The following is a 57,461-nucleotide window of genomic DNA, read 5'->3' on the forward strand; positions in this document are numbered from 1 at the left end:
GAGCTGACCGAACGGGGTATCCAGCGGGCGGAGATGGCCGGCGAACGCGGGCTCGAATCCACCCAGCGGTTCGCCTCGGGGTTCGCCGGCGATGGACCCGGGCCGCGGACCGATGCGTCGGGAGCCGGGGCACCGCCCGGGTACCGGACACCGGCGGAAGCGGTCGCGGCGTCGGCCCCGCAGGGAGCTCCGAATCCGGAACCGCCCGCGACGGACGGCCAGCAGACGGGCTACGCGACGCCGGCCGCCCGGTCGCAGATGGCACCGGCCCGGTCCTCCCAGCCTCAGCAACAGCGAGCCCAGGCGACCCCCCCACAGGGGATGTCGATGCCAGCGTCGCCTTCGCAGCAGGCGCCACCCCAGCAGGCTCCGATGCAGGCGCCACCCCAGCAGGCTCCAATGCAAGCGCCACCCCAGCAGGCTCCAATGCAAGCGCCACCCCAGCAGGCTCCGATGCAGGCGCCGCCCCAACAGATCTCCCCACAGGCTTCGCCCCAACAGCAGGCGCCACCGGGCCAGCCCCCGTCCGGTCAGATACAGGCCCAGTCGATGCCGGCCCAGCAGGGACCGACGGGACCCCCGTCTCAGGGACCGACTCCGGTCGGACAGCGGACACGGCGGCCGCAGACGCCGTCGAAGACGGGTCAGACGTCGACCAGCGACGGCCCGGTCGCCGAAGGGGCGGCCGGCAGACCGACGCCCGATAGCAAGCCGTCGGCAGGGCAGCCCGCGGCCGCCGGCGAGAGCGAGCGGGAGGCGGAGACGCCGGCCGACAACGCCTGACGCCACCGTGCCGTCCGCGGCGGCCTCGCCCGCGACGGCGAGTCCGGTCGGTCGCCGCGCGGGGTCCGTGCGGGGTAACCCGACGATACCCGCCGCCGGCTGGTCTGCTAGCTCGCCGATACTTATCCGACGCGCGGGCCAAGCGCCGGTGGTGTTTCACGATGCAAGTTGTCTGTAAGGACGGCACGGCGATCCAGTGTAGCGACTTCGAGGCGATCGATTCGGGCGTCCTGCTGTATCAGGAGTCCGGTCGCCGCGAGACACGCGGCGAGGACGAGGAGGAAGACGAGGAGGAGCGCCGCGCCACGGGGTTCGTCCCGATCACCGAACTGCGGTTCGTCGTCCCGGACGAGATGCTCGGGACAGTGGGGCGGGGTCAGCGGACGCCCGCGCCCGAGTCCGGCCGCGGCGGCGCGCCGCCGGGCGCCCCGACCGGTCCGGGCGGACAGATGGCCCAGCAACAGCAGGCCCAGCAGTTCCCCGGCGGTCCCTCGCGTGCCCCCTACGACACCGGCGGTCAGTAGCGCGGCCACCTCGACCCGGAATCACAGGTCCGCTCTCGTACCCGTTCCGCCTTTTGCCGACACCGACCGAACAGCGGCGGCAGTACACCGACCCCCTAGAGATGTTCGTCCGTCGGGACAGCATCCTCGACAGCCGCCGCTGTCGGGCGTTTGCGGTCGCCAGAACGGTGTCGACAGAACGGCGTCGAGCGTCGCGGCTGGCCGGTCGATCAGTCCTCCGTCCAGTACATCAGGGCCTCCTTCTCGGAGTCGCAGTTCGGACACCGGTCGGGTAGCCCCTCGTCGATCTCGCCCATCTCGCCGCAGACGGTACAGCGCCACATCAGCTCCGCCTCGCCGAAGGAGTGGCCCGAGCGGGCGTGCTCGACGCTGAGCCCCTCGACGCCCTCGCGGGTCGTGACGAAGACGCCGCCCTCTTCCATCCCGCGGACGGTTCCGACCGCCTCGCCGTCCTCGTCGTAGAGGGTCTGACCGAACGTCAGCGACGTGGCTTCCTCGGTGGCTTCGCCGTCCGATTCCTCCGCCGGCGTCTCGCCTCGTCCGCTCATACGTTCCGTTGGAGTCCCGCGTGGAAAACTCTGTTTGCGGGCCACTCACGTCGGCCCCACTCGCCGTCAGCCCACCGCGAGAAACCGCGCGCTCCCGTCTTGGTCGACGGTGATCCGGTAGCCCTCGAAGGTGAACTCGACCTGGACCTGCGCGTCCCTGGCGGGCGGTGTCGAGAACAGGTGGTCGATCATGTGGTCGACCTGGTCGTACATCGTCGACAGGTCGCTGGTGTCCGCTCCCCGAAGGTCCGCGACCGCTTCTGCCACCGCGATCGCAGGGTCGTCCCGGTCGGTGTCGAACTCTCGGTGGACGATCCGGTCGCCGTCTGGGGCCTCTGCCATGGCCGGAGTCTGTTCCCCCTCGCTCAAGTTTGTTCTTCCCGTTCGGTTGCGGAACGGTCAGCGAGCCCGCCCGCTACCCGAACGAGGGCAGTATCTCGGACTCGTAGAACTCGAAGAAGTCGGTCTGGTCGGGCCCGACTTGGTGGACGTAGACGTGGTCGAAGCCGGCGTCGACGAACGCCTCGATCGCCTCGACGTGGTCGTCGGCGTCGGGCCCGCAGACGACCTCCTCGGCGATCACCTCCTCGTCGACGCGTCCGAGCGCGCCCTCGATGTCCTTCGGCGTGCGCAGCTCCCAGTTGACCGAGCCGGGGCTGGCGCCGTTGGGCCAGTGTTCGAGCGCCGTCTCGCGAGCTTCGGCCTCACTTTCGGCGTAACAGACGGTCAACTGGCCGTAGCGCGGTCCCTCGCCGCGCTCGCGGAACCGGTCGACGAACTCCGCGACGGGCGCCGTGCTGACGAGGCCGTCGCCGATCTCCCCGGCCATCGCGGCCGACTTCGGACCGGTCCCGGAGACGAAGATCGGCGGGGACTCGTCCGGCAGTGTGAACAGCCTCGCGTCCTCGACGGTGACGTGGTCGCCGCGGTCGGTGACGTGTTCGCCCCGCCAGAGTTCGCGGATCACCTCGACGCTCTCCTCCAGTCGCTCGGCGCGCACGTCGAACGGCGGCCATCGCTCGCCCGTGACGTGCTCGTTGAGGTTCTCGCCGGTACCGACGCCGAGGAAGAAGCGGCCGTCGAACATGTCGGCGACGGTCGCACCGGCCTGAGCGACGACCGCCGGGTGGTAGCGCTGGAACGGACAGGTGACCCCGGTCCCGACCCGCAGGTCGTCGGTCTCCCGGGCGACGGCGCCGAGGACGCTCCAGGCGAACGGCGCTTCGTCCTGGCGTTCGACCCAGGGGTGGTAGTGGTCCGATATGAGCGCGTGCTCGAAGCCGGCGGCTTCGGCGCCGACGGCGTGGTCGACGAGGTCGTCGGGCGGGTGTTCCTCGCTCGACAGCGTGTACCCCAACTCAACCACGGCGCTGTCCCTCCGGGGTCGGTCGGGTGGCTCGCGTGCGATACGGTCGTCGGCGGTGAGAACTTGTATTCATCGGTGACGTGGTGTTCGCTGACGAAGTGAGCGGCCGGAGCGCGCCGCGCGGCGGACGAGCGGCGTCGTCCGAACGCTCGAACGGCGGGCGGGCCGAGGCGGTCGCGTCGAGCCCGAACGCCCGTCCGCGGTTACTGGCTGCCGGCCTGGGAGTTCCCCGATAGGGCGGCGAACTGTGGGGACTGACCGCCTGCGGCGGCCGGCCGGCTCTGCAGGTGGGCTTCGAGGAACCACAGCGACTTGGCGACCACCCGCGAGACCTCGTTGACGAGGTCGGCGGTGTCGAGGTCGTTCTGCGCCGTGACGAGTTCCAGTTGCTCGTAGAGGTTCGCGTCGAGGATAGCTAGCCGGTCGGCCAGCTCGGAAACCAGTGCCATCCCCTCGACGGTCTCGCGGGGGAGCTGAGGGATCGTCGTGTTCGCCGCGACCTCGCGGGCCGTCCCCGGCGGGCGGCCGCCGAGCGCGCTGGCTCGCTCGGCCACCTCGTCGATGTACTCGTCGAACTCCTCGATCAGGTCCTCGAACAGCTCGTGGAGCTGGTAGAACTCCTGGCCCTTCACGTTCCAGTGGGCCGACTTGAGCTGCATGGTGACCGCCGAGAGGTCGGCGAGCGTCTGGTTGAGGACGGCGATGCTCGACGCCCTGACCGACTCGGGGAGGTAGCTCCGTGTCGGGAACAGCCGGTCGACCGGAGCGGTCGGGGCGCCCTGTCCCGCCTGTCCGCCCTCCATCCGTCCGCCTCCAATCGCTCCGGTCCCCGTCTGTCCGGTCTCGATCTGGCTGCGCTGTCCCGACGGCTGCTGGTTCGCGCCGGACTCGTAGCGTTGACTCATGGCTTGGCTCCGGGCGGCGGTTTGCGGGGTGGCCGCATCAAGATTGACCGTGGATACGCAAGTCGGCTCTCCTCGAAGCCGCCCGCCCCGAAGCCGACCGCATCGAAGACCACGGGGCCGCGGCGGCGACCGGCACCGAAGCGCCCTGACGACCCCGACGAGTCACAGCTCCGTTTCGAGCCGGATCTCCTCGTCGCCGACCCCGTCGACGAGTTCGCGCTGGAGCGGGAACGCCTCCTTGCCGTGGTCTTCGAGCCCGACCTTCGCCGCGACCGTCTCCGCGACCCCCGGGTTGGGGTCGACGAACGCGGTCCCGTTCTCGTGGTCGACGATCTTCCCGACCCGCTCGCCGTCGTGGACGACCGGCTTGCCCACGTCCGACTCGGTGACCCGGTCGCGCATCGTCACTCCTGGCCTCCAGCGTCGCCGCCGGGGTCGGCCCGCGGGTCGGCCGGGGTCGTCCCCTCGCGGCGGACGCCGCCGTCGCGCTCGTCGTCGTCGAGCGAGCCGAGCGCCCGCTCGTCGTTGTACTCCTCCGGACCGGCGGCCTCGCCGGTCAGTTCGTTGTAGATCGCTTCGCGAGCTTCCGCGGCCGAGTCGAAACGCTCGTCGACGAGACGGTCGAACACGGAGCCGAGCGACTCCGTCTCGTTGGCCATGTCGATCCGCTGGTCGCCGTACTCGACGGCCAGCTCCTCCGATGTGGTCGGGTACTTCGCTTCCCCGAGCATGTCGCCGACGCGACCGAGTTCGTCCTCGACTATCTCGTCGCGCTCGCGGCGTCGTTCGACCGCGCTCTCCTGGACTCGCTCCGGGTCGGGGTCGTACGAATCGCCGTCGTCTGACATCGGGGGACGTAGCCGGGCGACGCGGAAAGGTCTGGTCCCGGGACTCGCCACGGTGCGATGGGGCGCTCCGCGAGGTCGGCGCCGCTCGGGACGCCGCCTCCCAGCCATCGCCGGCGAAAGCCCGTTCACCGTCCGCGCCCGATCGCCGTCGTGTCCGCGCTCGACTTCGAGGAGGCGTTCGCCGACGAACTCGCCGCGGTCCCCGAGGAGTTCGTCGACGAGGAGCGGTTCGTCCCCGCCGCGGGACCGCTCGACGCCGAAATCGTCTTCGTCGGCGAGGCGCCCGGCGCCACGGAGGTCGCGGAGGGTCGGCCGTTCGTCGGACGCGCCGGCGGCCGCCTCGACAGCCTGCTGGAGACGACCGGGATCGACCGCGAGACGATCTACGTGACGAACCTCGTGAAGGCCCGTCCGCCGGAGAACCGCGACCCGACGGCCGACGAGCGCCGCGCCTGGAAACCGCTCCTGGACGCGGAGCTGGACCGCGTCGACCCGGCGGTCGTCGTGACGCTCGGTGCGGTCGCGAGCGGCGCCGTCCTCGACACCGACGAACCCGTGGGAGACCTGCGCGACGAGACCTACGAGGTCGACGGCCAGCCGGTCCTCCCGACGTACCACCCCGCGGCGACGTTCTACGACGACGGCGTGGGACCGATGCTCGAACGCGACCTGCGGGTGGCCCGGGAGATCGCCGAGGAGGCGTGAGCGCGAACCGGCGCCCGGTCAGCGGCCGCGGTCGCTACCGACGCCGGTCAGTCGGTCGATCAGCAGGTACAGGAGGATGAACGGCACCAACGGGAGTACGGCGATCGCGATCGTCGCCCCGATGAGGTAGCCGATGATAGCCATCTCGCCGTTCGGGTGCAGACCGCGCATCTGTGAGACTGTGTCCATGGGTGAGTAGTGAGTGTGTGATCGCCGGCCGTCAGGCTTCGAGCCACCAGCCGAGCAGCCGCTCGGCGTCTTCGGGGGACCGCTGGCCGCGGCGCTCGCCCATCGTTCGGCTCTTCTCGTCCAACACCGCGCGTTCGAGGTGGTCGCGCGCGCTCCGGATCGCGGGGGCGTCACCGTACTCCTCGCCGGTGCCGGAGAAGCGACCGCGGTCGGTGAACAGTCGGATCGTCGCTCGAATGAGCGGCGACCCGCGCTGGCGCTCCTTGTGTTTGTGGAGGACGACGTACGCCTCGATGACGTGCATCTCGTCGAACTTCCTCGCTACCCCGTCGATGAGGTCGGACACCTCCTCGCGGGTCGTAGTGGTGAGATAGCGCGCCCCGAACACCTGCAGGCGCGTCCCGTCGTCGGGCGTCCAGGTGAGCGACCGCAACACGTCGGTCAGCGTGACGACGCCGTCGACGCCCTCGGCGGGGACCTCGACGACCAGCGACGAGTAGTCGTCCTCGCGCATCCTGCCGACGGCGTCGTCGAGCCCCGCCGTCGGCCCGGTCGTCGCCACCGGCTCGTTCATCACGTCGCGGGCGGGGATGTCGAGCAGGCGATGTCCGACGCCGGCGCGCTCACCGTAACCCTGGTCGGCGCGCTCGGCGTCGGTCGAACTCGCGCCGCCTCGACCGAAGCCGCCGACCGATCCGCCCTGCTGGCGGTCGGTCTCGCGGACCGCGAACTCCAGCAGGTCGAAGTAGCTCACCATGCCGACCGCGTCGCCGTCGTCGACGACGGGCACGCGGGAGATGCCGTCGACGCGTAGTCGATGGATCACCTCGCCGACGGTGGTCTCGGGGTCGACCGCCCGCAGGTCGCGGGTGTACACGTCGCTCACGTCCAGCGCGTCGAGGAACGGCTCGGTCGCGGCGGCGACGCTCTCGTCGGTCGCGACGCCCTCGAAGACCTCGCCGTCGTACACCGGGACGAGCGGGAACTCGCTCTCGACCATGCGGCGGGCGACCTCGCGGACGTCGTCGCGGCGGTCGACGCTCGGCACGTCCTCGCGCATGACCGACCGGGCCTTCTCGTCGGGGTCGTGCCGGGAGCTGACGAGCGCCTTCCGCGTGACGACGCCGACGATCCCGCCGTCGTCGGTGACCACGACGGCGGGGTCGCGGTGGGTCTGGAAGGCGCCGAGTAGCTTCGACACCGGTGTTTCGGGGTCGAACTCGCGGTAGTCGGTCGTGACGGCCTCCGAGATGTCCATCCGTGGGCGATTCGGGCGCTCTCCCGATAGCCCGCCGGCTTGCAGTCGCCAGCGGCTCCGGGTCCGGCCTCGCCCGACCCCGGCGCTCGGCAGTCGGTCGCCCGCTCGCCGACCGCTCGGGACGGTCGGGGGCGGCTCGTCCCGGGCCGACGCCGTCGGTAAGTCGGGCTTATCGCCGGTGGGAGATCGAGCGTGAACCACGGGACTGTCGGGCGGATCGGGTCGTTCGAACGGCGACAGCGTAGGCGCCGTGTTCTTTTGCGGGTGCCTGCGAATGCCTACCCGATGAGCACTATCGTCGAGGCGACAGTCCCGGCCGACCAGTTCGCGCTCGCGGAGACGCTCTCGGCGGTCCCGGCGACCGAGATCCGCATGGTGCGACTGGTCGCACACGGCTCGGAGCACGTGATGCCGTTCCTCTGGGCCGGCTGCGAGGACACCGACCGCGTCCACGACGCGCTGGCGAACGACCCGACGACCGAGTCCGTCGAGATACTCTCGGAGTTCGACGGCGAGGCGCTGTTTCGCGTCGACTGGGCCGCCAGGGTGCGGGTGCTCGTCTCGATCGTCGCCGAGGAGAACGCGACGGTTCTCGACGCCTGCGGCCGCGACGGCACCTGGCACCTCCAGATATTCTTCCCCGACCACGAGCTGGTCTCGGCCACCCGCGACTTTTGCGAGGACTTCGGGATCGACCTGGAGCTCGAACGGATCAACCGCCTCTCGGAGGCCTCGGAGTACGGCCACCTCGGACTGACCGAACGGCAGTACGAGACGCTGGTCGACGCCTACGAGGCGGGCTACTACGAGGTGCCCCGGACGGTCAATCAGGAGGAACTCGCCGAGCACTTCGACGTGTCCCACCAGGCGCTCTCCGAGCGGCTGCGCCGCGCCCACGAGACGGTCATCACCAACGCCCTGTACCACAAGATCCACCGCCGCGACCACGACGTGTCGCCGCGTATCCGTCACGAAGCCGACTGAGGCTCCGCCCCGTTCGACCCGTCCGAGGCCGTCCGGCGACGCCGCGAGGGCCGGGACAACAGCTAATCGGTCTCGGCCCCAACTGGACCCATGGCAAACGTCCTCCGCGGATCGACTACACAGACGACGGACGCCCCAGAGGCGGCGCCGCTCGAACGCGCCCGGTCGGTGGCAACGCTGCTCGACGAATCGGTGCGGGTCCCGGTGGTGGGGTACCGTGTCGGGCTCGACCCGCTGCTGGGGATCGCGCCCATCTCCGGCGACGTGATCGCCGCGGTCGTCTCGCTGTACATCGTCTACGCGGGCGTCCGGATCGGCGTACCGAAACGGAAGCTCGTCTGGATGCTCGGTCGGGTCGGCGTCGACCTGGCGGTCGGGTCGATCCCGATCGTCGGCACGCTCGTCGACGCCGTCTGGAAGAACAACAAGCGCAACGTCGCCGTCATCGAGTCCCACGTCGAGTCGGCCTGACTGCACTCGCCGGCTCCCCCTCGCTCCGACCGATCGGTCAGCGCGGTTGCCGTGGCCTCCGGCCGAGCGGGACGGGCGGACCAGTGGAGTGCTCCACGCGAACGACCTTCCCCGTGTGCTGCACCTGCATCGGCACGAGATGGAGCGACGGCGGCAACACGGGCTCGGACGGAGTAGACGCCGCTCGGTCCTGCGGCGGAACGGCGCCGCTCCCGATCGGAACGTGCGTGATGCGGAGCGGCGGATCCGGCGGGCTGGCGGGCTCGGACCGCCGCGAGCCGGAACTGGCGCGAGGCGAGTCCCGGTCCGTCGCGGTGTCGTCCCGGTCTGGCTCCGACGCCCCCGCTCCATCGTCGTCGGTCGCGGCGGCGTCCCGCTCGTCCTTCGACAGGAACTGCCCGGTCTCGGGGTCTCGGGGCTGGCCGCCGCCCTCGTCGTCGGTTCCGGACCGACTCGCCTCGGCGTCACCGCGGTCTGTGTCGCTGTCGTCGGAACTCATGAGTGGTCGCCAGCCGCGAAGCGTGCTGACGGAGGGACTACCCCGCCGAGGCGTTTAAAATAGCGTGATGATTCGACCGTTTGCCGGTGCCTAACGGCCGAACGGTCCGACACCCGCGTCGACCCGGACGGGGCCCGGGCGGCGGTCAGCGCGGGCCGGGACACTCCTCCGGGAGGTCGTCCCTGGTGAGGCGCTCGGCGCCGCAGCGGACACAGCGGTAGTACGACTCCCGGTAGCCGCGCTGGTCGGCGAACCCGCGGTGTGACTCGGGGTGGCGGCCGGGGACCCACTCGGTCTTGTCGACGACGAGATGGGGTCCGACCGGTTCGGCGTCGGGGTAGGACGGTGCGACGGATCTGACTGCGTTGTTGTGGGTGCTCATGTTTCTCGATCCCACGGTGGACGGCCGGCGGTCCGCCCCCGTTCGGGCGGTGATCACCGGTCGAGGTAGGTAGGGGATCGACCGGCATAAGCGACTCCCCTGGCAGGCCGCTGACCTGTCTGTGTCGGTGGGTTTCGACGGCGTACCCGACGGTAAGCACGTCCGGACGGGGCCGGCGAGCGCGGGGTCGCGACGGGCCAGTCACGGACGGTCTCCAAGGTTTATTGGGCGGCCGAGCGGACGGCTTCCCGTCGGCCGGCGAGCCGAGCGTCCGCGCCGACTGTCTACTATGTCACCGAATCAGGGCCGCGACCCGTCAGATCCGCGGACTCGACAGCAGCGAGGCACTGAACAGCGACCGCCGGGGACCCCCCAGGGAGTACCGACCGCGCAACCGCACGGCCAGCCCCAACCCCAGCAGCCACAGTCCCAGCAGCCGCAGGCGCCGGGGAACCAGCCCGGTGGGCCGACACCGCAGTACCAGTCCCAGCAAGGCGTCGGCGCTCCGCAGCAACAACCCCGGGCGAGCGGGGGCCAGCAGGCTCAGCCGACGCCCGGGACCGCCCCGCAGCGACAGTCGGTCCAGGGCGCGGTCTCACAGCAGCCACGGCCCCTTCAGGGAGCGGCCGGGCCGGGCGCGACACCACAGCAGCCGTCCCCGGGGCCACGTCCGCAGGTAACTCCTCAGCAGCGGACCCGGCGTGGACGGGCGCTTCTCAGACCGGTCACCGTCGACGACGTGGTCGCCGAGGACGTGGTCACCGTCCAGCGCGACACGCCCGTCCGGACGGCGGTGGCGAAGATGAGCGACAGCGACGTGGGCTCGGTGGTCGTCGTCGATGACCGCCAGCCGGTCGGGGTCCTCACTGACCGAACGATCGCGCTCGCACTGGAGGACCAACCCAACGTCGCCGACCGATCGGCCGAGGAGCTGACCGACGGGAAGCTGATCACCGTCGACGCCTCGACGACGATCTTCGAGGCGCTACAGCTGATGAACGACGAGGGGATCCGGCGGCTCCCGGTGGTCGACGACGACGGTCGCCTCCAGGGGATCGTCACGCTCGACGACGCGCTGGTCCTGCTTGCGAACGAACTCGACAAGATCGCGAGCACGGTCCGCGAGCAGTCGCCCCGGCTCTGAGCCGGGGCGACCGAAGTAGTTATATACGTCGGTTCGAAAGCCGTCCCTAATGGCCACGCGAGAGCAGCCGTCGTTCCGGCAGATGTGCCGTGCGACGCCGTTCCGGACCGCCCTCTTCACCTTCGGACCGCTCCTCGTCGGCGCCGCGCAGGTGACGAACGCGTTCGTCCACGGGTCGCACCTCCCACTGCTCGCCGCCGTCGTGGCGGTCACTGTCCTCTACTCCGCGCTGGTGACGCGCTATCAGCTCGCGACGTTTCGCCGGCGAGCCGTCACGCGAACCCTGGAGTGACCGCCATCACAGGACCAGCGAGACGACCGCCAGCACGAGGAAGATCAGCACCAGCCACTTCGCGATCTCCATGCTCAGCCCCGCGACGCCGCGAGCGCCGAGGAGCGCCGCGACGATGGCGAGCAGGAAGAAACCGATGGCCAACGTGATGAAGTTCCCCGTGAAAAATTGGAGGGGTAGCGTTACGGTCCCGACCGCCGTTGTGCCGACTCCAGTGAGTCCGTACATGAGTCTTCACGACAGGCTACTCGCGTCAGCCTCTTTGTAATAGAGCCGATATCAGCCGTAACACACTGCTATCGTCCGATTCGGGCAGCCGGCGCGGTCTCACCCCGTCGGTCGTGCCCGTCGCGACGCACGCCCCGTCAGCCCTCGATGGCCCACACTCACCTCCCAAGTATCCGAAGTTTGACCACGTATACAAACTCTATACGTAACTATTCGCTTACTGAAAGAACGTTTTCGACGACCATACCGAAATAACTGGTATCTATCTATAGAATAAAGAAACGCGATCAATATCTCGGTACTTCAACTCCGATGATGTGAATCGCAACAGTATTACGTTCGCCTTTCCGATAGTACGGCGACGCTACCGAACTGACGAGAGACCATGACCGACGACTCGCGCGCCGACCCGGGACTGGCATCGGAGTATCAGACGACGCTGGCGGGCGGAGCGGTGACGCTGGTCGGGGTGGTCCACGACCACCCCGCGAGCGTGACGCGGGTGTCGTACGTGGTCGAGCGACGCTCGCCAGACGTGCTCGCGCTCGAACTCCCGCCGCTGGCGGTGGGGCTGTACGAGGCTCACGCGGCCCGCGGGACGGACCCGCTCAGCTTCGGCGGGGAGATGAGCGCCGCGATCCGCGCCGCGGAGACCGACCGCGTCGTCGGGATCGACGGCCCGTCGCGGCGGTTCTGTCGCGAGCTCGCGGCGCGGTTCGTCCGCGACAGGTCGGGGGTCGGGACCGTCACGCGGTCGCTGCGCGGCGTCGCCTCCGTGACTCGAACGGCGGTTGCCTGCCGACTCGCGGCGGCGGTCGCGCGGCGGACGGCGAGGGCGCCGACCGTCGGGTCGCGGACCGAGTACGACGTCGCCCCTTCCGACCCGCCGGAGCGACAGGCCGAGGACGAGCGCCGCCAGGCCGATGCGGCGACGGCCGTCCTCGACGCCTTCGAGAAGCCCCCCGCCTCGCGGATCCGCTCGGAGACGCGCGAGGCGCACATGGCCGACCGACTCCGCGAGTTCAGCCGGGGGAGCGACGTGGTCGCCGTCGTCGGCCTCGGCCACTTCGATCCGCTCGTCGACCGTCTGAGCGGGTGACGACCGTCGTTCCGGCGGGTCGGTTCCCGGCCCGCAGGAACCCCCGAACGTGTTATTCGATCGGACCGTGTAGATCCGTGTATGACCGTCGACGACCTCACCGAGCACGGCGCCGAGCGGATGGACGACGAAGCGATCGCGTCGTTCCTGTCGAGCCAGCGCGTCGGGGTTCTGGGCCTCCCCGGGGAGGAGGGCGGCGCGCCCGCGATGCGACCGCTGTCGTTCGCGTTCGACGACCCGGACGGCCTCTACCTGCTGTACGTCGGGGGCGGCGAGAGCCGTAAACGGGACCTGAGCGACCGCGCCGAGAGCGCGCGCTTTCTCGTCTACAGCGCCGAGACGGCGTTCAACTGGCGCAGCGTCCTGCTCACCGGGTCGATCGAGCGCGTCTCGCCGTCGACGGCCGAGACGCTCGGCGAGGAGACCCACCTCCCGTGGCAGCCCGACCTGCTGGGCGCGGTCGGCGAGCGGGGCGACACCAGCCTCTACCGGTTCGCCATCGACGAGCGGGCCGGGCTCAGACACGCCGGACTCCCGGAGGGGTTCGACGTGCAGGCGGGCGACGGCGGGAGCTGAGGGGGCGACACGCCGGTCGGCCTGTCGACAGATCGGCGGCCCGTCCGCGGACTGGCCGGCGAGCGGTCCGCGGTACGTCGCCGTTACTCGCGCCGTTTCCGCCGCCCTCCTCTCGGAACCCGAGAACGTACTGCTCGCTTTATACTGTGAGCGAACCGACTAGTCGGTGGTGAACGAGAAATGAGTCAGGTAACGGCCCACGGCGGTGAGCGAGCGACGATCTTCGGACACGAGTACGACAGCAGGACGATCGCGGGGGCGTGTTTCGCCGTGCTCGGCGCGCAGTTCCTGACCGCGATCATGCTCGCGGCGGCGATGGTCCCGGGGTACGACTTCGGCGCGGCGGCGATCAGCGACCTCGGCGTGTTCCCGGAGACCGCGCTGCTATTCAACGTCTCGGTCGTGGTCGCCGGCCTGCTCAACGCAGCGGGCGGGTACTTCTTCTACCGGAGCCACGGCCGGCGCTGGCTGCTGGCGCTGTTCGCCCTCGCGGGACTCGGCGCGGTCGGGACCGGCCTGTTCCCCCTCGACAGCGGCGGCCTCCACGGCCTGTTCGCGCTCGTCGCCTTCCTGTTCATGAACCTGGAGGCGGTCGGGAGCGCGGCGGTCCTCCGCGGCGTCCCGCGCGCCGGCTCGCTCCTCGCGGGCGGTCTCGGGCTGGTTTTCGTGGTGTTGATGGCGATCGGTGACGCGGGAACCGTGGCCGCGTTCGGCCCCATCGGCCACGGCGGGACCGAGCGGATGATCGTCTATCCCGTCATGCTCTGGCTCGTCGCGGTAGGCGGGTACCTCCTCGGGACCGCCGACGGCGCGGCGACGGCCGACGCCCGGGTCGAGTGAATGGACGGGACACCGTCCGACGCCGGCGGGGAGGCTCGTGGGGGTTCCACGCGCATTCGCTGGCTGCGCTCGAATCCCGCCCGTACGCTGGCACTCGCGCTCGCCCTGGCCGGCGTCGCCGCCGTCGCGGCCGCCCGAGTCCGCCTCGACCGCGCGACGACGCGACGCGTCGATGCACTCCTGAGCGCCGCACACGCCCCGACCGACGAGGTTCGACGCGGCGACTACGCCGACCTGCCGGCGCCGGTCCGTCGCTACTTCGACGCCACCGTCACCGAGGGCCGGTCGCACGTCCGCACGGCGCGACTCGAACAGCGCGGCGAGTTCCGACTCGGCGGCTCTTCGGGGTCGTGGAAGCCGATGCGGGCGACCCAGCACTACGCGGTCGACCCGCCGGGGTTCGTGTGGGACGCGACGATTGCGATGGCGCCGCTGGTCCCCGCGCGCGTCGTCGACGCCTACGAGCGCGGCGAGGGGTCGCTGCGCGCGCTCGTCTACTCGACGGTCCCGGTGGCCGAGGCCGACCCGGGGCCGGCGCTGGACGAGGGGGAACTGCTCCGGTATCTCGCCGAGGCGGTGTGGTTCCCGACTGCGTTGCTGCCGGCCGCGGGCGTCGAGTGGACCACCGTCGACGACCGATCGGCCCGCGCGACGCTCGACGACCGCGCCACGACCGCTTCGGTCGTCTTCCACTTCGACGGGGACGGGCTCGTCGACCGGGTCACCGTCGACGAACGGTACCGCCGGGAGACCGACGACTACGCCCCCTGGACCGGCCGGTTCGGCCGATACCGGTGGGTCGACGGGATGCGTGTCCCGACGGAGGCGTCCGTCGAGTGGGTGACCGCCGACGGTCCGTTTCCCTACTGGCGCGCGCAGATCACGGCGGTCGAGTACGAGCCCTGAGGAGTCGCGGCGGCCGGCCCGCGTCAGGCGTTCCCGTCGATTTCCTCCAGCGCGTCGGTCGCCAGGTCGCCGAGTTCGCCGGCCTCGATGTGGGAGTACCGTTCGCGAACCATCTCCTCGGAGTTGTCGAGATAGCGAGCGGCGACCGTGTAGCCGAACGAGCGGACGAGTACCTCGCCCATGCCGCGGCGGCCGCCGTGGGGCGCGAGGTAGTCGTGTTTCGCGTGGTCGACCGAGACGCCGGCCGCGTCGGTGAGCCGCCGCAGGATCGACCGGGCGCCGTCGGTCGTCAGAGACGGCGGGCGAACGTCCGCGTCCAGCGCCAGCAGGAGGTCCCGGGCGTGCTCGTCCCTGTGGGCCTCGATATCTTCTGGCCGGTGGCCCCTGTCGGCCAGCGCTTCTTCCACGAGCGCCCCGAGCGTCCGCCGGTCGAGGGTGGGGAAGACGGGCCAGCGGTCGTCCGGCGGGTCGACGAGCCGGCGGTAGTTCCGCAGCGGCGCGACCACGGGGTCGGGGAGGCTCGCGGCGTCCCACTGCTGTTTCTTCCGGTAGACCTCCATGCTCCCGTCGTCGAGGTCGATCTCGCCCCAGCGGACGCCCCGCCGTCGGGGGTCGTCGGGGTCCCGGAGCAGTTCGCCGACGCGGACGGCCGTGTACGCGAGGACGACGACGAGCGCGCGGTCCCTGGCGGCTCGCAGCGCCTCGTAGCGGGCCCGCTGGCGGTCGAGCGGGTCCTGCCCGCTCTCGTCACCACCGTCGCCGTCGCTCCGGCGGTCGGCGAACGCCTCGATCGCCTCGCGCGCCCGCTCGTCGACGTGGCGGGTGAGTTCGTGGCGCTGCTCGGGCGACCACGCCTGCTGGTCACCGGGCTTGCGCCCGTCGTCGGCCGGGAGCGGTGCCGTCGCGCTGGCCCGCTGGGCGTAGTGGACGGCGAGGTACCCCTCGTTGACGCACCAGCCGCACCACGCCGAGACGTAGGCGTAGTAGGTCCGCACCGTGTTCCCCTTCAACCCGCGGTCGCCCGCGAGGTGGCGCGCGTACTCGCGGAACACCCGTTCGTCCAGATCGGCGAAAGTCGGGTCGCGGTCGGTCCCCTCGGCGAGTCCCTTCCAGTCGTCGCTCCCGCCGTCGCCCGCCGCCCACGCGGCGAAGCGGTCGAGTTCCCGCGCGGCGTTGCGCCGGTAGTTGCCGCCCTCGCCGCCGCGACCTTTCCCCTTGTCCTGGAGGTATCGCTCGAACGTCTCGACGAGCGGCGTCGACTCCCCGCGGGCGGTCACTGTTCGCCCCCTCGTCGTCCCCGGGTCGGTCGCCTCTCGGAACCGCCGCTTCGGGGGTCCGCGCGAGCGTCCCGCGTCCGTCGTCCTGTCATCTCCCGGAGGGAGGGCGCTCGGGGACTTGAAACTTGGTCGTGACTAGTCCGCGTCGACGACGACCGCGACCTCGTTGCGCCGGAGCACCGGGAGGGTGCCCGGTCCGTCGTAGCCCATGTAGAACGGGTCGCCGACGGTCGCGACGCCCGCTCGCTCCAGCGACGCCGTGAGTCGGCCGGCCTCGCGGTCGATCCGTTTGTCCGTGGGCCGCCAGCGGAACCGCCGGACAGCGAGCGTCCGCTCGGGGATCGCGACCAGTTCGACCGAGCCGTCGGTCGGCCGCGGCGCGGACTCGTGGTCGTACTCCGTCGGGAGGAAAAACGCCATCCGGACGCCCGCCTCAGTCTCGACGGTCTCGACGGGCGCGGTCATGGGGATCTTCCGACCGCCGCCACCGCGGGCCGCCCGCTCGCCCGTGCTCGCTGCGTCGCCGTCGGCCACCTCGACGGGAGCGGTCATCGCGATCTCCGCGTCGCCCTCGTTGGCGCCCGAGATGTACCGGAAAAGCCGCCGGAACGCCTCGTTTCTGGAGGGCGCGACAGTCTCGACGGCGACCGAAGCCGGGTACCGACGCAGCTCCGCGTCGTCGATACGGGCGACCGTCGTGTACGGGACGGTGTCGGTCGTCGACCGCTGGTACAGCGTCCAGGCGCCCGCGGCTACCGCCAGTCCGGCCAACCCGCCCGCGACCGTTCGGATGCGAACCATGCTCCCCGTAGGGTGCGAACGGCGATAACCGCGTCGCTGGGCCGTGCAAGTGATCGCTCTCTCACGGTCGCGTCTCCCGCGGCGGGCTTGGACGGAACCGACTCTGGGTCCGCCCGGACCTCTCAGAAATATTCGACAACTCATTTCTCGCAAACGCTTGTCTATTCGAACGCCGATTCAAATCGATTCCGAGGGGTTCGTCCGGCGGCCAGCGCGTCGCTCTCGAAACGAGAATAGCTGATAGGCGCTCTGAATGGCCTGAAAACGCGATGGGGTCCCGTTGTCGCCGATCCGTCTGGGGCCGACGAATCGTCGGGCCCTTTCGTCCGTTCGAACCGGTAGGCCCGCGAGATCCCGGTCAGTGTCCGCCGACCGGGACGGATACCGTCACCGCGGTCGTTCCAGTATCCCGACCGTCACGATCCGATCTATGTCTGAATCCGATACTGAACAGCGATTTAATCTGTCTCCGACCTATCCTTCCGCCGGCAGAGCGGGGTCGATGGTCCGGGCAGATCGCCCGCCGGCCGGGCAAGCTTTACTACGGCGCCGCCGCTCGGACGGGTATGGTACTCGATACGCATACCCACGCGTGGGGGCCGGCGAGCGCCGACCACCCGTGGGTCAACGGCCCGCTCTTGGAGGCGGTCGGCGAGTTCGACGTACACACGGTCTACACGGCCGAGCGGTTGCTCGGCGACATGGACCGGGCCGGGGTCGACGAGGCGGTCGTCGTCGGCTACCCGTTGCCCGAGTGGACGGACAACTACTACACCCGGGCGGTCGCGGCCGAGCACGACCGCCTCTACGGGGTCGTGATGGTCGACCCGTTCGCCGAGGACGCCGCCGCTCACCTGCGCGAGTGCATGGCCGTCGACGGGGTCGTCGGCGTCCGCCTCGGGGCGGCCTGCCCGTACGATCGGATGTGGGAGACGTTCGACCCGAGCGCCACGTGGCTGCGCGACGCTATCGAGGAGCGGGCGTTCTGGGAGGCCGCCGTCGAGACGGACGCGGCCGTCCAGATCCTCTGTGACCACGGCCAACTGGACCAGGCGCTCGAACTCGTCGAGGCCTATCCCGAGCTGACCTACCTGTTCGACCACTTCGCCCACGCCGGTCCGGGGACGCCGACCGACGAGGGGACGTTCGCTCGATTCGCCGACCTCGCCGAGTACGACGGCGTCGCGGTGAAGGTCTCGGAGGCCTCCCACGCCTCCGACGAGACGTTCCCATACGCGGACATGCACGACCACGTCCGATGGCTCCTCGACCGATTCGGGCGCGAGCGAGTGGTCTGGGGGTCGGACTATCCGAACGTCAGCGACGTGGCGACCTACGGCGAGAGCCGCCACTGGCTCCGCCACGTCGACGGGCTCTCGGAGGCCGACCGGACCTGGCTCACCGGCCGGTCGTTCAGCCGGCACGTCGGCCTCGACTGACGGCCACGCCCCGTTCGTGGGGAGCGAGACGACCGACGGAAACCGCCCGTGAGCGGCCGCCCGCGACCACCTCCTCGGACGCCCGTCGATCCATCCCGTCCAGATGCTCGATCACGGTCCTCGCGCCGACCGAGTCGCTTCGAGCCGATCGATTCGTTTCCGGCCCACCGAGCTGTCTCCGGCGCTCCCGGAAAGATTCCGCCACTGCCGGAAACACGCCGCCGCCCACACCCGCCAGCGCCGGCGGTCCTCGACCGAACACGCAGACTGCACTCCGATCCCGCCAACGCTTCCGGGAGTACCGGAAAAATCGATGCGATGCGATTACAGTGTTATGGCTGTAATTTGTTGGCGGGAACTCGATGTACTACCGATCAGAGCGCAAGAGCGTGGATACACGCCGCATCCCCGGCTTTCCGCTATGACCGGAAGCGCTATTCCCCGACGGATCGACGGAAACGAGGCGCCGACCGGGAGGATACACTTATGTGCGCGACCGAGGGTACAGGTAGTAATGTCCGGAGAGCACGTCACGCCGACAGCGCTCAGCGTCGAGTTCAGACCGTCCCCGTCGGACGTTTCCGAGGACCGGCCGCGGTTCTCGTGGAGGGTCCCCGACCCCGGCTGGGGCGACGGCCAGGCGGCCTATCGGCTCCGGGTGGCGTCGTCGCCGACGGGACTCGACGGCGACGCGCTGTGGGACAGCGGGCGCGTCGCGTCCGACCGGACGACGGCCGTCCCGTACGACGGCCCGCCGCTCGCGGCGGACGCGACGTACTACTGGACGGTGACCGTCTGGAACGACGCGGGGGACCGCTCCGAGCCGGCCGAGCCGGCCGAGTTCGGGACTGCGCCCGACGGCTGGTCGGGCGACTGGATCACTCACCAGCCCGACGGCGGCGATTCGAACGGCTACCGGAGCCGCTGGCGCGACCCCGACGACGACCCGACGGAGTGGGTCGGCGTCGACCTCGGTGGCGAACGGGAGATCGACGCGGTCGAGCTGTACCCCGCGGAGCCGTTCACCGACACCGCGACGCCCGACGGCTGGACCGTGACCGCCGACGACACGGAGGAGACGTACCTCGACGCGACGACGGCCCAGGGACCGGTGGCGTTCGGCTTCCCCGACCGCTACCGCGTCGAGGTGGCCGACGACCCGTCGTTCGCGGACGCCCGGACCGTCGTCGACGCGACCGACGCCGACCGGCCCGACCCGCGCCGCGAGCCCGTCGTTCACGATATCGACGGCGCGACGGCCGGCTACGTCCGCGTGACCGCGACCGCGCTCGAATCGTTCGATCCCGACGACGACGGTCTCGCGGAGTCGTTCGACGCCTGGGCGGTGTTCGCGCTCGCGGCGCTGTCGGTCCGGGACGAGTCGGGCGACGACCTCGCGCGCGGCCGCCCCGTCACGGCGTCGTCGAGCGTCGAGACGGAGACGTGGGGGGCCGACCGGCTCACTGACGGCCGCACCGAATCGACGATGACGGGGACCTCGCCGCTACTCCGAAGGGAGTTCGATCTGGCGAAACCGGTCGCGAGCGCCCGGGCGCGGTTCGTCGGGTTGGGCTACGGCGAACTGTACTGCAACGGCGAGCGGGCGTCCGACGACGCGCTGAACCCGGGATGGACCCAGTACGACGAACGCGTCCTCTACTCGACCTACGAGGTCGGCGAGCACCTCTCCGAGGGGACGAACGCGATAGGGATCTGGCTCGGCCGCGGCTGGTTCGCGCGGTCGGCCCGACAGTGGCTCTCGGCCGGCTCGCCGCGGGCGCGCCTCGACCTCACCGTCGAGTTCGAGGACGGGACGACGACCACCGTCTCGACGGGACCCGACTGGCGGGCCGCTCCGAGCCCCGTCGTCGAGAACGACGTCTACGAGGGCGAGACCTACGACGCCCGCCGCGAACGACCGGGGTGGGCACGGGCCGGCTTCGACGACGCCGACTGGGAGTCGGTCGCGGTCGCCGACCCGCCCGCCGGGACGCCCGCGCCCCAGCGGACCGACCCGATCCGGGTCACCGAGACCAGAGCGCCCGTCGCCATCGTCGACCACGAGGACGGCCCGATCGTCGACTTCGGGCAGAACCACACCGGCTGGCTCTCGATCGATGTCGCGGGCGGCGAGCCCGGCGACGAGGTCGTCCTCCGCCACGCGGAGGCGCTGGACGAGTCGGGCGGTCTGCGCACGGTCGACCTCCGGTCGGCCGACGCCACCGACACCTACGTCGTCGGCGAGGGTGAGAGCACCTACGAGCCGCGGTTCACCTACCACGGCTACCGCTACGCGCAGGTGTCGGGCTACCCGGGCGAACTCACCGTCGACGACGTGCGCTCGCGGGTCGTCCACACGGATTTCGATCCCTCGGGGACGTTCGCCTGCTCGAACGAGGACCTGACCGCCGTCCAGTCGAACGCCCGCTGGGGACTGCGGAGCAACGCCCACAGCGTCCCGACGGACTGCCCCCAGCGCGACGAGCGGATGGGGTTCACCGGCGACGGCCACGTCGCCGCCCGGGCGCTCCAGTACAACTTCGACGCCGCCACCTTCCACGGGAAGTGGACCAGGGACCACCGCGACACGCAGTCGCGCCACGGCTACGTCCCCTCGAAGTGTCCCCACGGTCGGCTCCCGGCGGTGGCCGACCCGTCGTGGACCGTCTCGCTGCTGGCGATACCGTGGCACCGCTACCGGTTCTACGGCGACGAGAGCGTCCTGCGGCGCAACTACGAATCGTTCCGCCGCTACGTCGAGTACTGGAACTCGGTGGCCGAGGACGGCCTGCTCCCCGACGAACGCGCCGGCTTCGGCGACTGGGTCGCTCTGGAGAATACGGACGGCCGCCGGGGGGAACCCACCGACTTCTTCACGAACGCCTACTATCACCGCAGCGTCTCCCTGCTCGCGAAGATCGCCGGCGCGCTGGGGATCGACGACCACGCGGGCCGCTACGCCGAGCGGGCGGCCGCGGTCGCCGACGCGTTCAACGACCGGTACTTCGACGCCGACGCGGCCGCCTACGAGGCGCGGACCCAGGCCACGTACGCGCTCCCGGTCTTCTTCGGGATCACGCCCGAGGACCGGGTCGACGAAGTCGTCGCCAACCTCGCCGAGAACGTCGAGGCCGACGGGCGTAAACTGAAGACCGGATTCCTCGGGACGCGACCGCTACTCGCGGTCCTGAGCGACCACGGCCACGCCGACCTGGCCTACGAGGTCGTGAGCGACCCCGCGTTCCCCGGCTGGGTGTACATGCTCCGCGAAGGCGCGACGACGGTGTGGGAGCGCTGGGACAGCGACAGCGACGAGCACGTCGGCGGACGGATGAACTCGCTCAACCACTCCCCGTTCGCCTGCGTCTCCGAGTGGTTCTACGAGCACCTCGCCGGCATCGACGTGCGTTTGGGCGCCGACGACTACCGCGTCGCGGTCGCCCCCTCGTTCGTCGGCGACCTCGACTGGGCCGAGGGGAGCGTCGACACGCCGCTGGGTCCCGTCGAGTCGCGGTGGGAGCGGACCGACACCGGCCACGAACTCGCCGTCGAGATCCCCTGGAACGCCGAGGGTCGCGTCTCCGTCCCGCTGGACGAGGACGCGTCGGCCGTCCGCGTCGACGGGGAACTGCTCTGGCACGACGGTTCCGCCGACGGGGACGGCGACGAGGCTGCCGACGCGACCGATCCCGGGCGGTCGGGTGTCGAAGCGGTCGGCCGGAACGCCGACCGCCTCGAAGTCGCTACCGGGTCGGGGTCCTATCGGTTCACCGTCGAGTGAGAAGGTGCGCGAGCGTGTGGCGCGGACGGAACGGCCGCGATGGCCGCCGTCGCCTCGCCCACTATCCCCGGAACGGCCCGGTCTCCGGCGGTCGAAGCGGGTTCTTCCGGCACCCGCAGCTTTAGGTCGTGGGCGGTGTCTCTCCGAACGATGTCGTCCGAAGCGACTCTGCGAGAGCGAGCCGAAGCACGGGGTATCGAGTTCGGGGCCGCGCTGTCGGCGGCCCCGCTGCGCGAGGACAGCAACTACTGGAACACGGCACGGACCGAGTTCACGAGCGTCACCACGTCGAGCGAGCTGAAGATGGGGCCGCTGCGTCCCTCGCCGAAGACCTACGACTTCTCGGACGCCGACGCCATCGTCGACTTCGGGAACGAGTACGACATGGCCGTCCGCGGCCACACCCTCGTCTGGCACACCCAGAAGCCCGACTGGTTCCAGGAGTGGGACTACTCCGGCGACCAGGTCCGCGACTTCCTGCGCGACCACGTTCGCACGGTCGCGGGCCGGTACGGGACGCGGATCGACGCCTGGGACGTGGTCAACGAGGCCGTCCACGAGGACGGGTCGATGCGGGAGTCGGTGTGGTACGAGGGGATGGGCCCCGAGTACGTCGAGAAGGCCTTCGAGTGGGCCGCCGAGGTGACCGACTCGGACCTGTTCTACAACGACTACGACATCCCGACCGAACCGGAGAAAGCCGACGCCGTCTACGACCTCCTCGCGGATTTCCGCGACCGCGGCGTCCCCGTCGACGGTATCGGGCTCCAGCTCCACGGGATCGGGAGCCAGGCCGACCCCGCGGACGTCGCCGACACCGTCCGCCGGTTCCGCGACCTCGGACTCGACGTTCACGTCACCGAACTCGACGTGGCCTACGAGGTCGGCTCGGTCCCCGACGACCCGCTCGCCGCCCAGGCGGAGTACTACCGCGCCCTCGTGGAGGCCTGCGTCGACGCCGGCGTCGATTCGATCACCACCTGGGGAGTCAACGACGGCAACTCCTGGGTGCGTGACTTCTACAAGGCCGAGGAGCGGTTCACGATCGACCCGCTGCTGTTCGACCGGAAGTGCGACCCCAAACCCGCCTACCACGCGGTCAAAGCGGCCCTCTTCGAAGCGTGACCCATCCCACCGGGGTCGGGACGCGGAACGCCGACTCGCCGCCCGAACTGGCCGCCGACGAACCTGTCTTCGAACCACCAGTTCGGGCTAGCTTTTTATGTCCGCTCAGACAGCACTACCCGTGGATATCGTTACCCCAGATCACGATCCGGACACGCCCAGCGAGATGGATGACTACCTCTTCGACTTGCGGGGGTTCCTCGTACTGGAGGGAGCCCTCTCGGAGTCCGAGGTCGAAGCGTGCAACGACGCGGTCGACGAGATCCTGCCGATGGAGCCGGACTCCTGGCACGGCCACGTCCATCGCACCGGCAACTCGTCGCAGACCTCGCTCCAGCAGATCTACGAGTTGCCGCCGTTCGAGACATTCGTCGACCACCCTTCGTGGGTCGAGTACGCCCGCCGGTACGTCGGCGGCGAGGGGACCTTCGACTACAACCACGGTCCCCTGTACATCGACGAGAACTTCTTCGGGGTGTTCCCGCCTGGCGAGGGGACGGTGTTGCACTCGGGCGGGACGCCGCCCACCCAGCGCACGCAGTTCGGCTACCACGACGACGAGTTCCACTGCGGGCAGGTGAACATCCTCGTGGCGATGAACGACATCGGCCCGGGCGACGGCGCGACGATGGTCGTCCCGGGGAGTCACAAGTCGAACTTCCAGCTCCCGAACTGGGAGAACCTGGAGGGCGACACGCTGGAAGCGGTCCCCGAGGCCCGGGAGGTCCACCTCGAAGCCGGCGACGCGCTGCTGTTCGTCGACAGCATCACCCACGGCTCGGCGACGCGGACGAACGACGGCGAGCGGCGCATGTGCGTGTTCCGCTACGGGCCGTCGTGGGGCGTCTCCCGCCTCGGCTACGAACCGTCCGACGAGCTGCTCGACCGGCTCACCCCCTACCAGCAGCAACTCGTCGAGACCTTCGGGTCCAAGGAGCCCAAGACCCCGCCCGCAGCCGGCGAGTGACCCCCCGAACCGCCCCGACTGACCGGTGGTTTTTATTAACCAGAAGGTAATATCTGGTCTATGTTGATCCCTATCAATGGTGACTGATGCATGGCGACCGAAAAACCAATGAATAATAATGGTGATTCGGCGGCCGAGGATACGATCCTCGAGATACGGAACGCGAGCGTCACGTTCGACCTGAGCCGCGGGGTGTCGCGAGTCCTCGACGACGTCGACCTCGACGTGAAGCGAAACGAGGTGCTCGGCGTCGTGGGCGAGAGCGGGAGCGGGAAGAGCATGCTCGCGAACGCGCTGGTCGACGCCGTGCCCGAGGAGGGCGACCTCGACGGGTCGATCCGCTACTACCCGCCGAGCGGCGAGGAGATCGAGATCCTCGACCAGGACCCAGAGGGGCTGCGCCGGCTCCGGTGGGAGGAGATCTCCATCGTGTCCCAGAGCGCGCTCAGTTCGTTCAACCCCACGATGGAGATCCGGACGCACTTCGAGGAGACGCTCGACAACCACGACTACGACATGCTGGAGGGCATGGAGCGAGCGGGCCAGCTCCTCTCGGACCTGTATCTCGACCCCGAGCGTGTGCTCGACTCCTACCCCCACGAGCTGTCCGGCGGGATGCGCCAGCGCGCGCTCATCGCGCTCAGCCTCGTCCTGGAACCGGAGGTCGTCGTCATGGACGAGCCAACCGCCGCCCTGGACCTGCTGATGCAGCGGTCCATCCTCAACCTCATCGACGAGATCCAGGACCGATACGACCTCACCGTGGTCTTCATCACGCACGACCTGGCGCAGCTGTCGGACCTGGCCGACCGACTGGCGGTGATGTACGCCTTCGAGATCGCCGAGGTCGGCCCGACCGAGGAGATCCTCGACGACTCGGCCCACCCCTACACGCGGAAACTGCTGCGCTCGACGCCGGATCTGGAGGGGCCGCTCGACCAGATGGACGCCATCGAGGGGTCGGCGCCCGACCCGGTGAACGTGCCCGAGGGCTGTTCGTTCCACCCGCGCTGTCCGATGGCCACCGACCGGTGCCGGGAGGTCGACCCCGAACTGTACGACGTCACGGGCGAGCACACCTCGGCCTGTCACTACTGGGACGACGTCGACGAGCAGGTCGACCTCCGGTCGCCGGCGTCGTCGGGCGACGCGTCGCCGGCGTCGTCACCGACGCTGGCGTCGGAGCGGGGCGGGTCGCCGCTGCTGTCGCTCGACGACGTGTCCATCCACTTCGAGGAGACCGAGGGGGTCGTCGCCCGCGAGTCGAAGACGGTCCACGCGGTCGACGAGGTGACCCTCGACGTCTACGAGGAGGACGTGGTCGCGCTGGTCGGCGAGTCCGGCTGCGGGAAGACGACGCTCGGGAAGGCGTCGATCGCCCTCCAGCGGCCGACTGGCGGCGAGATCCGCTACCGCGGGACCGACATCTGGGAAGCCCACGACGACCGCGGGTCGCTGCTGTCGCGGCTCACCGGCGGCATCGGCGCGCCGGACCCGGCCGACGCCGATATCGAGTTCAGCGAGATCCGCCGGGCGCTACAGATCGTCCACCAGGACCCGGCGAGCGCGCTCAACCCGAACAAGCGCGTCGTCTCGACGCTCCAGAAACCCCTCAAGAAGTGGAACGCCGAGATGGACAAGCAGGCCCGCGAGCGCCGCATCTACAGCCTCCTCGAACTGGTCGGGATGGCGCCGGCGGAGGACTACGCCGACCGGTATCCCCACCAGCTTTCCGGCGGCGAGCAACAGCGCGTCGCGCTCATCCGCGCGCTGCTGATGAACCCGGACATGATCCTCGCCGACGAGGCCATCTCGGCGCTGGACGTGAGCCTGCGCGTGGAGACGATGGACCTGCTGCTGGAACTGCAGGACATGTTCGGCACCTCGTTCCTGTTCATCAGTCACGACCTCTCGAACGCCCGCTACCTCGCCGAGAAGGCGGGCGGTCGCATCGCCGTCATGTACCTCGGCGAGATCGTCGAGATCGGGCCGGTCGAGTCGATCATCTCGAACCCCGAACACCCCTACACCGAGGCGCTCCGGTGGGCGACGCCCGACCTCGACAAGGAGGAGATCGGGACGCTCCCGATGCGCCGGATCGACATCCCGGACGCCACCAACCCGCCCAGCGGGTGCCGGTTCCACACGCGCTGTCCGGAGGCCCGAGAGGCCTGCACGGCCGAGAATCCCGACCCGATCGAGACCGAGGACGGCAAGGAGGTCGCGTGCTTCCGGGCGGACCCGAACCACGAGTACTGGGAGAGCGAGCCGCTGGAGTCGGAGACGACCGACTCGCGGATCGACCCGACGGGCAACGCCGCCGCGGGTGAGTCCGATGACTGACCGCGACTCGACCGCGACGGGACGGACGGCCGACGACACCACGGACCGAGACCAATGAAAGACGGACTACTCAGATACTACGCGAAGCGGACCGCACAGGCCCTGTTCACGGCGTGGGCCACCCTCACGATCACGTTCGCCATCATCCGGTTCATGCCCGGGGGGCCGATGGACTTCCTGCTGGCCAAGCTGATGATGGGATCGATGGGACCGGGCCAGTCGTTCAGCTCGCCCACCAACCCGGAGGCGGTCGAAGCGTTCCGGGAGATCGCACAGCTGTACGTCGACATCGACCCGACGCAACCGATCTACGTCCAGTACTTCGACTGGTTCGGCGACGTGCTCCAGGGGAACCTCGGCCGCTCGATCTTCTACGGCGAGCCGGTCATGGAGGTCATGGCGCCCGTGATCCCCTGGACTGTCTTCATCGTCTCGCTGGCCGTCGTGATGTCGTTCCTACAGCAGATCATCTTCGGTGGGCTGATGGCCAACTACGAGGGGTCGTCGCTCGACACCCGCGCGACGACGCTGTTCATCTGGATCCAGTCGATCCCCTACTTCGTCTGGGCGATCTTGCTGCTGTTCGTCTTCGCCTTCCAGTACGGCGTGTTCCCGATCAGCGGCAAGGTCAACCCCAGCGCGACGGTGGGGCTCAACTGGGCCTACGTCTCGGGGATCCTCAACCACGCCGCGCTCCCGGTCATCTCGCTGGCGATCGCGTCGCTCGGTGGGGGCGTCCTCGCGATGCGCGCCAACTCCATCCAGGTCCTCGGGTCGGACTACGTCAAGAACGCCCGCCTCCGCGGTCTGGAGACGAGCCGCATCTCGGTCCGGTACATCGCGCGCAACGCCCTGCTCCCGATGTACACCAACTTCCTGCTGTCCATCTCGTACGTCTTCGGCGGGTCGCTCATCCTGGAGACCATCTTCCAGTACCGCGGGATGGGCTGGGTGATGTACCGGGCGCTGCAGGCGCGGGACTTCCCGCTGATGATGGGCGGGTTCATCCTGTTCACGTTCGCGACGGTCACCGCGATCTACGTCGCAGACATCACGTATCCGCTCATCGACCCGCGGATCGAGGAGGGTGAGAGCAGTGAGAGCTTCTGAACGCGACCCGGTCGGTTCGAGCGGGCGAGCGCGCGACGGGCGGACGCCCAGCGCGCGCCCGCCCCAGGGAGGTGACCGCTGATGTCGGACAAGGAGACGAACGTCTTCGAGCGCATCGAGAGCGAGAACGTCGCGCAGATGTCCCGCCGGGAGCAGTGGGCCGACGTCTACGACTCCTGGCTCGTGACGCCGTTCGAGATCATCTGGGAGGACACCCGGACGAAGGTCGGCTCGATCATCCTCCTGGGCTACGTCCTGATGGGAACGCTCGGCGTGGTGATCACGCGGCCGCCGGAGCTGAACGACGGGCCGGCCTATCTCGGCGCGTTCAACTCCGACTACGTCATCCAGCCGCTCGGGATCCCCGAGTTCACGGTTTTCGGCTGGACGTACACGGGGATCTGGAAGTTCCCCCTCGGGACCAACAACTGGGGAGTCGGCATCATGGAGCAGGCCGTCCACGCGACGCCGGACATGCTGCTGATGGCGCTGGCCGGCGGCGGGTTCATGACCGTCGTCGCGGTCCTGACCGGAACTCTCGCCGGGTACAAACGCGGGCTCGTCGGGCGGGCGATCCTCACCGCGATCGACATCCAGATCACGATCCCGGGGCTGCCGCTGCTGATCGTCGTCGCGGTGGCGCTCTCGCCCAGCAACCCGATCCTCGTCGGAATCTTGCTGAGCATCGACGGCTGGCCGAACCTGGCCCGCTCGCTGTACTCGCAGGTCATCTCGACCCGCGAGGAGTCCTACGTCGAGGCCTCGCGGACCATCGGGCTCGGCTCCGGGTCGATCATCCGCGACGACATCCTGCCGAGCGTGATGCCCTACGTCATGATCAACTTCATGCGCAACACCGTCCGGGTCATCCACGCCTCGGTGGCGCTGTACTTCCTCGGGGCGCTCCCGTTAACGCGTAACAACTGGGGGATCATGCTGAACAAGGCGTTCGACTACGTCTCCCTGCTCACGCTGGACAACATGAACTGGATCCTCGTCCCGATCGCCCTCATCGGGGGACTCGGGTTCTCGACGATCCTCCTGTCGCAGGGGCTCGACCGACTGTTCAACCCGCGCGTCCGCGCTCGCCACTCCGACGACGACGACACCATCGCCTCGTTCGACTGAGCGCGCCGACCGCGCTTCGCCCCGTTTTCCCTCGTCCGTCACGATTCGCCGGGTCGGCTCCGTCGGCCCGGTCGAGGCGGCGTTTCGACCCCGGAACTTCCGCAGGATAGATAATGTCGGCCCGTGAGAGGGCACGTATGGACGACGAGACGGCACGCCGGATCTGCGAGTGGGCGCCGGTGTGGCCCGCCTACCTCGCGATCAACCTCGTGTTACTCGTACTGCTGGGGATCTCGCTCGCGTTCATCGAGTGGTCGCTGGACTCCCAGGCGTTCGTCATCTCGATCCTGGCGCTCGCGGTCGTCCTCGGCAGCATCGTCCTGTTCGGCGGCATGCTCGTCTGGTGCCGACAGTACCGCGGCGTCAGGACCGTCGAGTCGTCGACCCAGGACTGAATTCGAGGGTTCTTTCTCTCGCTCTCCGGGAGTCCGGATGGACTGGCACTCACGCGTCTCGTCGCTCCGCCCTGCCACGCTCGCCTCGCGGCCCACGCACCTCCCGGAACCCACCCGGTCAGCCCGGCCGCTCACGAGCGTCTCGGTCGGGTCACAGCGGGAGCCGCTCGGTCGTGGCGGAGTTCGATGGACGTGCAGACAGTCGAGCGGGCCGGCGCTCCTCGGAGGGATATCGAACGCGGAAAACCGACTTCGGACGTGGAAAGACGACTTCGAACCGCGAACTGGCGACAGCGAGCCGCTCGCGTGTCTCGATGGTCGTTACTGGTCGGTGGGAACGTACTGGCCCTTGAAGCCGCGGATAGCGTGGCGGCCGCGGACGCCCATCGAGACGGGGCTGTCCTCGGTGGCCGTGTACAGCGTCTCGTTCGGGCCCGGCCACTCGAAGTTCGCGGTGTTGAAGCGGTCGATGGAAACCCCCGGCAACAGCGGGATCCCCGGGAGGTGGTAGGAGGCCGCCCAGATGGCCTTCTTCCCCAGCGTCGCGCGCTCCTCGCTGTCGTCCATGCCGCTGGTCTGGATGGTCTCCTGGGCCGTGTCGGCGTTGAACGTCTCGACCACGTCGCCGGTCATGTCCCCGATCTCGGGGATCTCGTACTTGCCCGGGGGGTTGTGGCGCTTCCACGCCCAGGAGTTGCCGTACGAGCTGAGCATCTCCGCGGACTCCAGATCCGGCGGGACCATCCCGGTGTAGACGTAGTTGTGACAGATGCTGTACCCGTTGTTGAACAGGTCGTTGATGAACTTCGTCTCGGACTCGGAGGACACCTCGGCCTGGACGCCGACCGCCCGCAGGTTGTCCCGCATCGTGACGCCGAAGACCGTCTCCGTGTTCGGGACCTGGATGGTCGGCGCGAACGGCTCGCCGTTCGGCTTGACCCACGTGTCGCCGTCCTGGGAGAGGCCGCCGGCGCGGAACGCCGCCTTGGCTTTCTCGGGCTGGTGGCTGGAGCCGTAGTCGGGCAGTGCCTCCCACAGGTCGGGGTAGTACTCCTGGATGAGCGAGGCCTCGCCGAAGGTCGTCTTCTCCAGCGTGCCGACCTGTTCCGCGAGGCGCTCGCCGCGGAAGTTCTTGAAGATCTGCATCCCGTCGACCGCGTGCGCGAAGCCCTGGCGGAGTTTCGCGATCGACTGCGACGCGGTGTCGCCCTCGACTTTCATCAGGTCGTTGATCTCGCCGGCGTAGTTGATCATGAAGCCGCGGCCCTGTTGGCGCGACTGTACGCGGGCGGTGATCCCGTCGGGGATGGAGTCGAGGCCGCGCGAGGCCGGGTAGCCGTCGTTGGCGTAGTCGATCCGGTCCTGTTCGAGGCCCTGCTGCATCGCGTTGCCGGCGCCGGTCGCCTTGATCACCTGGGCCCTGTTCCAGTTGTTGTTCATCTCCTCGGACTCGGCGAGCCAGTGGCCCTCGACCCGGCGCAGGTCGAGCCGCTGGGGCGAGGCGTTGTCGATGTACCACGCGCCGGCGCTGATCGCGGTGCCGTCGGTGGGCTTGCTGTGGTTGATGATGTCCTCCTTGATGCTCTCGGCCTCGTCGCCCGATGCTGACTGGAGGTCCTCCCACATCGAGGCCAGCTCACCGTCGCGGTAGATGTAGGCGAACGGCTGTCCCGGCGGGAACAGCTCGATGTTCTGGGAGTGGGCGTCCCCGATGTTGAACACGAGCGTCTTGTCGTCGGGTGTCTCGACGCTCTCGACCTGCGGGGCGCGCAGGCCCAGCAGCTTCTCGGAGTGGCGCATGTCCCACTGCAGCTTGAGGTCCTCCGACGTGAGCTCGCCGAGGATCTCGCTGCCGCGGTGCCAGTAGACGTTATCGCGGATATTGAACGTGTACGTGCCCGCGTCGGCGTCGAACTCGATGCTCTCGCAGTCCATCCCCTCGGTCACGATGGTGCTGTGGGTCGTACTCGGCTCGAAGAGGCAGGCGTGGAAGGGGTATCGCAGCGTGTAACTCCACTTGGGGTGGAGCGGACTCATCTGCATGGCCGACAGGTCCGCGTCGGTGCGGAACCAGCGGAACGTCTGGTCGGTGTCCTGCATGCCGCCCGAAGACGTGGACGTGTCGCCGCCCCCGCCTCCGCCGTCGCTGCTTCCGTCACCGCCGTCGCCGCCGTCGCTGGTCCCATCGACCGACCCGCCGTCCGAACACCCGGCGAGCCCACCGACCGCCGTCATCCCCGCGGCGGCCAGGAGCCGCCGCCGATTGACGGTCACTCCGCCCTCACTCGCGGAGCTGTCGTCGTCGCTGCCATCACTGGTACTATTGACCATGACATACCTGTCTAAACCATCAGTGAAATACTTTTTGTAAGTTTTTGGGTATATGCCCTCTCGGACGGCGAAACGGCCCGCTGGGGCGTCCGTTCCAGCGGGGGAGTGTTCGGTGGCGGTCGGGCGGGGTCGGTTCCGGGGCTCGACTGCCCGGCAAGCACGACACCGAGACGGACGACGGCGTCCGGGCGCGAAACCCGGTGCATCACAAAGTATTAATCACTTCAATAAGTTATTGAGGATAGTAACCCGGCGAAACTGACACTCGCTATCATGAAAGCAATTATACATACCGGCGCGCGTTCGGTGGAGTTACAGGAACTGGAGCGCCCGTCGATCGACCCCGACGAAGTGCTCGTGAACGTCCATTCGGCCGGTGTCTGCGGGAGCGATGCCCACGCCTACGAGTACGACAACGGCTACGAGTGGATCCAGATACCGCGTATCATGGGTCACGAGTACTCCGGTGAGGTCGTCGAGGTCGGTGCGGACGTGGACGCGTTTCGAGCCGGGGACAAGATCATCGAGGAGCCGATCCACGACTGCGGCGACTGTTTTCAGTGCAAGAACGGCCAGCCCAACGTCTGTCAGAACTTCTCTATCACCGGTATGCACCGCGACGGGGCCTACGCGGAGTACGTCGCCGTCGACCCGTCGAACCTCCACGCGGTCCCCGAGGCCGTCCCGCTCCGCCACGCCGCGATCACGGAGCCGACGAGCATCGCTACCCGGGCCGTCCTCGACCAGTCGACGACGAGGCCCGGCGACGACGTCCTCGTCGAGGGACCGGGCCCGATCGGGGTGCTCATCGCGACCGTCGCCGACTCGCTGGGCGCCAACGTCGTCGTCTCCGGTCTCGACCAGGACGCCGAGTACCGGCTCCCGCTGTTGAACGATCTGGGCATCGAGACGATCAACGTGCAGGCCGAGAGCCTCGACGGACGGACGGACGCGGTGACCGGCGGCCGGGGGTTCGACGTCGTCTTCGACTCGACCGGCCACCACTCCGGCATCGGGACCGCCGTCGAGCAGGTACGGAAGGGCGGACAGATCGTCGTCGTCGGGATCCCCAACGACACCAGCGAGGTCACGCTCACGTCGGTGGTCCGCGGCGAGGTCGACGTCAACACCTCCTACGGCTCGACCTGGTCGAACTTCGAACAGGCGCTCCGGCTGATGGAGCGCGGCGAGATCCCGGTCGACGAGATCATCGACACCTCCTACGGGACCGGCGACCCCTCGGACGCCTTCGAGGCGTTTCTCAACGGCGAAACCTGCAAACCGGTCTTCCAGTTCTCCGCCTGACCTCCGCCGACTCGCGACGGACCCGAGGGCGTGGTTCGCAGGGTACGTGCCCGTCTGACGGAAAGATTTTAGCCCCGGTGGCGGGACGATAGGGACGACGCAATGGAGATAACAGACGTATCAGCGACCAAGATCGGGAGCGAGTCGTGGGGAGAGTTCGTCGAGTTCCCGCTCGTGACCGTGCTGAGCAAGTACGACGAGTACAACAACGCGACGGGCGACAACCCCGACGCTCGCCGCGACTGGATGGGTCCGGTCGGCGACGTGGTCGTCGAGGTGGAGACCGACGCCGGGATCACTGGCGTCGGTCACGGCAACTGGGCGACCGGCGCCATCGAGACCATCGTCGACGAGACGCTCTCGAAGCTCGTCGTCGGCGAGGACCCCAGCGAGCGCGAGCGGCTCTGGGACATCATGTACCGGGCGACGATCCCGTTCGGCCGCAAGGGCGCGGCCGTCGAGGCCATCAGCGCCGTCGACCTCGCGCTGTGGGACATCGCCGGCAAGGAGGCCGACAAACCGGTCTACGAGCTGCTCGGCGGCCCCACGACCGACGAGATCCCCTGCTACGCCAGCAACCTCCACCCCGTCGACATGGAGACGCTGGCCGAGGAGGCCCAGGAGTACGCCGAGGCCGGGTTCGACGCGATGAAGCTCCGCTTCCGGCACGGCCCCGAGGCCGGCCGCGCCGGCATGAAGGAAAACGAGGAGATCGTCAGGACCGTCCGCGAGGCGGTCGGCGACGAGATCGAGATCGCCGCCGACGCGTACATGGGCTGGACGGTCAAGTACGCCAAGCGGATGCTCGACCGCCTCGGGAAGTACGACATGGCGTGGGTCGAGGAGCCGGTCATCCCCGACGACATCGACGGCTACGCCGAGATCCGCGAGGCCGCGCCGATGCCGATCTCCGGCGGCGAACACGAGTTCACCCGCTGGGGCCACAAGGAACTGCTCGAGCGGGAGGCCGTCGACATCCTCCAGCCCGACGTGCATCGCTGCGGCGGGCTGACCGAACTCCTGCGCATCGACGCCATGGCGAGTGCTCACGACGTGCCTGTGATCCCCCACACGGGGACGAACCCCCACCTGCACTTCATCGCCGCGTCGACGAACGCGCCGATGGCCGAGTACTTCCCCATCCCGCAGTGGTACCAGGACCGCCAGGAAGAGAAGGACTCGACCTACGCCGACGCCATCTACGCGAACCCGCCGGACGCCGAGGACGGCGCCGTCCCCCTGCCCGACGGCGTCGGTCTCAGCTCCGAACTCAACCGCGAGGCGATCGAACACTACGCGGTCGAGTGACCATGTCGGAGATCAGCTTCGAGTACAACGCGCCGGTGTTCGCCGGCGCGCCCGAGAACGGGAGCGAGCCGGTCCACCGCGACACCCCCAGCTACGAGCGCCTCGACTGGGCGGAGACGAAAGCCGGGGTCCTGAAGGCCGAGGCGCTGGGCTTCGACGCCGTCTGGGCGCCCGACCACCTCATGCTCGGCCGCGACCGCGCCGAGTACGAGTGTTGGACCCTGCTGTCGGCCATCGCGGGGTTCACCGAGGACGTGAACGTCGGCTCGCTCGTGCTGTGCAACGACTACCGCAACCCCGCGCTGGTCGCGAAGATGGCCGCCACGCTCGACGTGGTCTCGGAGGGCCGGCTCGAACTCGGCCTCGGCGCCGGCTGGCACGACCCAGAGTACGACGCCTACGGCTGGGAGTACCGCGACGGCTTCGAGCGCCTCATGCGCCTCGACGAGTCGATCCGGCTGCTGAAGCGGATGTGGGCGGCCGGCGGCGACGGCGCGAGCTTCGACGGCGACCACTATCGGATCGAGGACGCCCCCTGCGCGCCGGCACCGGTGCAGGACCCGCACCCGCCGATCCTCGTCGGCGGGCAGGGCGAGGAGGTCACGCTGAAACTCGTCGCGAAGCACGCCGACGTGTGGAACACGGACGTGTTCAACGGCGACGTGGCGACGCTGGAACACAAGATCGGCGTCATCGAGGACCACTGCGAGACGGTCGGTCGCGACCCGGGCGAGATCGAGTACTCTTGGGACGGCCACGTCCTCTGCACCCGCGACGAGGCGAAACTCGACCGGTTGCTCGACGTGATGTTGCCGATCCAGTTCGAGTCGGAGTACACCGACCGGCCGGACATCGCGACCGAGGCGGACGCCCGCGAGTACTTCGTCATGGGGACGCCCGAGGAGTGCGCGGCGGCCATCGAGGAGCGGATCGAGGCCGGCGTGACGAAGTTCCAGGGCTGGTTCGTCGACTTCCCCGACCACGACGGGATGGAACTGTTCGCCGACGAGGTCGTCCCGCAGTTCGACTGAGCGCCGAGAGACGCACCGGGAACGCGTCGACGGCGTCCGTGGCGCGACCGCTCCCGCACGACCCCCGCCCACACCCGTGGTCCACCGACCGGGCCTGCTCCGACACCGGGGCCGGCCGTCCGAACCACCGGAACTATTAAATCTGTTTGGCTGGACTACTACGGTAGATGAGCACAAGTGTCGACCTCGATCGGTACCGTGGGGACAGCCGCGTCAGGAAGCTGATCACGGAGAACAGGGCCGTCGTCGGGGTGGCCGCGCTCCTCGTCGTCCTCTCGCTCCTCGCGGTGGGTGTCAACGCCGCCGGGTTCCCCGCCATCGCGGGGATGCTGGTCTCCTGGAACGTCCTCGTCACCGGCGTCCTCTTCGTGTTCGCCGTCCTCCCGCTGTACGCGATCCGGTTCCTCCCGTCGTACCACAAGTTCTAATCCCGCCTGACCTTCTCCCGCTGGCGCACCTGTTCGGCGGCGCGTAGGTCCCCGTCGACGCTCGCCGCGAGCGTCGTCCCGGTGGCTGCCGGCTCGGCGGCTCACCGGTTCCAGCCCCTCGATCCGCGGCGATCGGCCTCTCGGAACGATCGGTTTTAAGCCGATGTATTCCGACGAGCGAGTATGCACGGCCTCAATGGTAGCCAGCACCGGCGAGAAGAGTCCGTCGTGATCGGCTTCGTCGGCGGCGGGAGCCGCGACTGGGCGGAGAAACTGATGAACCTGCTCGCGCTCACCGAGGAGTTCGGGGGAACTGTCCGGCTGTACGACCTCGACTACGAGAGCGCGCGGACGAACGCGGAACTCGGGCGGAAAATCCAGCGCCAGGAGGCGGCGGTCGGCGACTGGAGCTACGAGGCCGTCGAGACGCTGGAGGCGGCGCTCGACGGCGCGGATTTCGTGGTCTGCTCGACGCAAGATCCCCCGAGCGAGACGTTCGCCCACGACCTCGACGTCCCCCAAGAGTACGGGCTCCACCAGACGGTCGGCGATACGGTCGGGCCGGGCGGGACCTTCCGGGCGCTGCGGTCGATCCCCCAGTACCGCGAGATCGCCGCGGCGGTGCGCGAACACTGCCCCGACGCCTGGGTGTTCAACTTCACCAACCCCATGACCGTCTGCACCCGCACGCTCTACGAGGAGTACCCCGACATCAACGCCGTCGGCATCTGTCACGAGGTGTACCACGTCCAGGAGTGGCTGGCCGACCTCGCCGCCGAACACCTCGATATCGACGAACCCGCCTACGAGGAGGTCGACGTGACCGTGAAGGGGGTCAACCACTTCACCTGGATCGACGAGGCGACGCTGGGCGGGCGGGACCTCTTCGAGGCCGTCGACGCCGAACTCGCGACGCGGGATCCCCCGTCGTACGAGCCCGGTGACCCGGCGATCGCGGACATGAGCGTCTACGGCACCAATCACGAGGTCACTCTCGACCTGTACCGCCGCTACGGGATCCTCCCCGCGGCGGGTGACCGGCATCTCGTCGAGTTCGTGCCGTGGTATCTCGACCCCGTCGAAGCGCCCGCGGACATCCACCGCTGGGGGATCAAGCTCACGCCCAGCAGTCACCGCGTCGAGAGCTGGCCCGAGGCCATGGCCGAGCGCGAGGCGATCCTGTCGGGCGAGGAGCCGGTCGATATCTCCCACCCGGGCGAGGAGATGGTGGACCTGATGACCGCGCTCCTGGGTCACGGCGCGGTCAAGACGAACGTCAACGTCCCGAACCAGGGGCAGTGTCCGGACCTCCCGGAGGGCGCCGTCGTCGAGACGAACGCGCTGCTCACCGAGGACTCGCTGACGCCCCTGACCGCCGGTACCCTCCCGGCGCCGGTCCGTAGTCTCGTCGAGACCCACGTCACCAACCAGGAGACGCTGGTCGAGGCCGGCTTCGCGGGCGATCTCGACCTGGCCTTTCGCGCGTTCCGCAACGAACCGCTCGTGACGCTCGACCCCGCCGACATCGAGGCGCTGTTCGCCGACCTCGTCGAGGCCGAACGCGACTATCTCGACGCCTACGACATCGCCGGCGCCGACGTGCTCCACTGACGGCGCGCCGTGTCGCTGGTGTCCACCGTCTGACTATGCCCGCGTTCCGGCCTCACGCTTCCTCGTCGACCGCCGCCTCGGCGGACGGGCGGTCTCGCGTGCGATCGGCGTTGTGGCTGTGGACCCACTCGCCGGGTTCGATGGGTGCGGTCGCCGTCCCGACCCCCTCGCCGTCCTTGCGGACCGTCTCGCCGGCGTCGATCGACACGAGTGCGAACTCGTGTCCGGCGTCGATGTCCTCGACCAGTCTCACCGGTTCGCCGCCGATCCAGAACTGTCGCCCGGCGTCGAGGTCGTCCAGCGCGGTGACGACGTTGTCGCCCTCGGCCATGTAGACCGCGGCGTCGCCGACCGTCTCGCCGTTCATCGCGAGCCACCTCGGTACGGGGTCACGCGGGACCACCCCGTGTCGCGACCCCGGTGGCGTGGAAGCCGCCGATCGCGGCGCGGCTCGCGACCGCGTCGCCGATGTCCTTCGATGCGTCACTCACGATAGCCGTCCGACCGGATAGACGAGTCATTGGTGGGATTCGCGTGTTTCAGGTCGGCGCTCAGCCATTTGAATGTTTCTCACGTCGGGCGTTCGGCGGCCGCGGCGCGAGGCGAGGAGCGCGTGCCGGGAGCGGGTGAACTACACGACGGCGGTCCGGAACCGCGTGATCGCCGTCAGCACGGGGTAGGTCCAGTCGGCGTTCCCGTAGACGTAGTCACAGAGGTCGTGTCCGTCGGTCCCCGAGACGGGGTCCCGCCGCTGCACGAGCGCCTGTCGCTGCTGGGCGATCTCGTCGAGTTCGGGCTCGATCCCGACCGTCGCGGTCTCGGACCACGGCCCGCCGCAGTTCTCGACCAGGTCGTCGAGGGCTCGTCGACTCGCCTCGAGCGACGACCGCTCCCCGTCGAGTTGGTCGCACAGCCGTTCGCGCCCGTCGACCGCGTTGGCGACCGCGCTCGTCAGGGTCGACTTGTAGAACTCGGTGAACGCGGCGCCCGAGTTCCGGCGGAACCCCGCGGCCACGTCCGCCGTGAGCTCGGCCGCGACGTGTTCGACCAGCGACTCGCCGTACCGCTCCTCGTAGTGGTCGACGCTCATCACCGACTCGCGGAAGGCGCTTCGAAGCCGTTCGGTCCGGTTCGAGGGCGTGTCGACCAGCATCTGTCGCTGTCCCGGCTCGCTCGCGCTCGGCGTCTCCGTCTCGATGCCGGCGACGCGATCCCCGAACCGCGCGAACGCGCGCCGCTCCGCCTCCACCTCGGCGTGCTCCCGGTCGACGATCTCCGTCGCCGTCGACAGCGGCTCCAGCACGTGGTCCCGGAGCGACCGAACCACCGGGTCGTCCGCACGGCGGGAAGTTTCCATTATCGTGGTATACAGTCCCACGGTAAAAAGGTGTTGCGGCGGTCGCCGCGACCGGGGTTTCACTCGTGTCCGTTCGGCCGAGACGGCAGCGAAGGCTACCGGTCGGCGTCGACGCGCACGTCGCTGAACAGTCGTCGCTCCCCCGCGTCGAGCGGTCGTTTCTCGCCGCCGATATCGAACCGTTCGGTCGCCCGGATGTCCTCTGCGGAGCGGCCCGCGCGGAGTTCGTACGCGCCGGGGTGGACGGCCGGGCGCTCCGCCTCGTCGAGGAAGGAGAGTTGGGTCGCTCCGAGTTCGAGCGAAACCCCCACGCGCTCGCCCGGTTCGAGGAAGACCCGTCGGAAGCCCCGCAACTGCTGGACCGGTCTGACCAGCGGCGGGTGTCTGGCGTGGCTGTACCACTGGACGACCTCGTGACCCGCCCGGTCGCCGACGTTCTCGACCGTGACGCTCGCCTCGACGGTCCCGTCGGTCCCGATGGCGTCGGCGGACAGCTCGATATCGCCGTACTCGAAGCTCGTGTAGCTCTCGCCGTGGCCGAACGGGAACAGCGCGTCGCCGGGCGTGAAGACGTAGTCGTTGCGAACGTCGTTGGGTTTGCGCCCGTAGTGGACGGGGAGCTGCCCTGCGTCTCTGGGGAGCGACACCGGGAGCCGGCCGCTCGGGTTGTGGTCGCCGAACAGCACGTCCGCGACCCCGTTCCCGCCCTCCTCGCCTGGGAGCCACGCGTGGACGAGCGCGGACGCGCTATCGGCGACTGACTCCAGCGCGTGGGCCTTCCCGCTCAGGACGACGACGACTAGCGGCGTCCCCGTCTCGGCGACGGCCTCGACCAGCGCCGTCTGGACGCCCGGCAGCCCGAGGTCGGTCACGTCTCGCCCCTCCCCGCTGATGGAGACGGCGGGGCGCTCGGCGACCGCCTCGTCGGTGTCGCTGTGGTCGATCGTCGAGTTGCCCCCGACGAACGCCACCGCCACGTCGGCGTCCGCCGCCGCCTCCACCGCCGTCTCGATGTCTCCCGTATCGGGACCGGTGAGCGTGCATCCCGGCGCGTGCGTGACGCCCTCGGCGCCGAGACGGGCTTCGAGCCCGTCCAGCGGCGAGACGATGTCGATCCCGGCTTGTTCGTCCTCGAGCTCCGGAAAGTGCGCGAGGTAGGCGTAGTCGCCGAGCAGCCCCTCCGTCGCGTCCGCCTTGGGTCCGACGGCGGCGACCGCGGCGTCGTCGTCCAGCGGGAGCAGGTCGTCCCCGTCGGCGAGGAGCGTGACCGACTCGCGGGCGGCCCGCCGCGCGAGCGCCCGCTGGTCGTCGGTCTCGAAGGCCTCTGCGGCGGTTTCCGGGTCGGCCGGGTCGGCCTCGAAGAGCCCCTTGCGGACCTTGGTGCGGAGCACGCGCCGGACGGCCCTGTCGACGACCGCCTCGTCGAGGTCGCCGTCCTCGACGGCGCCGACGAGCTCCTCGTAGGCCTCGACGTTCGCGAGCTCCACGTCGATCCCCGCGCGGAGCGCCGCGACCGCGGCCTCGCGGTCGTCGGCGGCGACGCCGTGTTCGGTCCGGAGGTTGGTGACTGCGCCGTAGTCCGAGACGACCAGCCCGTCGAAGCCCCACTCCTCGCGGAGGCGGTCGGTGAGCAGACGGGTCGAACTCGCGCAGGGAACGCCGTCGATGTCGTGATACGCGTTCATCACGGACTCCGCGTCGGCCTCCCGGACGGCGGCTTCGAACGGGAAGAGATGCTCGCGCAACTCGCGCGGGCCCAGCGAGACCGACCCGCGGTTCTTCCCGCCGCTCGGAGCGCCGTGCCCGACGAAGTGCTTCGGCGTCGCGGCGACCCCGTCGGCGGGACCGTCGCCCTGGAGCCCCGAGACGTAGCCACAGACCATCCGGGCGACCAGGTACTGGTCCTCGCCGAAGGTCTCCTCGGTCCGCCCCCACCGGAGGTCGCGCGCCAGGTCGGCGACCGGTGAGAGGGCGTGCGCGACGCCGATCGACCGGAGCTGTCGGCGGATCTCGGTCGTGATCTCCTCGACGAGGGCCGGTTCCCACGTGCTCGCAAGACCGATCGACTGCGGGAACGTCGACCCGCCGGGACCCATGTACCCGCTGAGACACTCTTCGTGTGCGATCGCCGGGACCCCCAGCCGCGTCTCGTCGAGTATCGACTGGGCCTCTGCGACCGCCGCGGCGCCCTCTCGCGGCACGAAGTCGCCCTCGCCGCAGAGCCGGGTGAACTCGCCGATCCCGTCGGCGAGTCGGGACTCGGCGTACTCCCGGTCGAACTCGCCGTCGTCGAACAACTGCGACGGCGCCAGCCCGCCGAGCTGTGCGACTTTCTCGGCGAGTGTCATCCGTTCGAGGAGGTCGTTCACCCGGCGCTCGGTCGACAGGGTCGGGTCTCGGTACGGCGGACGCTCGGATCCCGTCATGACCTACTCCGCGACGGCCTCCAGCAAAAGTGATCTGGTCGGCGATCCGCCCGGAGCGGCCGCGACGAGGGCGAAGCCCATCCGGTCATAGCGGAAAAGTTTATCATCCCGAGGATTCGATCGTGAGGTATGGCAAACTCTGGCAAAGTCAACGCGGCGAAGATCTCCTTCGAGATCGTCGAAGCGCTCCGCGAACTCGACGGTGCCGGCGTCTCCGAAGTGGCCAGGTACCTGGACATGCCGACGAGTACCGTCCACGACCACCTCCAGACGCTCGAAGAGGAGGCCTACCTGATCAAGGAGGGGCGCACGTTCCACGTGAGCACGCGCTTCCTGCAACTGGGCGAGCACGCGCGCGACCGGAAGAAGGCCTTCGAGATCGCTCGCCCCGAGGTCGAGGATCTGGCGGAACAGACCGGCGAACACGCGAACCTCCTCGTCGAGGAACACGGCCTGGGGGGGTTCCTCTACAAGGCCTGTGGCTCCGAGGCGGTTCAGCTCGACACCCACGCCGGAATGCGCGTCCCGCTCCAGACGACGGCGCTCGGGAAGTCGATCATGGCGCAGCGGCCGACCGAAGAGGTCGAGGCGATCCTGGACCGACACGGGCTCCCGCAAGTGACCGAGAACACGGTCACTGACCGCGACGAACTGTTCGCGCAACTCGAAGAGATCCGTGAACGGGGGTACGCGTACGACGACGCCGAGCGCGTCAAGGGGATGCGTTGCGTCGCGGCGCCGATAACGGACGACGACGGTCGCGGCATCGCCGCCGTCAGTATCTCCGGCCCGAAGAGCAGGATGCGCGGCGACCGATTCACCGAGGAGGTCCCGGAGCTGGTCCTCAGGACCGCTAACGTCGTCGAGGTCAACCTCACCTACTCCTGAGCGGAGCGTCCGGTCTATCCGGAAGACAGTCGCGAGTGCGTTCGACTCGGTCGGCGCGCGAGGTCTCCGGATGCTCCGGTTTGTATGCTCTCTCGCTGTGGATCCGGAAACGTGAGACCGATCTGGGTCGACCGACGGATCTCTCCGCGCGGGCGCTATCACCCCACAGCGGCCGCGTTTCCGCTATTTCCGGAACGGTCGTAAGAATATTACAATCGTATGGGTGTAATCGCACGGTGGCGGGAACGGAGACGCGCCATACGGCGGCGCTCACAGGAGGGGTTCGGCGCCCTACATGCGCTCTGTTTCCGGGAGGGACGGAAAGAAGACGGGGATGCCGGAACTGGACCTCGGATCGCGGACCCGGTCCCGCTGGCGTCCCGATCCCGGTCGTCTCGAGATCGGTCGGGTGGCGGACCTCGTCCGCCGTGACGACCGCGTTCGAATGTCGCCTCACGGAGCCGGTCACCCCCGCATAGACGACCGGGTCGCACCCCGAAACGTAGTCCATCAAAAACAGACGCGATGACAGATTTGATCAATAAATATTTTCACTCGGAAAAATAGTCAACAGTGAGAAAAACAGCAGAGCAGTTTATTTAATTTTGTATATGTATCTCAAGAGTAAGATATGGATACATTACGATATTATTACCATTCAGCGTGGGCGCGTCTCGTCGATCGTTCACGATCAAGTAGACGCGTGTGTGTACGTCCTGGATCGGATCGATCTCCGAGCCAGAGCAGGTGTCGAAACCGCGATCCGTATCGAGGCCACGCGGATCAGTTTGTCTGGTCTCCGCCTTCCAGATCCGCGTACTTAACCGGTAGATGGACGAAATAGAACAGTGAGCCCCTCTCAAACGGCACCCGCCAGTGAACTCGACGAGAACCACGACGTGGCTGACGCCGGCTCTCTTGTCGGCGGATCCGGACTGTTCGAAGCTCCGTGTCTCCGGCACAGTTTCGGACCCGGGACGAACGCCACGGAGACCCCCACTAAACGAAAATATATATTTAGTTATATAGATGGAAAATGTAGAGGAATGTCAATTTGTTCCCAAGATAGAAACTACTGATCAGTTTTTAACCCTGTCACTTTCCCGTGGCATCGGTATCTCCGAATACGACCGAGGACGGAAAAGCCCCGGAAATATCGGTCGCCCGTCGTTCCAGGTCACTTCGACCGCGGGTTCACTCAGGTTCTCGCGAGGAGAACGAGTATCGAGACGGGGAGCCCATGTTCGAGACGACGGCGGTGACGTTCAGTCCGAGGTCGACGATGTCCCACGGCAGCGGCGCTATCGCACTCCCTCGCTGCGCGCGAGTTCGCGGTTGGGCTCCGTGGCGTCGACAGTCGACGCTTTCCACGTAGGGTCGCTCGGCCCGACGACCTCGATCGGTCGTTCACCGGCTCGCGCGCCACACTGTGTCGTCGATGTCCGAATGCGTCTCGCCCGAGTGGAGTCCTCACGTCGACCAGTTCTGCGAACCATTCGAAGCGCGACGGACACCGGACGGCCATGAAAATCTACTATCTCTATCCTATCTGCTTGAATTACAGCTGCGGTCGAGCCGACGCGGATCAGACGGGAAGCGGGCGGGAGTCCGGCCGCTCGGGGTCCGCGCAACGCCGTCGACGAACGGGCCCCTCGCAGTTCAGCACTAGGGACGGCTCTCGAGTCGGTCGAGCGGGTTATCGCTCCCGACATCGCCGTTCGTCGCCGGTTCGGTCCCGGTGGCGTCACCGAGAGACCGGTCGTCCGTCGACTCGTCCGCGGTGGTGGTCTCGTCACCCGAGTCGGGAACCGCGGTGTCGACCGGCCCGCCGGTTCCGTCCCGTCGCGATCGGCCCCAGATGATCGCCCCCGCAGCCCCGAGCGCGGCTGTCAGCCCCAGTACGAGAAGTGACGACGTCCCGTCCCCGCTCGAACCCGTTCGGGGGTCGGACGCGGTCCCCTGTGAGGCCGGCGACGGGTCGCGCGCCTCGCGCGCCACGACCTCCCGTTGCCCGCCGCTCCGGAGTCGGCGCACCACCGCGGAGCCCACCACTCCGAGAACGACACCGGCAACGAACGACTGTCCCCTGCTCGGGCCGTCGGCGCCCGTGGCTTCCGCAACCTTGCTGACCGCCGTGGCGGTGAGGTCACCGCCCGAGCCGATCGAGTCGGCCTCGCGTTGCTCGGTCGCTTCGAGTTCCTCGCTGCTCGCCGCGCGGAGCTTCGACTCCGCGGGCGTCCCCTCGTTGACGTGGCCCTCCAGGTCCCGGAAGAACTGGGTGACAAGTTTGTCGGCGACGCTCCCGATGGCGCGCTCGCCCAGGCTCGCGATGATGCCAGACACTTCGGCGCTGGCCTGCCACGAGACGGTCGTCGTCCCGTCGCCGTTGTCGTGGAGTTCCTGTGACGCGGTCGCCTTGAAGGAGTTCCTGCTCGCCTCGCCGGTCGCCTCGATCTCCAGTTCGTTGGGACGGTCGGCCGCCGTCACGATGCCCTCCACGTCGAAGGAGGGCTTGACGCTGCCGACCCCGACCGTGAGGCCGGCGACGATGCGCGACGGGCCCTCCAGCACCAGCTCGTTACAGCCCGGCGCGCAGTCCATGAGGATGTCGGGGTCGGTGAAGTACTTCCAGAGTTCCTCCGGCGTTCCGTCGACAGTGAACTCTCCGCTGAACTCCATCATCGCGACACGTCACCCCCGTCTCGCCGGGACGGCCGCCCGTCCGCGTCGCGTTCGTCGTACCCGATGCGCTGGCGCCTCGTGGGACTGCGAGTTGGGGTCATAGTGTGTCCGTCGTGGGTTGCGGCGGGTGTCTCCGATCTGCTATACTGTGTCATGGGTGCTGTTGTCACATTAAGCTGTCCACTGTGACCTACTCGGCGACCGGCTGGAGCGGCAGTTCGATGTGAGTCGGATACGTCTCGCTGTGGTGGACCGTGTTCGTGGCGACGTTGTACTCGCGGTCGCCGTAGAGCGGGCCGCCGGTGTTGTGGTTCACGTCGTACCGCGGGAAGTTCGACGAGGAGATGTCCAGTCGGATGCGGTGGCCGGGCTTGAACACGTTCGCCGTCGGGTACGGTTCCATGTCGTACTCGTGGACGGCGCCGGGCTCGACGGGGTCGGGCGCCTCGCGGTACCCACGGTACCGCCCCCGGCAGATGGAGTCGGCGAGGTTGAGCGCGAACCCGTCCTCGAACTCCTCGCTCGGCGGATACTCGTCGACGAGTTTCGCGGTGAAATCAGTGTCCGGCGCGTCGGTCTCGCCGTAGACCGTGACCGAGATAGGGCCGGCGATGCGCACCGGTTCCTCCAGGGGCGGCGTGCGGAACACGAGCACGTCGTCGCGCGCCTCCAGCGGCCGGCCGGCCCGCTCCGCCCCGAGCGTGTCGGCCCTCGTGCGCTGGTCGTAGCCGCCGCGTCCAGTCATGTCGACGAGCGTCCGCTCGGAGAGCGGATACTCCAGAATGGTCTCCTCGCGGGGCTCGTACGTGATGTACGACGAGCAGTTCCCGCCCAGCGTCGGAACGGGGTTGTGCGGGTCGAACTCGTAGCTCGTCTTCGCGTCCGCGGCCGACGGCGTCTCCCGCCGGAGCGTCCCGTCCCCGTGCGCGTAGAACGCGGTGAACTCCGTCTCGGGCAGGGGCCACTCCGGTGCGCTCCGCCAGGACCCGCCGTGGAAGAGCCGGCCTTCCCGCGACCGATGGCCGTCGCCTTCCCCCATCTGGAAGAACTCGACCGTCGGTCGGTCGCTCCACGTCCCCGCGTCTTTCAGGTAGTGGTCGAAAAAGTCCAGCCGGGTCCGCTGGTAGTCCATCAGCGCCGCGTCCCCGAACGCCAGTTCCCCGGAGTAGGACTTGTTCCACGACGGGAGCGGGTAGCTGTTCCACCCGTGGGTCCACGGCCCCATCAGCAGGAAGTGGTCGCTGTCCTTGCGCTCCGCCAGCGCCTCGAAGTTGTCACACGTCGCCTTCGTGTACGAGTCGTACCAGGCGCCCGCGTAGACCGTCGGCACGTCCGCGCTCTCGTCGTAGTGGGCTTCGAAGTTGATGCCCGGGGACTGCCAGAGGTCGTCCTCGGCGCTCCCCGAGGTCATGATGTCGAACGCCCAGGACTCGTAGTCGGGGATATGCTTCAGCGGCGACTGCCCCGGCCGTACCGGCCCGTCTTCGATGACCTCCCGGACGTCGACGTTCGCGAGCGCCTGCTGGATGTCCGCGTCCTCGAGCGCGCGCTCGGCGAACCCGCCGCCGAGCGTCAGCGCCCAGCAGAGCCACCGCAGCTCGAAGGCCCCGTTGTGCCGGAAGGTGGCCTCCCGTCCGTTGGCCGCACCCTGGTTGACGAACATCGCCTCGAGGTGCGGGGGGTCCTGGGTCGCGAGAGCCGACTGCACCCACGCCCCGTAGGAGGTTCCGATAGTCCCGACCTGCCCGTCACAGTACGGCCGCTCCGCCAGCCACTCGACGGTGTCGTAGCCGTCTTCCGGTTCGTTCGTGAAGATGTAGAACTCGCCCTCGCTCTCGAACCGACCGCGGCAGTCCTGGACGGCCACCACGTACCCCCGCTTCGCGTACCACTCCCCGTGTCGTTCCATGCGCCCCCGCTTGTTGTACGGCGTCCGGTCGAGCAGCGCGGGCTTCGGATCGGGGACTGTCTCGCCCGTCTCCGGGTCCGTCGGTCGGTAGATGTCGGTCGCCAGTTCCACGCCGTCGCGCATCTCCACGCGGACGTTCAGTTCAGCCTGCACGCCGAACTCGGGTTCGCTACGCATGCTACGACTGAACAGGAAGAGCGTAAAATAAATTGGGGACAGCCGCGGGTCCGTACCTTTCAGCGTCGGCGCGGGACTGCGGTGTGACCCCGTGTCGGCGCCCCAGTGAGGTGTACCGCCCTCCGGGCCGGCGCGCGCCCGGGAACGTTCCGGCCGGGTCAGCCGGCCCCGAGCGAAGTGGGGCGAAGCGGGACGAGACGGTAGGATTGCCGTGAATAACCCCACCCATCAATAGTTTTTTAGCTCTCTTGGGAGATATGTCTGCTACCGCGCTATGTGCTGTCATACCAGACAGGCAAGCTACCGATAAATAACCATGTCCGAGCAAAACGACGGAACGGACGCACGTACAGACGGTGGGAGTATGGTAACGTACGGTATCGAGGACAAGCCACCACTGGGCCAGTCGATCCTCCTCGGTACTCAGCACTGGCTGACTATGATCGGGTCGACGATAGCGATCCCGCTCGTACTCTCCGGGCTCCTCGGGTTCGACGGGGGACAGACCGCGCAGCTGGTGGCGACGTTCTTCCTCGTCTCGGGGGTGGCGACACTCGCGCAGACCACGATCGGGAACAAGTACCCGATCGTTCAGGGGGGGACGTTCTCGATGCTCGGTCCGGCCACCGCGATCATCCTCGCGCTCGGCGGGGCCGACGGCGGCGCGAGTTCGACGGTCATGATGCGGGAGCTACAGGGCGCCATCATCGTCGCCGGAGCCACCGAGGTGCTGATCGGGTACTTCGGCATCTTCGGCCGACTGAAAAAGTACATGGGGCCGCTCGTCATCGCAGTGGTGATCGCCCTGATCGGGCTGGCGCTCATCGGCGTCCCCCAGATCACGTCGGCCAACCAGAACTGGTATCTGGTGGGTCTGACGCTCGCCCTCATCACCCTGTTCTCGCAGTACGTGGACGACTACTCGCGGGCGTTCAAGTTGTTCCCGGTGTTGCTCGGACTCGGCGCGGCGTACCTGCTCGCGCTCGGGTTGTCGGTGGTCGGCGTCATCAACGTCGTCGACCTGTCGCCGATCGCGGAGGCCCCGTTGGTCCGTATCATCACCCCGTTCCAGTGGGGGATGCCGCTCTTTACCACGTCGTTCATCGTCGGCATGTCCGCCGGGATGCTCGCCTCGGCCATCGAGAGCTTCGGCGACTACCACTCCGTCGCTCGCATGGCCGGCGAAGGCGCTCCGAACAAGCGGCGCGTCAACCACGGGCTCGGGATGGAAGGCCTGGGTAACGTCTTCGCCGGTATCATGGGCACCGGCAACGGGTCGACGTCCTACACCGAGAACATCGGCGCGATCGGTATCACGGGCGTCGCCTCCCGCTACGTTGTGCAGGTCGGTGCCGTCGTGATGATACTCGTCGCGTTCATCGGTCCCTTCGGCGCGTTCGTGACGACGATTCCCAACGCCATCGTGGGCGGGTTGTTTCTCGCTATGTTCGCACAGATCGTCGGCGTCGGGCTCTCACAGCTCCAGCACGTCGACATGGACCAGAACCGGAACGTCTTCGTGCTGGGCTTTGGCCTGTTCTCGGGGCTGTCGATCCCGCAGTACATCGCCGGGCTCGAGGACGGCGCGCTCGAAGCCGGTCTCAGCAACGTCCCCGCCCTCGGTGCGGTGCTCGGTATCCCCGAAGTCGCACAGACGATCAGCATCATCATGGGCACCGAGATCGCCGTCGGGGGGATCGCCGCGTTCATCCTCGACAACACCATCCCCGGGACCGACGAGGAGCGCGGGCTGACCCAGTGGGAGTCGCTCACCGAGGACGACGACGCGTTCGAGCCGTTCCACGAGCAGTTCGTGGGCGATAGCGGCTCCGGGCCGGAAGTCGCCGACGACTGACGGCACCGCCACAACTGCCAAGTGAACACACTCTCTTTTCGCGGTATGGTACAGGGGTCCGAGGCCGTCGACGTGACGCGGATGTCGCTGCGCGGTGACGGATGGATCGGGTATACCGACCACGCCGTGTACATCGAGCGCGACGACGAGAAGATAAAGATCGAGGAGGAGCACGTCGAGCAGCTCGCGCTCCGCTCGCTCAGGTGGGATCTGGCGGTCCTGGGCGCGTTGCTCGTCGGCGTCGGGGGATACGTGGCGGTGACGCGGAACCCCCTCGTCGGCGTCGCCTTCGCCGCCTTCGGCGCGGTGACCCTCTACCGGACGTACGGCGACCGCTACGAGCTCATCATCCGAGTCCAGAACGAACCGAAGCCCGTCACCGTCCATCCGACGTACCCGGTCGAGTGCCACGAGACGCTCGTCGAGCACATCGGACCTGCCGGGTGACAACCGTTAAGTCGTTCGGGTCGGTGGTGAGAAATAGCATGCCGCAAGCAGACCTGCGGGTACGCAACGCGAAAGTCGTGACGCCGAGCGGGACGCTCATCGGGGGCGTCGCGGCCGAGGACGGCAGCATCGTCGCGGTCGGGGCGGACCGCTCGCTTCCGGACGCAACTCGCACTATCGACGCCGAGGGGAACTACCTCATCCCCGGCTTCATCGACCCACACGTCCACTGGGGGCTGTCCCGGTACGAGTACGAGTACCACGAGGGGTTGGCCCACGACTTCGAGACGGAGACGCGCGGCGCCGTCCACGGCGGCGTGACGACGGTCGTGAACTTCCTGCTCCAGCCCGACCCCTACGTGCCCGACATGGACTTGTTCGTCGAGGCGGGGGAGGAGAACTCCTACATCGACTTCGCGTACCACGCCATCATCCACAAGGAACCCCACTTCGAGGAGATCGACGCCCTGGCCGAGCGAGGCGTCCGCTCGTTCAAGATCTTCTACAACTGGTACAAGCACGCGTCCCCGGAACTCGGCATCGAACACTCCGACTCCGGGCGGGTCTATCGGTTACTCTCGCAGGTCGCCGACATCGACGGCGGGGTCGTGATGTTCCACGCCGAAAACGAGGACCTGGCCTACGAGCGCCGCGAGGAACTCAAAGCCGAGGGGCGCAACGACCTCGAGGCCTGGACGGAGGCGTCGCCGAACGTCGCCGAAGCGATGCAGATAGAGAGCATCGCCAAGCTGACCGAGTACACTGACTCCACGTCCTACATCGTCCACATGAGCACGGGCGAGGGGGTCGACATCTGCCGGCGGTATCAACAACGGGGCGTCGACATCAGCGCCGAGACCCTGCCCGCGTTCCTGGCGCACACCAACGACGAGGACCTCGGCGTGTGGGGGAAGATCTCCCCGCCGCTCAGAGAGGAGCGGAGCCAGGAGAAACTGTGGCACGGCCTCCGGGAGGGCGTCGTCGACTACGCCGGGACCGACCACTGCCCGCACAAGAAACCGTTCAAAGAGAAGGAAGGCGGCAAGTACGGTGACATGTGGGACGCCATCCCGGGCGACAACAACGGTATCGAGTACTTCCTCCCGGCGATGATGAGCGAGGGGGTCAACGAGGGCCGGATCAGCATGGAGCGACTGGTCGAGGTGTGTGCGGAGAACAACGCCCGTCGGTGGGGACTGTACCCGCGGAAGGGGGCGCTCGTCGAGGGCGCCGACGCCGACATGGTCGTCGTCGACCTCGAGAAGTCGGCGGTCGTCGACGACGATTTCTATCACACGATGGAACCGCGCTACTCGACGTTCCACGGCGACGAACTCACGGGTCTGCCGACACACACCATCGTCGGCGGCGACGTCGTCGTCGAACACGGCGAACTCCAGGCCGAGAAGGGCGGCCGGACCTACCTTCCGCGGCGCGCCGACGGCGTCCCGACGGAGTGACGGCGCCGACGCCGGCGGATATCGTCCGGTCCGAGTGCGTCGTCGGTTCCTGGTTCTCTCTCCGTAGTCACATCGAACCGCTGTATCGGGCACCGAACCACTGTTAGCCAAAACGCTTGTTTCACATCGCGGGAAGAAACTATACGAATGGAGGCGATACTGGTGGGTATGGGTGCCAACGTCCCGGTGAACGCGGTCGAGACGACGCTGCGGATCGCACAGGCGTTGCAGAAGCACGACCGGATCGGCGTGACGGAACTCGCCGGGGAGGTGGACCTCCCCCGGAGTACGGTCTTCAACCATCTCAAGACGCTGGAGGAAAACGAGTACGTCGTCAACGAGGGCGGGTCGTATCGACTGGGCTGTCGCTTTCTCAAACTGGGTGCGAACGCCCGCTCACACCACGACGTACACAGCGTCGCACGGGGGGAGGTCAACCGGTTGGCGGCGGAGACCGGCGAGATATCGGCGCTGCTCATCGAGGAACACGGAATGGGCGTGTTCCTCCATCGGGCGGAGGGCGAACAGGCCGTCCACATCGACAGTTACATCGGCCAACGGATCTACCTCCACGGCGCCGCCCTCGGGAAGGCGATCCTCGCTTCGCTCCCGCGGGAGCGCGTGGTCGAGGTCGTGGACCGGCGGGGACTCCCCGCATTGACCGAAAACACGATCACGGACCGCGGGGCGCTGTTCGACGAACTCGACCGGATCGAGTCGGACGGCATCGCCTTCGACGACCAGGAGCGTCTGAACGGCCTTCGCAGCGTCGCGACGCCGATCACCGACGACACCGGAGCGGTCCTCGGGGCGGTCAGCGTCGCCGGCCCGACCAGCCGCGTACAGGGGGACCGATTCCGCGAAACGCTTCCCGCGAAACTGTCCGACGTGGGCGACGTCATCACGCTCGACCTGACCTACAGGTGAGCCCTGTCAGGAGTGTCGGCGATCCCTCATTGTGGGATACAACGTCTGTACTGCATATCGACAGACCAGATCCCCTCGCTGTCCCGGAGTTTGTCCCGCGAACGCTCGTCCGGGTCACGGGAAGGTGGCGCAGGTTCGCGCTCGCCTTACAGCCGTATGATCGTAATGGGGTGAGTGGTATCAACAAGTAGCACTGTAGTACTTTGCTGCAGTACGCACGTTCAGTCAGTCTGAACGATATATTACAAGAGTAGCACGGATCCCGTCGTGGCCGCCGTCGTTCCCACACTGAGGGACGAGAACTGCGGGTCGGTTGCTGCTCGGTCAGCTACTACTCGGTCGCGGAGAAAAAAGACCGACCGCGGGCCGACGCGGGCTACGCTTCCTTGAACGCGACGACGCGGGAGACGCTCGACTCCCCGCCGCGGAACCGCCACGGGAACGTCCCGATCTGGACGCGTTCGTTGAGTAGTTCCGCAGGGACCTGCGCGTTCTCGACGTGGACGATCCCCTCGGGGAACAGTTCGGTGTGCATCAACTGGTACCCCTCGGGCGGGAATATCTCGTCGAGGTCATCGACACCGAAGTGGTCGGCCGCCTCGTCGGCGAGCTCGGGCCGCACGTCACGGACCACGGTGTTCATCGGGTGGTCGGCGCTGCCGCAGTCGAGGAGGAGGTAGTTCAGGTTCATGTCGCGACACCATTCGGCGAACTCCATGTTCGGGCCGGGGTGTTTACAGAAGAACCTGTGGGGGTCGGCCTCCTCGCGGTGCCAGGCGTACTTCTGGTACCCGGTGTGAATGAAGAGGATGTCTCCCTCGCGGACGTCGACGACGTCCTCTATCATGTCGCTCGTATAGACGTCGTAGTCGCCGACCTTGTCCGAGATGTCGGCGACGACCGCGTCGCCGACGAGCTCGTCGAGCGGCATCTCCGAGATGTCGCGGCCGTGTCCGATGAAGTGTTTCTCGCCGTCCAGGTGCGTCCCGGTGTGGTTCATGAACTCGATCTTCTGCCCGTTCACCTTCTCGGTGTCCAGGCTTTTCTCGTACCACACCTTCGGGTTGTCGTATGTCGGCCAGGCTGGGGTATCTCCCGACCACGGTTGGGTCAGGTCGTACATCTCATAACCGTCTAGCATGCCAGTGTCAGTACATCGGTGACTGAATTAAACCTTGGGACACCCACAGACACGCTCCGCGACCTGGCTCGAGGCGCCCCGGATACCCCACCGAGCGCCGACGCGGGTGACTCGGCGCGTCCCGGCGGTCGCGACATCCTTCCAAGTAGCAAACAGTATTTATCGAGTGAACACGTGTGTCCAACTGACGCTGTCACTCATGAAAGCCGTCGTACTCCCGGACTGGGGCGAGGAACTGTCCGTCGAACAGCGAGCGGTGCCCGACCCGGCGCCCGACGAGGTCCGCGTGGAGGTGCGCGCCTGCGGGGTCACCCGAACCGTCGAGAACGCGATACAGGGAGGTCTCGACGACGACCCGGCGCTGGTCCCGCGGGTGCCGGGCCACGAGTTCGCCGGGCGGGTGGACGCGGTCGGCGACGCCGTGACCGACCTGTCGGTCGGCGACCGTGTGCTGGCGTACTTCTATCTCACGTGCGGGCAGTGCGACGCCTGTCGTCGCGGCGAGGCGAACCAGTGTACCGACTTCGGCGGCTGGGTCGGCGTGAACTCCGAGGGCGCTTACGCGGAGTACGCGACGCTCCCGGCGGCGAACGCGCTGCCGGTCCCCGACGGGCTCTCGTATTCGGGCGCGGCCGTCGCCGCCGACGGCCTGGCGACGCCGCTGCATATCTGTGAGCGGACGGCCGTGGGCGACGACGACACCGTCCTCGTCGTCGGCGCCGCCGGCCGCATCGGTATCCACCTCTCCCAACTCGCCGCGGCCCGCGGCGCACACGTCCTCGCCGCGGATGTCCGACCGGACCGGCTGGCCCACGTCGACGCGGTCACCGGGCCGGCGGTCGAGACGGTTGACGCGAGCGGGACCGACTTCGCCGAGCGACTGGAATCGGCCACCACGCACGGCGACGGACCAACCGTCGTCGTCGACACCGTCGGTGACGTCGGGACGCTCCGCGACGCCTGGGACGCGCTCGCGATGGGCGGACAGGTGGTTTCCCTGACGACCCACCACGAGCGGTCGTTTGCGCCGGAATTGAACGAGTTCGTCGTCAAGGAGGCGTCGCTACTCGGGTCCCGGTACGCGACCAAACAGCAAGTCGTCAGGGCGGCACGGCTGCTGGCCGACGGCCGCGTCGACCCGGTCGTCACGGACGAAGTCGGACTGGACGCGGTCCCGTCGGTCCACGCGGCGATCCGAGACGGGGAGACACACGGTATGACGGTTCTCGACCCGTCCCGATGACGGGCGGTCGGCTCGGATGGGACGTCGCCCTGCCCGGAAAGTGCCGCCGCTGACGCCGCTCCCGAAGTGAGCGCTGGCTGCGTGGGGTGTGGACTCTTCGGGATGGGAACGGCCGTCCGATGACACGCGATATATCGGCGACACATATTTGCGGCCGCTGGCTGTGGACGAGGTATGGGAGACGAGAGTCCGATACTCGACGGTATCAAAGTCGTGGATCTGTCGACGTTCGTCACCGGCGGGTTCTGCTCGATGATGCTCGCGAACCAGGGCGCCGACGTCGTGAAGATCGAACGCCCGAACGTCGGCGACGACATCCGCCACTCGGGGCCGCCGTTTATCGACGGCGAGTCCCCCTACTACTGGACTGTCAACTACGACAAGCGCAGCGTCGAACTCGACCTCAAGAGCGAGCGCGGGCTGGCGTCGTTCTACGACCTCGTCGAGGTCGCCGACGTCGTGATCCAGAACTTCCGTCCCGGAACCGCGGAGCGTCTCGGCGTCGGCTACGACGACCTTGCCGCGCGCAGCGACGGCCTCGTCTACTGCGATATCTCGGCGTTCGGCGCCACCGGCCCCTGGAGCGAGCGGCCGGGGTACGACCTGCTGGTCCAGGGGATGAGCGGTATCATGTCGGTCACTGGCGAGGAGGGCCGTGACCCGGTCAAGGTCGGCCTCCCACAGACGGACCTGATCACGGCGATGTGGGCGGTGTTCGGGATTGTATGCGCGCTCTACCGCCGCGAGCGAACCGAGGAGGGCGAGTACATCGAACTGGGGATGCTCGACGCGACGCTGCCGTGGCTGACCAAACAGGCCGGCAAGGTCTTCGCCGGTGAGGAACCGACGTGCATGGGAACCAAGGATCCGGTCCTCGCCCCCTACCAGACGTTCGAGACCGCCGACGGACACCTCAACGTCGCCTGTCTGAACGCGAAGCTCTGGCGAGGGTTCTGCGAGGCGATCGAGCGGCCCGACCTTCCCGAGGATCCCCGCTTCGAGACGAACGCGGACCGCGTGGAACACATGGACGAACTCGAAGCGGAACTCGCCTCCACCCTCGGCGAACGCACGACCGAGGAGTGGATGGACGTCCTCGTCGACGCGGGGATCCCCGCCGGCCCGGTTCAGACCGTCGAGGAGGCGCTCTCGAACGAACAGACTGACGCGCGCGGCATGGTCACCCGCATCGACGACGGCGACCGCGAAATCCCCGTCATCGAACACCCGTTGAACTTCGAGCACGCTGACTCCGGGTTCGACAGCCCCCCACCCGCCCTCGGGGAACACACCGACGAAGTGTTCGCGGAGATCGGCTACTCACGGGACCGCCTCGAGCGCCTCCGGGAGGAGGGGGTCTTCGGTGACGACTGAGACCGGCCGGGCGTCGTCGACCGTTCGTCGGGCGCTTAGACCGCGATTCGGGCGGAGGATTAATCCCCCAGGGAACGTATGAGGTGGTATGACAGAGGACGCCGCCGGCGACCCGTGGCGGGTCACGGAGAAGGACTTCCGCGCACAGGTGCGGACGTCGCGCCGGACCGGGCGCGCGGCGGCGGTCGTGACAGTGGCCACCGTCGAGGGATCCGCGTACCGCCGCCCCGGGGCGAAGATGTTGGTCCCGGCTGACGGCGGCACCGTCGGAGCGGTCACCGCCGGCTGTCTCGAGGATCCGGTCGTCGACCTGGCCAGGGAAGTCATCGAGGCCGGACGGCCGCGACTGGAGACGTTCGACCTGATGGACTCCGGTGACGACAGCTGGGGGCTCGGCCTCGGCTGCAACGGCGTCATCGACCTCCTCGTGGAGCCGCTGGACGCGAGCCTGGACCACCCGCTCGCGACGCTGGCGGACGGCGAGCCGTCGACCGTGCTGACCGTCGTCGACTCCGCGGACGACCGGCACGTCGGGAACCGCCTCGTCGTCGACCCCGATGGAACCCGACGCGAGGTCTCCGACCGGGAACCGGTTCCGGGGGCCGTCCGCGACGCCGTCGCCGGGACCGTCGACCGACTGCACGGGACGGGCGAGGCCCGAACGGTAGCCGTCGAGACCGACGGGGGGTCGACGACCGTCCTGGTCGACAGCCTCCAGCCGCTCGCGGAACTGCTCATCTTCGGGAGCCAGAACGACCTCCCGCCGCTGGCGGGCCTCGCGGCGGACGTCGGGTTCCGCGTCTCCGTCCACTCGCCCCGGGGGGCGGTCGACGAGGGGACGTTCCCCAGCGCCGACGCGGTGACCACGGGTCACCCGTCGACGGTCGCCGACAGCGTGAGGGCCGACGAGCACACCTACGCGGTCGTCATGTCGCACAATCTGGTCGACGACCGGATCGCCGTGGAGACCCTGCTGACGGAGACGGGCGTCCCCTACGTCGGCCTCATGGGGCCTCGCGCCCGGTTCGAGGAGCTCCGGGAGTCGATGGCCGAGGGCGGGGAACCGCTCCCCCAGTCGGCGCTCGACCGCCTCTCGACGCCGGTCGGGCTCGACCTCGGCGGCGGGGAACCCATGGAGATCGCGCTCAGCGTCGTGAGCGAGGTCCTCGCGGTCAGCAACGGCCGCGAGGGCGGTCGCCTCCGGGACCACGACGGGCCGATCCACCCGCGAATGTCGGACGAATGATGGTAGAATTTATATTTACCCTCCCCGGAGTGTTGGTATCAGGCATGCGAATAGGTAAACCGACACACGCGCCTGCCGCCGGACCGGCGGGCTGGGACACCGGCGAGGGGGTGCCGGGCCCACGATGAAGCCCTCGCCGTTCCAGTACCACCGCCCGGACACCGTCGAGGAGGCGGCGGCGCTGCTCGAGGAGTTGCCCGACGCCGAGTTGATGGCGGGGAATCAGTCGCTGAGCATCGTGATGTCGAACCGCCTGGCCAACCCCGACCACATCGTCGACATCAACGGCATCGACGAACTGGCCTACATCGACTCGACGGACGACGCGATCGAGGTGGGCGCGCTCACCCGCCACCGGAACATCGACTCGTCGCCGGTGCTCTCCGAGACGTACCCGGTGCTGTCGGAGTCGGCGGGACAGATCGCCGGGCCGGTCGTCAGGAACCGCGGGACCATCGGTGGGAGCATCGGCGAGGCCGACCCGGCGGGGAACTACCCGTGCGTCCTGGTCGCGACGGGCGGCGAACTGGAACTCGCCTCCGCCGACGGCCGCCGGACCGTCGACGCCGCGGACTACTTCGTGGCCTACATGATGACCGCAATCGAGGAGAACGAACTCATCACGGCCGTCCGGTTCCCCCGCGACCCGTTCCCGGTCGACCGGACCGGCATGACGTTCCTCGGGCAGAAGCGGGCCGCTCAGACCTGGCCGACGCTCAGCATCGCGTGTGCGGTCAGGGTCGACGACCCTGCGGCCGACGACCCCGTCGTCGAGGAGGCGCGGGTCGGGCTGGCGAACGCCGCCGACGTGCCGCTGCGCGTGGCTGACGCGGAGGCGGCGGTCGAGGGCGACCCGCTCAGCGAGGGGTCGCTCGAAGCCGCCGGAGAGGTGGCCTACGACCGGGTGCGTCCACAGGACGAGATGCACGCCGACGAGACCTACAAGCGGGAGCTGTCCCGGACGTACACGAAACGGGCGCTGACCGAGGCGTACGACCGGGCGGTACAGTAGGTCCGGCCGGACTCACTCCCGGCGGCGGTCCGGCGCCTGGGTGTGACACACGGGAACAGACTTAATATGTTGAGCGTCTTTCATCCGGTGTGTCCGATCATGAGTATCGATGAGACAGAGTCGTCGCCCGACCGGCCGACGCGGGAGATCTCCCTGACGGTAAACGGTGACGACGTGACCACAGAGGTCGAACCTCGGCTGAAGCTCTCCGATTTCCTTCGTCATCACGTCGACCTCAACGGGGTCCGGGTCGGCTGCGAACACGGGGTCTGTGGGGCCTGTACGGTCAGCGTCGACGGCGACCTCGTCAAGAGCTGTATGATGTACGCCGTTCAGACCGACGACAGCGAGGTGCTGACCGTCGAGGGGCTCGGGGCCGACGGGTCGCTA

54 protein-coding genes (2 of these 54 running past the window's edge) are annotated in these 57,461 nt (G+C 68.4%); 34 read left to right on the forward strand and 20 right to left on the reverse strand.

Annotated elements, in window-relative coordinates; genetic code table 11:
• On the forward strand, positions 1–783 hold the 3' portion of the coding sequence (locus C475_RS21185) for a hypothetical protein (protein WP_006885962.1). 255 nt of this gene lie to the left of the window's left edge; 783 of the gene's 1,038 nt are visible here — the last part of the coding sequence; its start codon lies beyond the left edge, outside the window; its stop codon occupies positions 781–783.
• A gap of 161 nt (positions 784–944) precedes the next feature.
• Complete coding sequence (locus tag C475_RS21190) at positions 945–1,307, forward strand: hypothetical protein (protein WP_006885963.1); 363 nt, start codon at positions 945–947, stop codon at positions 1,305–1,307.
• A gap of 209 nt (positions 1,308–1,516) precedes the next feature.
• Here C475_RS21190 and C475_RS21195 read toward each other — a convergent pair whose 3' ends face one another.
• The 6 genes from C475_RS21195 to C475_RS21220 all read right to left on the reverse strand — a co-directional run bounded on the left by C475_RS21195 (position 1,517) and on the right by C475_RS21220 (position 4,974).
• Positions 1,517–1,855, reverse strand: a complete 339-nt coding sequence (locus tag C475_RS21195) for a DUF7130 family rubredoxin-like protein (RefSeq protein ID WP_006885964.1) — start codon at positions 1,853–1,855, stop codon at positions 1,517–1,519.
• 66 nt (positions 1,856–1,921) lie between these two features.
• Positions 1,922–2,197 (reverse strand): HalOD1 output domain-containing protein, encoded by a 276-nt coding sequence (locus C475_RS21200; RefSeq protein ID WP_006885965.1) that lies wholly within the window; start codon positions 2,195–2,197, stop codon positions 1,922–1,924.
• A gap of 73 nt (positions 2,198–2,270) precedes the next feature.
• A complete protein-coding gene (locus C475_RS21205) occupies positions 2,271–3,221 on the reverse strand; it encodes a TIGR03557 family F420-dependent LLM class oxidoreductase (protein WP_006885966.1) in 951 nt (316 codons plus the stop codon).
• Between the two features lie 203 nt (positions 3,222–3,424).
• Complete coding sequence (dps, locus tag C475_RS21210) at positions 3,425–4,126, reverse strand: DNA starvation/stationary phase protection protein Dps (protein ID WP_006885967.1); 702 nt, start codon at positions 4,124–4,126, stop codon at positions 3,425–3,427.
• Positions 4,127–4,288: 162 nt separating this feature from the next.
• On the reverse strand, positions 4,289–4,528 hold the full coding sequence (locus tag C475_RS21215) for a hypothetical protein (RefSeq protein ID WP_049931136.1): 240 nt from the start codon (positions 4,526–4,528) through the stop codon (positions 4,289–4,291).
• Positions 4,529–4,530: 2 nt separating this feature from the next.
• Positions 4,531–4,974, reverse strand: coding sequence for a DUF5789 family protein (locus tag C475_RS21220; RefSeq protein ID WP_006885969.1), 444 nt, complete (start codon positions 4,972–4,974; stop codon positions 4,531–4,533).
• A 150-nt stretch (positions 4,975–5,124) separates the two neighbouring features.
• On the opposite strand from C475_RS21220, the gene C475_RS21225 reads away from it, so the two are divergent.
• On the forward strand, positions 5,125–5,679 hold the full coding sequence (locus C475_RS21225; protein WP_006885970.1) for a uracil-DNA glycosylase: 555 nt from the start codon (positions 5,125–5,127) through the stop codon (positions 5,677–5,679).
• An 18-nt stretch (positions 5,680–5,697) separates the two neighbouring features.
• Here the strand turns inward: C475_RS21225 and C475_RS24120 are convergent, their stop codons facing one another.
• A complete protein-coding gene (locus C475_RS24120) occupies positions 5,698–5,868 on the reverse strand; it encodes a DUF7535 family protein (protein ID WP_161625238.1) in 171 nt (56 codons plus the stop codon).
• 31 nt (positions 5,869–5,899) lie between these two features.
• On the reverse strand, positions 5,900–7,126 hold the full coding sequence (locus C475_RS21230; RefSeq protein WP_006885971.1) for a CBS domain-containing protein: 1,227 nt from the start codon (positions 7,124–7,126) through the stop codon (positions 5,900–5,902).
• Between the two features lie 285 nt (positions 7,127–7,411).
• Between C475_RS21230 and C475_RS21235 the strand changes: the two genes are divergently transcribed.
• Both C475_RS21235 and C475_RS21240 read left to right on the forward strand, forming a co-directional pair.
• Positions 7,412–8,110 (forward strand): helix-turn-helix domain-containing protein, encoded by a 699-nt coding sequence (locus C475_RS21235; protein ID WP_006885972.1) that lies wholly within the window; start codon positions 7,412–7,414, stop codon positions 8,108–8,110.
• A 90-nt stretch (positions 8,111–8,200) separates the two neighbouring features.
• A complete protein-coding gene (locus tag C475_RS21240; protein WP_006885973.1) occupies positions 8,201–8,581 on the forward strand; it encodes a DUF4112 domain-containing protein in 381 nt (126 codons plus the stop codon).
• A gap of 37 nt (positions 8,582–8,618) precedes the next feature.
• Here the strand turns inward: C475_RS21240 and C475_RS21245 are convergent, their stop codons facing one another.
• Entirely contained in the window at positions 8,619–9,080 is a 462-nt protein-coding gene (locus tag C475_RS21245) for a hypothetical protein (protein ID WP_006885974.1), read from the reverse strand.
• 145 nt (positions 9,081–9,225) lie between these two features.
• Positions 9,226–9,462: a DUF4187 domain-containing protein gene (locus C475_RS21250; RefSeq protein ID WP_006885975.1), complete on the reverse strand. Its 237-nt coding sequence runs from the start codon at positions 9,460–9,462 to the stop codon at positions 9,226–9,228.
• Positions 9,463–10,201: 739 nt separating this feature from the next.
• Here C475_RS21250 and C475_RS24125 point away from each other — a divergent pair.
• Both C475_RS24125 and C475_RS21260 read left to right on the forward strand, forming a co-directional pair.
• Positions 10,202–10,606 carry a CBS domain-containing protein gene (locus tag C475_RS24125; RefSeq protein ID WP_006885976.1) on the forward strand — a complete coding sequence of 135 codons (405 nt, stop codon included), beginning with the start codon at positions 10,202–10,204 and terminating at the stop codon, positions 10,604–10,606.
• A 49-nt stretch (positions 10,607–10,655) separates the two neighbouring features.
• The gene (locus C475_RS21260) at positions 10,656–10,898 is read left to right on the forward strand and encodes a hypothetical protein (protein WP_006885977.1); all 243 of its coding nucleotides are present in this window, start codon (positions 10,656–10,658) and stop codon (positions 10,896–10,898) included.
• 6 nt (positions 10,899–10,904) lie between these two features.
• On the opposite strand, the gene C475_RS21265 is transcribed toward C475_RS21260, so the two are convergent.
• The gene (locus C475_RS21265; protein ID WP_006885978.1) at positions 10,905–11,126 is read right to left on the reverse strand and encodes a DUF1328 family protein; all 222 of its coding nucleotides are present in this window, start codon (positions 11,124–11,126) and stop codon (positions 10,905–10,907) included.
• Positions 11,127–11,511: 385 nt separating this feature from the next.
• Between C475_RS21265 and C475_RS21270 the strand changes: the two genes are divergently transcribed.
• From C475_RS21270 to C475_RS21285, 4 genes are all read left to right on the forward strand, one after another.
• A complete protein-coding gene (locus C475_RS21270; protein WP_006885979.1) occupies positions 11,512–12,225 on the forward strand; it encodes a hypothetical protein in 714 nt (237 codons plus the stop codon).
• 81 nt (positions 12,226–12,306) lie between these two features.
• Entirely contained in the window at positions 12,307–12,801 is a 495-nt protein-coding gene (locus tag C475_RS21275; RefSeq protein ID WP_006885980.1) for a pyridoxamine 5'-phosphate oxidase family protein, read from the forward strand.
• A gap of 180 nt (positions 12,802–12,981) precedes the next feature.
• Positions 12,982–13,641, forward strand: coding sequence for a DUF998 domain-containing protein (locus C475_RS21280; RefSeq protein ID WP_006885981.1), 660 nt, complete (start codon positions 12,982–12,984; stop codon positions 13,639–13,641).
• On the forward strand, positions 13,642–14,547 hold the full coding sequence (locus tag C475_RS21285; protein WP_006885982.1) for a DUF6920 family protein: 906 nt from the start codon (positions 13,642–13,644) through the stop codon (positions 14,545–14,547).
• A 23-nt stretch (positions 14,548–14,570) separates the two neighbouring features.
• Here the strand turns inward: C475_RS21285 and C475_RS21290 are convergent, their stop codons facing one another.
• Together C475_RS21290 and C475_RS21295 are read right to left on the reverse strand one after the other, a co-directional pair.
• Positions 14,571–15,824, reverse strand: a complete 1,254-nt coding sequence (locus C475_RS21290; protein WP_006885983.1) for a tyrosine-type recombinase/integrase — start codon at positions 15,822–15,824, stop codon at positions 14,571–14,573.
• Between the two features lie 135 nt (positions 15,825–15,959).
• Positions 15,960–16,625, reverse strand: a complete 666-nt coding sequence (locus C475_RS21295; RefSeq protein WP_006885984.1) for an SOUL family heme-binding protein — start codon at positions 16,623–16,625, stop codon at positions 15,960–15,962.
• 566 nt (positions 16,626–17,191) lie between these two features.
• On the opposite strand from C475_RS21295, the gene C475_RS21300 reads away from it, so the two are divergent.
• The 8 genes from C475_RS21300 to C475_RS21335 all read left to right on the forward strand — a co-directional run bounded on the left by C475_RS21300 (position 17,192) and on the right by C475_RS21335 (position 28,913).
• Positions 17,192–18,064 (forward strand): amidohydrolase family protein, encoded by an 873-nt coding sequence (locus C475_RS21300; RefSeq protein ID WP_006885985.1) that lies wholly within the window; start codon positions 17,192–17,194, stop codon positions 18,062–18,064.
• A 514-nt stretch (positions 18,065–18,578) separates the two neighbouring features.
• Positions 18,579–21,845 (forward strand): family 78 glycoside hydrolase catalytic domain, encoded by a 3,267-nt coding sequence (locus C475_RS21305; protein ID WP_006885986.1) that lies wholly within the window; start codon positions 18,579–18,581, stop codon positions 21,843–21,845.
• A gap of 150 nt (positions 21,846–21,995) precedes the next feature.
• Positions 21,996–22,970 (forward strand): endo-1,4-beta-xylanase, encoded by a 975-nt coding sequence (locus tag C475_RS21310; protein WP_006885987.1) that lies wholly within the window; start codon positions 21,996–21,998, stop codon positions 22,968–22,970.
• Positions 22,971–23,091: 121 nt separating this feature from the next.
• Complete coding sequence (locus C475_RS21315) at positions 23,092–23,937, forward strand: phytanoyl-CoA dioxygenase family protein (RefSeq protein ID WP_161625239.1); 846 nt, start codon at positions 23,092–23,094, stop codon at positions 23,935–23,937.
• A 108-nt stretch (positions 23,938–24,045) separates the two neighbouring features.
• Positions 24,046–26,280, forward strand: a complete 2,235-nt coding sequence (locus C475_RS21320) for an ABC transporter ATP-binding protein (protein ID WP_006885989.1) — start codon at positions 24,046–24,048, stop codon at positions 26,278–26,280.
• A gap of 54 nt (positions 26,281–26,334) precedes the next feature.
• Positions 26,335–27,390, forward strand: coding sequence for an ABC transporter permease (locus C475_RS21325; RefSeq protein ID WP_006885990.1), 1,056 nt, complete (start codon positions 26,335–26,337; stop codon positions 27,388–27,390).
• 81 nt (positions 27,391–27,471) lie between these two features.
• Positions 27,472–28,518, forward strand: a complete 1,047-nt coding sequence (locus tag C475_RS21330; RefSeq protein WP_006885991.1) for an ABC transporter permease — start codon at positions 27,472–27,474, stop codon at positions 28,516–28,518.
• Between the two features lie 137 nt (positions 28,519–28,655).
• Complete coding sequence (locus C475_RS21335; RefSeq protein WP_006885992.1) at positions 28,656–28,913, forward strand: hypothetical protein; 258 nt, start codon at positions 28,656–28,658, stop codon at positions 28,911–28,913.
• 321 nt (positions 28,914–29,234) lie between these two features.
• Here C475_RS21335 and C475_RS21340 read toward each other — a convergent pair whose 3' ends face one another.
• On the reverse strand, positions 29,235–31,244 hold the full coding sequence (locus tag C475_RS21340; protein ID WP_006885993.1) for an ABC transporter substrate-binding protein: 2,010 nt from the start codon (positions 31,242–31,244) through the stop codon (positions 29,235–29,237).
• Between the two features lie 273 nt (positions 31,245–31,517).
• Here C475_RS21340 and C475_RS21345 point away from each other — a divergent pair, with 273 nt between their 5' ends.
• The 5 genes from C475_RS21345 (at position 31,518) to C475_RS21365 (ending at position 36,927) form a co-directional block, all read left to right on the forward strand.
• A complete protein-coding gene (locus C475_RS21345; protein ID WP_049931140.1) occupies positions 31,518–32,549 on the forward strand; it encodes a zinc-dependent alcohol dehydrogenase in 1,032 nt (343 codons plus the stop codon).
• 102 nt (positions 32,550–32,651) lie between these two features.
• Entirely contained in the window at positions 32,652–33,857 is a 1,206-nt protein-coding gene (locus tag C475_RS21350; protein ID WP_006885995.1) for an enolase C-terminal domain-like protein, read from the forward strand.
• Between the two features lie 2 nt (positions 33,858–33,859).
• On the forward strand, positions 33,860–34,888 hold the full coding sequence (locus C475_RS21355; RefSeq protein WP_006885996.1) for an LLM class flavin-dependent oxidoreductase: 1,029 nt from the start codon (positions 33,860–33,862) through the stop codon (positions 34,886–34,888).
• 167 nt (positions 34,889–35,055) lie between these two features.
• Positions 35,056–35,316: a hypothetical protein gene (locus C475_RS21360; protein ID WP_006885997.1), complete on the forward strand. Its 261-nt coding sequence runs from the start codon at positions 35,056–35,058 to the stop codon at positions 35,314–35,316.
• Positions 35,317–35,499: 183 nt separating this feature from the next.
• On the forward strand, positions 35,500–36,927 hold the full coding sequence (locus C475_RS21365) for a family 4 glycosyl hydrolase (RefSeq protein WP_006885998.1): 1,428 nt from the start codon (positions 35,500–35,502) through the stop codon (positions 36,925–36,927).
• A 52-nt stretch (positions 36,928–36,979) separates the two neighbouring features.
• Here the strand turns inward: C475_RS21365 and C475_RS21370 are convergent, their stop codons facing one another.
• The 3 genes from C475_RS21370 to C475_RS21380 form a co-directional block, all read right to left on the reverse strand.
• Positions 36,980–37,294 carry a UxaA family hydrolase gene (locus C475_RS21370; protein ID WP_006885999.1) on the reverse strand — a complete coding sequence of 105 codons (315 nt, stop codon included), beginning with the start codon at positions 37,292–37,294 and terminating at the stop codon, positions 36,980–36,982.
• 264 nt (positions 37,295–37,558) lie between these two features.
• Positions 37,559–38,284, reverse strand: coding sequence for a DUF7260 family protein (locus C475_RS21375; protein ID WP_049931143.1), 726 nt, complete (start codon positions 38,282–38,284; stop codon positions 37,559–37,561).
• Positions 38,285–38,379: 95 nt separating this feature from the next.
• The gene (locus tag C475_RS21380; RefSeq protein ID WP_006886001.1) at positions 38,380–40,710 is read right to left on the reverse strand and encodes a glycoside hydrolase family 3 N-terminal domain-containing protein; all 2,331 of its coding nucleotides are present in this window, start codon (positions 40,708–40,710) and stop codon (positions 38,380–38,382) included.
• A gap of 129 nt (positions 40,711–40,839) precedes the next feature.
• On the opposite strand from C475_RS21380, the gene C475_RS21385 reads away from it, so the two are divergent.
• Positions 40,840–41,598, forward strand: coding sequence for an IclR family transcriptional regulator (locus C475_RS21385; protein ID WP_006886002.1), 759 nt, complete (start codon positions 40,840–40,842; stop codon positions 41,596–41,598).
• Between the two features lie 1,665 nt (positions 41,599–43,263).
• On the opposite strand, the gene C475_RS22645 is transcribed toward C475_RS21385, so the two are convergent.
• Both C475_RS22645 and C475_RS21395 read right to left on the reverse strand, forming a co-directional pair.
• A complete protein-coding gene (locus tag C475_RS22645) occupies positions 43,264–44,277 on the reverse strand; it encodes a CoxG family protein (protein WP_006886003.1) in 1,014 nt (337 codons plus the stop codon).
• 193 nt (positions 44,278–44,470) lie between these two features.
• Positions 44,471–46,366, reverse strand: coding sequence for a CocE/NonD family hydrolase (locus C475_RS21395; protein WP_006886004.1), 1,896 nt, complete (start codon positions 46,364–46,366; stop codon positions 44,471–44,473).
• 364 nt (positions 46,367–46,730) lie between these two features.
• On the opposite strand from C475_RS21395, the gene C475_RS21400 reads away from it, so the two are divergent.
• The 4 genes from C475_RS21400 (at position 46,731) to C475_RS21415 (ending at position 51,055) form a co-directional block, all read left to right on the forward strand.
• Positions 46,731–48,221, forward strand: a complete 1,491-nt coding sequence (locus C475_RS21400) for a uracil-xanthine permease family protein (RefSeq protein WP_006886005.1) — start codon at positions 46,731–46,733, stop codon at positions 48,219–48,221.
• Positions 48,222–48,266: 45 nt separating this feature from the next.
• On the forward strand, positions 48,267–48,668 hold the full coding sequence (locus tag C475_RS21405; protein WP_006886006.1) for a hypothetical protein: 402 nt from the start codon (positions 48,267–48,269) through the stop codon (positions 48,666–48,668).
• Positions 48,669–48,706: 38 nt separating this feature from the next.
• Positions 48,707–50,128 (forward strand): dihydroorotase, encoded by a 1,422-nt coding sequence (locus C475_RS21410; protein ID WP_006886007.1) that lies wholly within the window; start codon positions 48,707–48,709, stop codon positions 50,126–50,128.
• A 147-nt stretch (positions 50,129–50,275) separates the two neighbouring features.
• Positions 50,276–51,055 (forward strand): IclR family transcriptional regulator, encoded by a 780-nt coding sequence (locus C475_RS21415; RefSeq protein WP_006886008.1) that lies wholly within the window; start codon positions 50,276–50,278, stop codon positions 51,053–51,055.
• 376 nt (positions 51,056–51,431) lie between these two features.
• Here C475_RS21415 and C475_RS21420 read toward each other — a convergent pair whose 3' ends face one another.
• Positions 51,432–52,196: a cyclase family protein gene (locus tag C475_RS21420; RefSeq protein WP_049931145.1), complete on the reverse strand. Its 765-nt coding sequence runs from the start codon at positions 52,194–52,196 to the stop codon at positions 51,432–51,434.
• A 199-nt stretch (positions 52,197–52,395) separates the two neighbouring features.
• On the opposite strand from C475_RS21420, the gene C475_RS21425 reads away from it, so the two are divergent.
• From C475_RS21425 to C475_RS21445, 5 genes are all read left to right on the forward strand, one after another.
• Positions 52,396–53,439: an alcohol dehydrogenase catalytic domain-containing protein gene (locus C475_RS21425; protein WP_006886010.1), complete on the forward strand. Its 1,044-nt coding sequence runs from the start codon at positions 52,396–52,398 to the stop codon at positions 53,437–53,439.
• Between the two features lie 174 nt (positions 53,440–53,613).
• Entirely contained in the window at positions 53,614–54,813 is a 1,200-nt protein-coding gene (locus C475_RS21430) for a CaiB/BaiF CoA transferase family protein (protein ID WP_006886011.1), read from the forward strand.
• 88 nt (positions 54,814–54,901) lie between these two features.
• Positions 54,902–56,059: an XdhC family protein gene (locus C475_RS21435; protein WP_006886012.1), complete on the forward strand. Its 1,158-nt coding sequence runs from the start codon at positions 54,902–54,904 to the stop codon at positions 56,057–56,059.
• Positions 56,060–56,183: 124 nt separating this feature from the next.
• Positions 56,184–57,071 (forward strand): FAD binding domain-containing protein, encoded by an 888-nt coding sequence (locus C475_RS21440; protein WP_006886013.1) that lies wholly within the window; start codon positions 56,184–56,186, stop codon positions 57,069–57,071.
• A gap of 99 nt (positions 57,072–57,170) precedes the next feature.
• Positions 57,171–57,461 carry the 5' portion of a (2Fe-2S)-binding protein gene (locus tag C475_RS21445; protein WP_006886014.1) on the forward strand. The gene runs 219 nt beyond the window's last position, so 291 of the gene's 510 nt are visible here — the first part of the coding sequence; the start codon lies at positions 57,171–57,173; the stop codon falls past the right edge of the window.

It is taken from the genome of Halosimplex carlsbadense 2-9-1, from assembly GCF_000337455.1.
GTDB lineage: Archaea > Halobacteriota > Halobacteria > Halobacteriales > Haloarculaceae > Halosimplex > Halosimplex carlsbadense.

Coding starts and splice junctions, on each gene's coding strand:
- C475_RS21190 (WP_006885963.1), top strand. CDS start 945: ATGCAAGTTGTCTGTAAGGACGGCACGGCGATCCAGTGTAGCGACTTC.
- C475_RS21195 (WP_006885964.1), bottom strand. CDS start 1,855: ATGAGCGGACGAGGCGAGACGCCGGCGGAGGAATCGGACGGCGAAGCC.
- C475_RS21200 (WP_006885965.1), bottom strand. CDS start 2,197: ATGGCAGAGGCCCCAGACGGCGACCGGATCGTCCACCGAGAGTTCGAC.
- dps (WP_006885967.1), bottom strand. CDS start 4,126: ATGAGTCAACGCTACGAGTCCGGCGCGAACCAGCAGCCGTCGGGACAG.
- C475_RS21215 (WP_049931136.1), bottom strand. CDS start 4,528: ATGCGCGACCGGGTCACCGAGTCGGACGTGGGCAAGCCGGTCGTCCAC.
- C475_RS21220 (WP_006885969.1), bottom strand. CDS start 4,974: ATGTCAGACGACGGCGATTCGTACGACCCCGACCCGGAGCGAGTCCAG.
- C475_RS24120 (WP_161625238.1), bottom strand. CDS start 5,868: ATGGACACAGTCTCACAGATGCGCGGTCTGCACCCGAACGGCGAGATG.
- C475_RS21230 (WP_006885971.1), bottom strand. CDS start 7,126: ATGGACATCTCGGAGGCCGTCACGACCGACTACCGCGAGTTCGACCCC.
- C475_RS21235 (WP_006885972.1), top strand. CDS start 7,412: ATGAGCACTATCGTCGAGGCGACAGTCCCGGCCGACCAGTTCGCGCTC.
- C475_RS21240 (WP_006885973.1), top strand. CDS start 8,201: ATGGCAAACGTCCTCCGCGGATCGACTACACAGACGACGGACGCCCCA.
- C475_RS21245 (WP_006885974.1), bottom strand. CDS start 9,080: ATGAGTTCCGACGACAGCGACACAGACCGCGGTGACGCCGAGGCGAGT.
- C475_RS21250 (WP_006885975.1), bottom strand. CDS start 9,462: ATGAGCACCCACAACAACGCAGTCAGATCCGTCGCACCGTCCTACCCC.
- C475_RS21260 (WP_006885977.1), top strand. CDS start 10,656: ATGGCCACGCGAGAGCAGCCGTCGTTCCGGCAGATGTGCCGTGCGACG.
- C475_RS21265 (WP_006885978.1), bottom strand. CDS start 11,126: ATGTACGGACTCACTGGAGTCGGCACAACGGCGGTCGGGACCGTAACG.
- C475_RS21270 (WP_006885979.1), top strand. CDS start 11,512: ATGACCGACGACTCGCGCGCCGACCCGGGACTGGCATCGGAGTATCAG.
- C475_RS21275 (WP_006885980.1), top strand. CDS start 12,307: ATGACCGTCGACGACCTCACCGAGCACGGCGCCGAGCGGATGGACGAC.
- C475_RS21280 (WP_006885981.1), top strand. CDS start 12,982: ATGAGTCAGGTAACGGCCCACGGCGGTGAGCGAGCGACGATCTTCGGA.
- C475_RS21285 (WP_006885982.1), top strand. CDS start 13,642: ATGGACGGGACACCGTCCGACGCCGGCGGGGAGGCTCGTGGGGGTTCC.
- C475_RS21295 (WP_006885984.1), bottom strand. CDS start 16,625: ATGGTTCGCATCCGAACGGTCGCGGGCGGGTTGGCCGGACTGGCGGTA.
- C475_RS21300 (WP_006885985.1), top strand. CDS start 17,192: ATGGTACTCGATACGCATACCCACGCGTGGGGGCCGGCGAGCGCCGAC.
- C475_RS21305 (WP_006885986.1), top strand. CDS start 18,579: ATGTCCGGAGAGCACGTCACGCCGACAGCGCTCAGCGTCGAGTTCAGA.
- C475_RS21310 (WP_006885987.1), top strand. CDS start 21,996: ATGTCGTCCGAAGCGACTCTGCGAGAGCGAGCCGAAGCACGGGGTATC.
- C475_RS21320 (WP_006885989.1), top strand. CDS start 24,046: ATGAATAATAATGGTGATTCGGCGGCCGAGGATACGATCCTCGAGATA.
- C475_RS21325 (WP_006885990.1), top strand. CDS start 26,335: ATGAAAGACGGACTACTCAGATACTACGCGAAGCGGACCGCACAGGCC.
- C475_RS21330 (WP_006885991.1), top strand. CDS start 27,472: ATGTCGGACAAGGAGACGAACGTCTTCGAGCGCATCGAGAGCGAGAAC.
- C475_RS21335 (WP_006885992.1), top strand. CDS start 28,656: ATGGACGACGAGACGGCACGCCGGATCTGCGAGTGGGCGCCGGTGTGG.
- C475_RS21340 (WP_006885993.1), bottom strand. CDS start 31,244: ATGGTCAATAGTACCAGTGATGGCAGCGACGACGACAGCTCCGCGAGT.
- C475_RS21345 (WP_049931140.1), top strand. CDS start 31,518: ATGAAAGCAATTATACATACCGGCGCGCGTTCGGTGGAGTTACAGGAA.
- C475_RS21350 (WP_006885995.1), top strand. CDS start 32,652: ATGGAGATAACAGACGTATCAGCGACCAAGATCGGGAGCGAGTCGTGG.
- C475_RS21355 (WP_006885996.1), top strand. CDS start 33,860: ATGTCGGAGATCAGCTTCGAGTACAACGCGCCGGTGTTCGCCGGCGCG.
- C475_RS21360 (WP_006885997.1), top strand. CDS start 35,056: ATGAGCACAAGTGTCGACCTCGATCGGTACCGTGGGGACAGCCGCGTC.
- C475_RS21365 (WP_006885998.1), top strand. CDS start 35,500: ATGCACGGCCTCAATGGTAGCCAGCACCGGCGAGAAGAGTCCGTCGTG.
- C475_RS21370 (WP_006885999.1), bottom strand. CDS start 37,294: ATGAACGGCGAGACGGTCGGCGACGCCGCGGTCTACATGGCCGAGGGC.
- C475_RS21375 (WP_049931143.1), bottom strand. CDS start 38,284: ATGGAAACTTCCCGCCGTGCGGACGACCCGGTGGTTCGGTCGCTCCGG.
- C475_RS21380 (WP_006886001.1), bottom strand. CDS start 40,710: ATGACGGGATCCGAGCGTCCGCCGTACCGAGACCCGACCCTGTCGACC.
- C475_RS21385 (WP_006886002.1), top strand. CDS start 40,840: ATGGCAAACTCTGGCAAAGTCAACGCGGCGAAGATCTCCTTCGAGATC.
- C475_RS22645 (WP_006886003.1), bottom strand. CDS start 44,277: ATGGAGTTCAGCGGAGAGTTCACTGTCGACGGAACGCCGGAGGAACTC.
- C475_RS21395 (WP_006886004.1), bottom strand. CDS start 46,366: ATGCGTAGCGAACCCGAGTTCGGCGTGCAGGCTGAACTGAACGTCCGC.
- C475_RS21400 (WP_006886005.1), top strand. CDS start 46,731: ATGGTAACGTACGGTATCGAGGACAAGCCACCACTGGGCCAGTCGATC.
- C475_RS21405 (WP_006886006.1), top strand. CDS start 48,267: ATGGTACAGGGGTCCGAGGCCGTCGACGTGACGCGGATGTCGCTGCGC.
- C475_RS21410 (WP_006886007.1), top strand. CDS start 48,707: ATGCCGCAAGCAGACCTGCGGGTACGCAACGCGAAAGTCGTGACGCCG.
- C475_RS21415 (WP_006886008.1), top strand. CDS start 50,276: ATGGAGGCGATACTGGTGGGTATGGGTGCCAACGTCCCGGTGAACGCG.
- C475_RS21420 (WP_049931145.1), bottom strand. CDS start 52,196: ATGCTAGACGGTTATGAGATGTACGACCTGACCCAACCGTGGTCGGGA.
- C475_RS21425 (WP_006886010.1), top strand. CDS start 52,396: ATGAAAGCCGTCGTACTCCCGGACTGGGGCGAGGAACTGTCCGTCGAA.
- C475_RS21430 (WP_006886011.1), top strand. CDS start 53,614: ATGGGAGACGAGAGTCCGATACTCGACGGTATCAAAGTCGTGGATCTG.
- C475_RS21435 (WP_006886012.1), top strand. CDS start 54,902: ATGACAGAGGACGCCGCCGGCGACCCGTGGCGGGTCACGGAGAAGGAC.
- C475_RS21440 (WP_006886013.1), top strand. CDS start 56,184: ATGAAGCCCTCGCCGTTCCAGTACCACCGCCCGGACACCGTCGAGGAG.